Annotated in this window: 50 protein-coding genes and 1 pseudogene; 18 read left to right on the top strand and 33 right to left on the bottom strand. The window is 67.2% G+C overall.

Features of this window, described 5'->3' with window-relative positions; genetic code table 11:
- Window positions 1-471, bottom strand: a pseudogene (locus WFH44_RS20840) (hypothetical protein); the annotation flags it as partial.
- Window positions 472-667: 196 nt separating this feature from the next.
- On the opposite strand from WFH44_RS20840, the gene WFH44_RS20835 reads away from it, so the two are divergent.
- A complete protein-coding gene (locus tag WFH44_RS20835) occupies window positions 668-2911 on the top strand; it encodes an MBL fold metallo-hydrolase (RefSeq protein ID WP_336716488.1) in 2244 nt (747 codons plus the stop codon).
- A 48-nt stretch (window positions 2912-2959) separates the two neighbouring features.
- Here the strand turns inward: WFH44_RS20835 and WFH44_RS20830 are convergent, their stop codons facing one another.
- The 11 genes from WFH44_RS20830 to WFH44_RS20780 form a co-directional block, all read right to left on the bottom strand.
- Entirely contained in the window at window positions 2960-3781 is an 822-nt protein-coding gene (locus tag WFH44_RS20830) for an HpcH/HpaI aldolase family protein (protein WP_336716487.1), read from the bottom strand.
- 109 nt (window positions 3782-3890) lie between these two features.
- Complete coding sequence (locus tag WFH44_RS20825; protein WP_336716486.1) at window positions 3891-5015, bottom strand: mandelate racemase/muconate lactonizing enzyme family protein; 1125 nt, start codon at window positions 5013-5015, stop codon at window positions 3891-3893.
- The gene (locus WFH44_RS20820; RefSeq protein WP_336716484.1) at window positions 5012-6166 is read right to left on the bottom strand and encodes an alcohol dehydrogenase family protein; all 1155 of its coding nucleotides are present in this window, start codon (window positions 6164-6166) and stop codon (window positions 5012-5014) included. Before WFH44_RS20820 ends, WFH44_RS20825 begins: the two co-directional genes overlap by 4 nt.
- 36 nt (window positions 6167-6202) lie before the next feature.
- Window positions 6203-7057 carry a fumarylacetoacetate hydrolase family protein gene (locus WFH44_RS20815; protein WP_336716482.1) on the bottom strand — a complete coding sequence of 285 codons (855 nt, stop codon included), beginning with the start codon at window positions 7055-7057 and terminating at the stop codon, window positions 6203-6205.
- A 45-nt stretch (window positions 7058-7102) separates the two neighbouring features.
- A complete protein-coding gene (locus WFH44_RS20810; protein WP_336716480.1) occupies window positions 7103-7888 on the bottom strand; it encodes a 2-keto-4-pentenoate hydratase in 786 nt (261 codons plus the stop codon).
- Window positions 7889-7988: 100 nt separating this feature from the next.
- On the bottom strand, window positions 7989-9575 hold the full coding sequence (locus tag WFH44_RS20805) for an aldehyde dehydrogenase (NADP(+)) (protein ID WP_336716478.1): 1587 nt from the start codon (window positions 9573-9575) through the stop codon (window positions 7989-7991).
- A gap of 80 nt (window positions 9576-9655) precedes the next feature.
- A complete protein-coding gene (locus WFH44_RS20800) occupies window positions 9656-10072 on the bottom strand; it encodes an ester cyclase (RefSeq protein ID WP_336716476.1) in 417 nt (138 codons plus the stop codon).
- A complete protein-coding gene (locus WFH44_RS20795; protein ID WP_336716474.1) occupies window positions 10069-10602 on the bottom strand; it encodes a flavin reductase family protein in 534 nt (177 codons plus the stop codon). The genes WFH44_RS20800 and WFH44_RS20795 overlap by 4 nt, the downstream gene beginning before the upstream one ends.
- A gap of 17 nt (window positions 10603-10619) precedes the next feature.
- On the bottom strand, window positions 10620-11144 hold the full coding sequence (locus WFH44_RS20790; protein WP_336716472.1) for a flavin reductase family protein: 525 nt from the start codon (window positions 11142-11144) through the stop codon (window positions 10620-10622).
- On the bottom strand, window positions 11141-12442 hold the full coding sequence (locus tag WFH44_RS20785) for a flavin monoamine oxidase family protein (protein WP_336716470.1): 1302 nt from the start codon (window positions 12440-12442) through the stop codon (window positions 11141-11143). Before WFH44_RS20785 ends, WFH44_RS20790 begins: the two co-directional genes overlap by 4 nt.
- A 36-nt stretch (window positions 12443-12478) precedes the next feature.
- Window positions 12479-13879, bottom strand: a complete 1401-nt coding sequence (locus WFH44_RS20780; RefSeq protein ID WP_336716468.1) for an LLM class flavin-dependent oxidoreductase — start codon at window positions 13877-13879, stop codon at window positions 12479-12481.
- A 299-nt stretch (window positions 13880-14178) separates the two neighbouring features.
- Between WFH44_RS20780 and WFH44_RS20775 the strand changes: the two genes are divergently transcribed.
- The 4 genes from WFH44_RS20775 to WFH44_RS20760 all read left to right on the top strand — a co-directional run bounded on the left by WFH44_RS20775 (window position 14179) and on the right by WFH44_RS20760 (window position 18999).
- A complete protein-coding gene (locus tag WFH44_RS20775; protein WP_336716466.1) occupies window positions 14179-15534 on the top strand; it encodes an MFS transporter in 1356 nt (451 codons plus the stop codon).
- A gap of 256 nt (window positions 15535-15790) precedes the next feature.
- Window positions 15791-16606 carry an IclR family transcriptional regulator gene (locus tag WFH44_RS20770; RefSeq protein WP_336716464.1) on the top strand — a complete coding sequence of 272 codons (816 nt, stop codon included), beginning with the start codon at window positions 15791-15793 and terminating at the stop codon, window positions 16604-16606.
- A gap of 222 nt (window positions 16607-16828) precedes the next feature.
- Complete coding sequence (locus tag WFH44_RS20765; protein WP_336716463.1) at window positions 16829-17797, top strand: quinone oxidoreductase family protein; 969 nt, start codon at window positions 16829-16831, stop codon at window positions 17795-17797.
- Window positions 17798-17871: 74 nt separating this feature from the next.
- Complete coding sequence (locus WFH44_RS20760; RefSeq protein ID WP_336716461.1) at window positions 17872-18999, top strand: PLP-dependent cysteine synthase family protein; 1128 nt, start codon at window positions 17872-17874, stop codon at window positions 18997-18999.
- Window positions 19000-19089: 90 nt separating this feature from the next.
- Here the strand turns inward: WFH44_RS20760 and WFH44_RS20755 are convergent, their stop codons facing one another.
- Complete coding sequence (locus WFH44_RS20755; RefSeq protein ID WP_336716459.1) at window positions 19090-19446, bottom strand: VOC family protein; 357 nt, start codon at window positions 19444-19446, stop codon at window positions 19090-19092.
- A gap of 57 nt (window positions 19447-19503) precedes the next feature.
- Between WFH44_RS20755 and WFH44_RS20750 the strand changes: the two genes are divergently transcribed.
- Window positions 19504-20235: an SDR family NAD(P)-dependent oxidoreductase gene (locus WFH44_RS20750; RefSeq protein ID WP_336716457.1), complete on the top strand. Its 732-nt coding sequence runs from the start codon at window positions 19504-19506 to the stop codon at window positions 20233-20235.
- A 69-nt stretch (window positions 20236-20304) separates the two neighbouring features.
- Here the strand turns inward: WFH44_RS20750 and WFH44_RS20745 are convergent, their stop codons facing one another.
- The 5 genes from WFH44_RS20745 to WFH44_RS20725 form a co-directional block, all read right to left on the bottom strand.
- Window positions 20305-21402, bottom strand: coding sequence for an NADH:flavin oxidoreductase/NADH oxidase (locus tag WFH44_RS20745; RefSeq protein WP_336716455.1), 1098 nt, complete (start codon window positions 21400-21402; stop codon window positions 20305-20307).
- A gap of 102 nt (window positions 21403-21504) precedes the next feature.
- The gene (locus WFH44_RS20740; RefSeq protein ID WP_336716453.1) at window positions 21505-22269 is read right to left on the bottom strand and encodes an anti-sigma factor; all 765 of its coding nucleotides are present in this window, start codon (window positions 22267-22269) and stop codon (window positions 21505-21507) included.
- Window positions 22256-22825: an RNA polymerase sigma factor gene (locus tag WFH44_RS20735; RefSeq protein ID WP_336716451.1), complete on the bottom strand. Its 570-nt coding sequence runs from the start codon at window positions 22823-22825 to the stop codon at window positions 22256-22258. The genes WFH44_RS20740 and WFH44_RS20735 overlap by 14 nt, the downstream gene beginning before the upstream one ends.
- 57 nt (window positions 22826-22882) lie before the next feature.
- A complete protein-coding gene (locus WFH44_RS20730; protein WP_336716450.1) occupies window positions 22883-23581 on the bottom strand; it encodes a class F sortase in 699 nt (232 codons plus the stop codon).
- A 108-nt stretch (window positions 23582-23689) separates the two neighbouring features.
- Entirely contained in the window at window positions 23690-24514 is an 825-nt protein-coding gene (locus WFH44_RS20725; protein ID WP_336716448.1) for a DUF4397 domain-containing protein, read from the bottom strand.
- Between the two features lie 267 nt (window positions 24515-24781).
- On the opposite strand from WFH44_RS20725, the gene WFH44_RS20720 reads away from it, so the two are divergent.
- Window positions 24782-25249, top strand: coding sequence for a type II toxin-antitoxin system VapC family toxin (locus WFH44_RS20720; RefSeq protein ID WP_336716446.1), 468 nt, complete (start codon window positions 24782-24784; stop codon window positions 25247-25249).
- Between the two features lie 49 nt (window positions 25250-25298).
- Here WFH44_RS20720 and WFH44_RS20715 read toward each other — a convergent pair whose 3' ends face one another.
- A complete protein-coding gene (locus tag WFH44_RS20715) occupies window positions 25299-25652 on the bottom strand; it encodes a hypothetical protein (RefSeq protein WP_336716445.1) in 354 nt (117 codons plus the stop codon).
- Between the two features lie 254 nt (window positions 25653-25906).
- Between WFH44_RS20715 and WFH44_RS20710 the strand changes: the two genes are divergently transcribed.
- The gene (locus WFH44_RS20710) at window positions 25907-26491 is read left to right on the top strand and encodes a TetR/AcrR family transcriptional regulator (protein WP_336716443.1); all 585 of its coding nucleotides are present in this window, start codon (window positions 25907-25909) and stop codon (window positions 26489-26491) included.
- 59 nt (window positions 26492-26550) lie between these two features.
- Here the strand turns inward: WFH44_RS20710 and WFH44_RS20705 are convergent, their stop codons facing one another.
- From WFH44_RS20705 to WFH44_RS20660, 10 genes are all read right to left on the bottom strand, one after another.
- Complete coding sequence (locus WFH44_RS20705; protein ID WP_336716442.1) at window positions 26551-28455, bottom strand: BCCT family transporter; 1905 nt, start codon at window positions 28453-28455, stop codon at window positions 26551-26553.
- Between the two features lie 231 nt (window positions 28456-28686).
- Window positions 28687-28923 (bottom strand): hypothetical protein, encoded by a 237-nt coding sequence (locus WFH44_RS20700; RefSeq protein ID WP_336716440.1) that lies wholly within the window; start codon window positions 28921-28923, stop codon window positions 28687-28689.
- Window positions 28924-28931: 8 nt separating this feature from the next.
- Window positions 28932-29828 carry a bifunctional 5,10-methylenetetrahydrofolate dehydrogenase/5,10-methenyltetrahydrofolate cyclohydrolase gene (locus tag WFH44_RS20695; RefSeq protein ID WP_336716438.1) on the bottom strand — a complete coding sequence of 299 codons (897 nt, stop codon included), beginning with the start codon at window positions 29826-29828 and terminating at the stop codon, window positions 28932-28934.
- The gene (locus WFH44_RS20690; RefSeq protein ID WP_336716436.1) at window positions 29825-30448 is read right to left on the bottom strand and encodes a cyclodeaminase/cyclohydrolase family protein; all 624 of its coding nucleotides are present in this window, start codon (window positions 30446-30448) and stop codon (window positions 29825-29827) included. The genes WFH44_RS20695 and WFH44_RS20690 overlap by 4 nt, the downstream gene beginning before the upstream one ends.
- A 99-nt stretch (window positions 30449-30547) precedes the next feature.
- Window positions 30548-31474 (bottom strand): formyltetrahydrofolate deformylase, encoded by a 927-nt coding sequence (purU, locus tag WFH44_RS20685; protein WP_336716434.1) that lies wholly within the window; start codon window positions 31472-31474, stop codon window positions 30548-30550.
- 107 nt (window positions 31475-31581) lie between these two features.
- Window positions 31582-32835 carry an aromatic ring-hydroxylating oxygenase subunit alpha gene (locus WFH44_RS20680; RefSeq protein WP_336716432.1) on the bottom strand — a complete coding sequence of 418 codons (1254 nt, stop codon included), beginning with the start codon at window positions 32833-32835 and terminating at the stop codon, window positions 31582-31584.
- A 29-nt stretch (window positions 32836-32864) separates the two neighbouring features.
- Complete coding sequence (locus WFH44_RS20675) at window positions 32865-34067, bottom strand: NAD(P)/FAD-dependent oxidoreductase (RefSeq protein ID WP_336716430.1); 1203 nt, start codon at window positions 34065-34067, stop codon at window positions 32865-32867.
- A gap of 397 nt (window positions 34068-34464) precedes the next feature.
- On the bottom strand, window positions 34465-35568 hold the full coding sequence (gene moaA / locus WFH44_RS20670; protein ID WP_336716428.1) for a GTP 3',8-cyclase MoaA: 1104 nt from the start codon (window positions 35566-35568) through the stop codon (window positions 34465-34467).
- 42 nt (window positions 35569-35610) lie between these two features.
- Window positions 35611-37932, bottom strand: a complete 2322-nt coding sequence (locus tag WFH44_RS20665; protein WP_336716426.1) for an FdhF/YdeP family oxidoreductase — start codon at window positions 37930-37932, stop codon at window positions 35611-35613.
- Between the two features lie 77 nt (window positions 37933-38009).
- Complete coding sequence (locus WFH44_RS20660; protein ID WP_336716425.1) at window positions 38010-38639, bottom strand: MBL fold metallo-hydrolase; 630 nt, start codon at window positions 38637-38639, stop codon at window positions 38010-38012.
- A gap of 329 nt (window positions 38640-38968) precedes the next feature.
- On the opposite strand from WFH44_RS20660, the gene WFH44_RS20655 reads away from it, so the two are divergent.
- Window positions 38969-39286, top strand: coding sequence for a DUF6457 domain-containing protein (locus tag WFH44_RS20655; RefSeq protein WP_336716423.1), 318 nt, complete (start codon window positions 38969-38971; stop codon window positions 39284-39286).
- Between the two features lie 57 nt (window positions 39287-39343).
- On the opposite strand, the gene WFH44_RS20650 is transcribed toward WFH44_RS20655, so the two are convergent.
- Window positions 39344-41986: a non-ribosomal peptide synthetase gene (locus WFH44_RS20650; RefSeq protein WP_336716421.1), complete on the bottom strand. Its 2643-nt coding sequence runs from the start codon at window positions 41984-41986 to the stop codon at window positions 39344-39346.
- Window positions 41987-42213: 227 nt separating this feature from the next.
- Between WFH44_RS20650 and WFH44_RS20645 the strand changes: the two genes are divergently transcribed.
- A complete protein-coding gene (locus WFH44_RS20645; protein ID WP_336716419.1) occupies window positions 42214-42798 on the top strand; it encodes a hypothetical protein in 585 nt (194 codons plus the stop codon).
- A gap of 191 nt (window positions 42799-42989) precedes the next feature.
- Window positions 42990-43748 (top strand): SDR family NAD(P)-dependent oxidoreductase, encoded by a 759-nt coding sequence (locus tag WFH44_RS20640; protein WP_336716417.1) that lies wholly within the window; start codon window positions 42990-42992, stop codon window positions 43746-43748.
- A gap of 88 nt (window positions 43749-43836) precedes the next feature.
- On the opposite strand, the gene WFH44_RS20635 is transcribed toward WFH44_RS20640, so the two are convergent.
- Both WFH44_RS20635 and tcuA read right to left on the bottom strand, forming a co-directional pair.
- Window positions 43837-44529, bottom strand: a complete 693-nt coding sequence (locus WFH44_RS20635; protein ID WP_336716415.1) for a GntR family transcriptional regulator — start codon at window positions 44527-44529, stop codon at window positions 43837-43839.
- 53 nt (window positions 44530-44582) lie between these two features.
- Complete coding sequence (tcuA, locus tag WFH44_RS20630; protein WP_336716413.1) at window positions 44583-46073, bottom strand: FAD-dependent tricarballylate dehydrogenase TcuA; 1491 nt, start codon at window positions 46071-46073, stop codon at window positions 44583-44585.
- Between the two features lie 239 nt (window positions 46074-46312).
- On the opposite strand from tcuA, the gene WFH44_RS20625 reads away from it, so the two are divergent.
- The 4 genes from WFH44_RS20625 to WFH44_RS20610 all read left to right on the top strand — a co-directional run bounded on the left by WFH44_RS20625 (window position 46313) and on the right by WFH44_RS20610 (window position 50162).
- The gene (locus WFH44_RS20625; RefSeq protein ID WP_336716412.1) at window positions 46313-47293 is read left to right on the top strand and encodes a Bug family tripartite tricarboxylate transporter substrate binding protein; all 981 of its coding nucleotides are present in this window, start codon (window positions 46313-46315) and stop codon (window positions 47291-47293) included.
- Window positions 47290-47922: a tripartite tricarboxylate transporter TctB family protein gene (locus tag WFH44_RS20620; RefSeq protein WP_336716411.1), complete on the top strand. Its 633-nt coding sequence runs from the start codon at window positions 47290-47292 to the stop codon at window positions 47920-47922. Before WFH44_RS20625 ends, WFH44_RS20620 begins: the two co-directional genes overlap by 4 nt.
- Window positions 47922-49466 carry a tripartite tricarboxylate transporter permease gene (locus tag WFH44_RS20615; RefSeq protein WP_336716409.1) on the top strand — a complete coding sequence of 515 codons (1545 nt, stop codon included), beginning with the start codon at window positions 47922-47924 and terminating at the stop codon, window positions 49464-49466. The genes WFH44_RS20620 and WFH44_RS20615 overlap by 1 nt, the downstream gene beginning before the upstream one ends.
- A gap of 111 nt (window positions 49467-49577) precedes the next feature.
- Complete coding sequence (locus tag WFH44_RS20610) at window positions 49578-50162, top strand: GNAT family N-acetyltransferase (RefSeq protein WP_336716407.1); 585 nt, start codon at window positions 49578-49580, stop codon at window positions 50160-50162.
- Here the strand turns inward: WFH44_RS20610 and WFH44_RS20605 are convergent.
- Window positions 50149-50469, bottom strand: a complete 321-nt coding sequence (locus tag WFH44_RS20605; protein ID WP_336716405.1) for a hypothetical protein — start codon at window positions 50467-50469, stop codon at window positions 50149-50151. The two genes, WFH44_RS20610 and WFH44_RS20605, sit on opposite strands and share 14 nt — an antisense overlap.
- A gap of 208 nt (window positions 50470-50677) precedes the next feature.
- Here WFH44_RS20605 and WFH44_RS20600 point away from each other — a divergent pair, with 208 nt between their 5' ends.
- The 3 genes from WFH44_RS20600 to WFH44_RS20590 form a co-directional block, all read left to right on the top strand.
- On the top strand, window positions 50678-51445 hold the full coding sequence (locus WFH44_RS20600) for a MerR family transcriptional regulator (RefSeq protein ID WP_336716403.1): 768 nt from the start codon (window positions 50678-50680) through the stop codon (window positions 51443-51445).
- A gap of 398 nt (window positions 51446-51843) precedes the next feature.
- Window positions 51844-53349, top strand: coding sequence for a 5-carboxymethyl-2-hydroxymuconate semialdehyde dehydrogenase (gene hpaE / locus WFH44_RS20595; RefSeq protein ID WP_336716402.1), 1506 nt, complete (start codon window positions 51844-51846; stop codon window positions 53347-53349).
- A 154-nt stretch (window positions 53350-53503) separates the two neighbouring features.
- The coding region (locus WFH44_RS20590) for a VOC family protein (RefSeq protein WP_336716401.1) at window positions 53504-53974 on the top strand (471 nt) is incomplete at its 3' end.

Here is a 53974-nt window from a genome sequence, read left to right as displayed (position 1 = left end):
GGCCGGGGCCGGCACGAACAGCACCATGATGGCGACGAGGGCGGGCCCGCCGACGGCCGAGGAGTTGTAGGAGAGCGCGTCGTAGGCGAAGGCCCGCCGCTTGTCCGGAATCGCGTCGGAGACGAAGCTGGAGAGCCCGCCCATGAAGAACGGGGCGACCGCTCCGGCCACGGCCAGCGCCGCGAACACGACCGGCAGCGGGATCTGGCCGAGGAACGCCGTGATCGCGAAGGCGATGGCGGTCAGCACGCCGGACGCCGCGATCAGGAGGCCCGGCCTGCGGGCGCGGTCCAGGGCCGCGCCGACCAGCGGGGCGGCCACCACGCTCGGACCGAGGGAGACCGAGACCAGGGCGCCGCCGAGGAGGACGTCGTCCGCTTGCTGCACCGCGAGGATCGGGATCGCCACGGCGGAGCCGGCAATGGCCAGTCTCGGCGGCGCCGACGCAGCAAGATATCCGAGGGCGCTCATGATGCGGCGGGCTTCCTTTCGGTCGGGGGAGTCTCCGGGCTGGCTATCCGCGGGCGCGGCCGCCGGTTCCCTAGGCAAGCATGCTATGCCGCGACCGCATGGAACCATGCCCACATGGACTTGGACGTGCGTCACATTTCCGCTTTATCGTTCCATCAAAGCGTCCAAGGAGGGGCGCCGGAACGAAGGGTCACGTATGGGAATCGAGTTCAACCGCCGATCGTTGTTCAGGGCCGGGGCGTCGGCCGCGGGCAGCGGGGTCCTGGCAGCCGCCGCCCTTTCCTCGAGCCAAGCCGCCGCACAAGCGGCAGTAGCCACGCAGGCGGCGCCCACGGTCCGGCTTCAGCAGAAGGACGGGGTGGCATCCGGCTTCATCATCGGCGCCCCCAAGATCTCGGACCAAGCCAACCACGCCGTCGTCGAGGTGCCGGTGCTGTGCGAGGGCGGACCGCGCCTGGCGGTGACGCAGCCCGTCCGGCCGAGCGCCGCAGAAGAGATCGCCGCGGGTTTGAGTGCCGGGATGCTCGTGGACTTCGTCGTGAAGAAGGGGGAGGTCGTCGTCAACGACGAACACCGCGATCCTTTCCACGTCGTGCTGGCCAAGAGCAGCACGCCCATCTTCGCCACGCAGAAGTACGGCCCGGAACTGGCGCCTCGAAACGGCCGTCCCGGCGAGATGGTCGCCGCTGGCTGGGTTTACGGCAAGTCCCGTGGAACGATCACCATCGGAGACGGCCGCGTCGTCGCCGAGGATATCTCCGGCCGTCCGCTGCCCCAGGCGAGCAAGCGCTACGAAGAGACCTATCGTGTGGCCGCGGACGCAGAGGTGTACCGCGTCGACATAACCAACTGGGGTGCCTCCGGCTCCTCGACCTTCGACGCGATCCCGGTCACGAAGGACTACTCCTATGCGACCACCCGGCGCCAGGCCGCCTTCGTCGTGTTCGACCGCGACCATCGGCAGGCGAAGCAGGCCAAGGTCAGTCAGATCTTCTTCTTCACGCCGCACGACGAGTCGGACGGCAAGCCCGTCTGGGACGTGCCCACGCAGAGCGACCTCCTCAGCGACAAAGGAGTCGACCCCGTGTCGGGACAGCGCTACGTGGACATCGTCGCGACCCGGCCGACGACCGCGGCCTACACCCGAAGCACCGAGCCCTTCGAAATCGTCCCCGGCACCTTCTTCTTCGTCGGCGACAACGAGGTCTCCTGCTACCTGTTCAAGACGAACGGGGGGACTCGGAACCCGCAGGACGACCGCCTGATCCTCGTCGACACCGGATGGCCGAACAGCGGATACCAGTACTGGAAGAACATCGAGGCCGTGGGCTTCGATCCGCGCGACATCGACGACATCATCATGGCGCACGGCCACCTTGACCATTACGGGTCCACCGTCGAGCTCGTGACGATGATCGAGAACTCGGGCGGAAAGGTGCGGCTTCTTTCGCCGCGCGAAGACATCGCCGGACTCCCGCAGGACGCCGTCGGCAACGTGTGGAACCTGCCGCCCGCGCTGCCGGCCGGGGAGACGCTCATCCGCGAGCGCAGCGAGTTCTTCACCTACGACGAATGGATGGACTTCGGGAACGTGCGGCTGCTGCCGCTGTGGTCGCCCGGGCACACGCCGGGCTCGGCCTCCTTCATCTTCGAGGTGCAGAACCCGGACGACGGCGAACGGCTCACCTTCGGCTACATGGGCGGCTATGGCTGGAGCCCCAAGACGGTATCGGCCACCAACGGCTGGCAGCGCCTGGGCTTCCCCTACAACCTCGCGTGGCTGCAGCAGCGGTTCGAACCGGATTTCGTTGCGGGCCAGCACGCGAACCAGTTCCCGCTCATCGAGATCTACCAGGCCCTGAAGGCCTACAACAACGACCCCGCGAACAGCGGCCGGCAGCTGACGATGCTGGACGCGATGAACCGCGGAGAGTGGACGAACTACCTCGAGAAGCGTTATGCGGTGGCGACCAACGCGGTGGCTGACGACCAGCCGGGGTACCAGAGCATCGAGACCTTTGGCCCGTTCAAGCCCGGCCGCGAGAACGGCGTCGACGACGTCCGTGTTCGGCTCGTCGACGGCGGCAAGGTGCTGCACGGCTACGACCGCGCCCTCAACAAGAACCCGCAGATCCCCCTGCTCGCAGACGGGGCGACCATCCTCATCGACAGCTTCGTGCACGACCCGGACGGCTGGTACGTGCAGTTCGAGCTCGACGTGCTCGATTCCTACGGCGGCTACCTGCCCGGTGTGGGGCCGGTCGAGTCCATCCGCCCCGAAGTGACCGAGATCCTCCGCACTCAGCGGTTCCCCAGCCGCGAAGAGGCAGAATCCGTCCTAGAGTCGGTCGAGGCGGGCGGCACCTACCGCGTCGCCCTGACGCCGGCCAGCGCCATCGTCATCCCTGCTGACGGTGCGACGGTCTTCAGGGCAGGCTAGCGGGCAGCACCGGGGCTCGACGGCATTCCATGGAGCCCCGGTGCGTGCTCACGAAGTGGCTGCGGCGCCCTGGACTTTCCGGGGTCCTATGTTGCCGCCGGCGGAAACCGCGCCGCGGGCGGCCGTCGCCAGGAGCCCGCTGTCCGTGGCGATGGGCATGAAGCGGAAGCCGAGGCCTGTCATCGTTTCGGAGAGCCCTGATTCTCCCGTGTAGATGCCCGGAACGACGCCGGCGGCGGCCACCCGGCGCGCGATGCCGGCCAGGACGCCGCCGGGCCCCTCGCCAGTCAGCTCCTCGAACGTCATGCCGAGGCTGAGGGAAAGGTCGTAAGGTCCCACGAAGACGGCGTCCGGCCCCGCGGCGAGGATCGCGTCCAGGTTGGCCAGCCCCTCCGCGGTCTCGACCATCAGGATGCACAGCGGGTCCTCCTGCGGGTTGCCGGGCACCGGCGCCGGGTAGCGCGGGCTGCGCCGGGTCGGCCCGTAGCTGCGCTTTCCGTGCGGCGGGAAGCGGCACGCCGCAACGAGGGTTTCCGCCGTGGCGGCGTCTTCCACGGTCGGGAAGATGATGCCCCCGGCGCCGGTGTCGAGGACCCGGGTGAGCGTACCGGCGTCGTGCCCCGGGACCCGGACGATCGATGGCACGGAGAACAGGTGGGCCGCTTCGACCATCGGCTGCAGCTCGTGGATTTCGGCGCCGCCGTGCTGGCCGTCTATGCAAATCCAGTCGAATCCCTCGGCGGCCAGGATGTCCACGACCGCGGGGTCGCGGAAGTTGATCCAGGCTCCGTAGGTGGTCCGGCCCTCGTTGAGCGCCAGGCGCGGGACGGGCAGGCCGGCATGCCCTCCGCTCTCGCTGTATGCCTTCATCTGTTCCTTCTTCCTGCCGTGAGGCCTGTCTGCCGTAGCCTGCTGACCGCTGACGACGGCGACACGCGCCGAAAGCGGGGAGCGTCGCCGTCGTTATGGGGATGGTAGCTCAGGCCGCCCAGGCGGCCACCGGGTCGCCGAGGACCGCCTCGTTGACCGTGATGCCGAGGCCCGGCGCGGCCGGGGGAAGGATCCCGCCGGCCGCCTGCACGAAGTCGAACTTCGCGGTCTCCAGCGTGACCATGTCCGCGCAGTTGAGCACGCAGCGCAGCAGCTGGGCCGGGACGGTGGCGCCGAGCTGCACGATTCCGGCGAACGCGATCACCGAGCCGACGGTATCCTGCACGCTGAGCGTGAGGCCGGCCGCGCGGGCGATATCGCGCTGGCGCCGGCCGGGGGTGAGCCCGCCGGCCTTGGAGATCTTCAGGCCGATCCCGTCCGCCGCATCCTCAGCGATGGCCCGCGAAATGTCCTCTTCCTCCTGGGCGAGTTCGTCGAGGATGATCGGGTAGGCGCAGCGCTGCCGCAGCGACAGGGTTTCCCGCCAGGTGGCGCACGGGGCCTCGAGGACGAAGTCGAGGCCCGGCGGCAGCAGGCGCAGCATCCGCAGGGCGGTCTCGGGCACCAGGCCGCCGTTGGCATCCACGAGGAAGTATTCGCCGGGCTGCTTGTCGGCGAGGCAGGCGGCAATGCGTTCGGCGTCGAGGGCCGGACCGCCTTCGCTGTCGAGGGCGCCGATCTTGATGGAATGGCCGAGGTAGCCGCGGGCGCGGTGCTCGGCGACGCGGTGCCGCATGTCCTCGGGATCACCCGCGTAGATCGAGGAGATCATCGGCATCGGGATGCCGGTGGATCCCCCAAGGAGTTCGGAAACCGGCAGGCCGACGGACTTGCCGAAGATGTCCCAGCAGGCGATGTCGAGCGGGGTCTTGGCGTGGTTGTGCCCGACCAGCGTGGCGTCCATCAGGTCGTGGATCCGGTCCACCTGGCGCGGGTCGCGGCCGAGGAGCGCCGGGGCGAGTTCGGCGATGCCGGCCCGGGCGCCGAGCGCGTGTGCCGCGACGTACGTGGAGCCGAAAGGCGTGCTTTCGCCCCAGCCCTGCGTGCCGTCGTTGCACGTGATCCGCACGATCGAGGCGTCGAAGGAGTCGTAGGTGCGGCCGCCGGAGAGCTGGTAGGTGCCGCCGGAGTAGGGCAAACCAACGTGGAAGAGCTCGATGCCGGTGATTTTCACAGGTGGGCCTCCGGCCGGGCGGTACGGGATGCGGCGGCGGACGCAGTGCCGGCGCCGGGAGCGGCGGGCGGCGGGATGAGGACGAGCTTTCCGGTGTGTTTCTTGGCGAGGAAGTCCTGCTGCGCCCGCGCGATGTCGGCCAGGGGATAGGTGCCCGAGACGACGGGGCGGATCTCGTTGCGTTCGATGTAGCCGATGAGGTTTTCGAACACCTCGTCGTCCTGGAAGGTGCAGCCGAGCAGCCGCAGGTCCTTGAGGTAGACCGTGCGCAGGTCGATCTCGGTGTGCGGGCCGTCGATGGCTCCGGCGATGGCGTAGGCGCCGCCGGGGCGCAGCAGTTCCAGCAGCTGCGCGACCTGCTGCCCGCCGACGATGTCGATCACGGCGTCGACGGAGCCCGCGCCGAGGGCCTCGATGAGATCGGCGCCGCGGTCCACGGTCCGGTCCGCGCCCTGGGCCAGGACCAGCTCGGCCTTGGCGGGGGAGCAGACCGCAATCACGTGGGCGCCGCGCCGCTTGGCCAGCTGCACGGCGGCCAGGCCCACCCCTCCGGACGCGCCGGTGACGAGGACCCGTTCGGCGCCGACGCCGGCGCGGTGCAGCATGTTCTCCGCCGTCGAGTAGGCGCACGGGACGGCCGCCAGTTCGGCGTCGCTCCAGTCGGAGTCCACGGCGTGGGTCTCGCGCGCCGGGGCGAGGGTGAACTGGGCGAAGCCGCCGTCGCACTCGCTGCCGAAGGTCCAGCATTCGTACGGGCGGTAGCCGACGTAGGTGCGCAGCATGTTGCGGACGAGGACGCGCTTGCCGATCCTGTCCTCGGGGACGCCTTCCCCGACGGCCGCGATCCGCCCGCAGACGTCCGCGCCCTGGATGCGCGGGAAGGACAAGGCCTGGCCGGACCAGGCGGCGTCGGAGTCGGTGATGTCGGCGAAACCCGCCGCGCCGCCGTCGTTGGTTCCGGATGCCACGGCCTTGGAGTACCAGCCGATGCGGGTGTTGATGTCGGTGTTGTTGATGGCGGCGGCCGCCACCTGGATCAGCACCTCGCCCGGTCCGGGGCGGGGGACGGGGACATCGGTGCGGTAGTCGAGCTTGTCCAGGCCGCCGTGGCCGGTCAGCACCGCTGCGGCCATCGCTGGGGGTAATGCCATGTGGGGTCCTTCCTCGTCTGTGTAGTGGTTGGCTCGCTAGCCGCCGGCCTGCATGCGGTGGCGCATTTCGCCCACGCCGGCCATGTAGGTGACGAGTTCGTCGCCGGGGGCCAGGAAACGCCGGGGCGAGCGGCCGACTCCAACCCCGGGAGGGGTGCCGGTGAAGATGACGTCTCCGGGGAGCAGCGGCGTGATGCTGGACAGGCGGGCGATGATCTCGGGAAGGGGGAAGACCATGTCCGAGGTGTTGCCCTTTTGGACCTGTTCGCCGTTGATGGCGCAGCCCAGTTCGATCTTGTCCGGGTCCTCGAACTCGTCCGGAGTGGCCAGCAGCGGGCCGACCGGTCCGAACCCAGGGAAGGATTTCGCCAGGCTGTACTGCGGGGCAGGCCCGGCCGACTGCAGAGTCCGCTCGGAGAGGTCCTGTCCCACCGAGACGCCGGCGACGTGGCTCCAGGCCTGGTCCGCGGCGATGTTCCGGCCGCCCCGCCCGACCACGGCGACGAGCTCGACCTCCCAGTCCACGGTTCCCGGCGGCAGGACCACCGTTCCGTACGGTCCCGCCAGCGCGGTGGGGAACTTCGTGAACACGGTGAGGTCCTCGGGCACCGCCAGCGATGCCTCTGCCGCGTGGTCGGCGTAGTTCAGTCCGATCGCGAAGACCTGCCGTGGGGACGGCGCCGGATTGCCGAATTCAGGGAGTCCGACGTCGGCGAGGGGCTTCCCGGGTAACCCCTCGAGGGCGGGGGCCGCCTCCCTCAGTTCGTCCCAACGGTCGTAGCAGTCCTGGATGTGCGGGCTGAAGCGGCCGTCGGTTTCCTGCGCGACGTCGACAACGCCGCCTGCGGGGGTGATCAGCGAGAGGCGGCCGGAGATATTGGCCAGGCGCATGAGGAGTCCTCCGGATGGATGGATGGATCGGGATGGTGCGGCAGGTCAGGCAGAGACGTCGAATTCGACGGTGCCCCAGCCCTCGAAGGTCCCCGACCAGCGGCCGGCGTCGTTCATCGGCACCGCCTGCAGGCAGCTGCCGGGCAGGATGACCTGTCCGGGCTGGAATTCGACGCCGTATTCGGCCAGGCGGTTGACCAGCCAGGCGACGGCGGCCAGCGGGTTGCCGAGGATGTTCCGGGTGGAGCCGGCGATGACTTCCCGGTCGTTGAAGCGCAGGACTCCGCGGGTGTCGCGCAGGTCCAGGTCGGTGATCCGGCGGGGCGTGCCGCCGAGAATGACTGCGCCGGTGGATCCGTTGTCGGCCAGCGTGTCCGGGAGCCCGATCGCCCAGTCCTTGACCCGGGAGTCGATGATTTCGATCGCGGGCATGGCGAATTCGATGGCGTTCACGACGTCGGCGACGGTTGCGTTCGGGCCGCGTAGGTGCCGCCGCAGCACGAAGGCCGGCTCGAGTTCCACGAAGGGCTCGATGAACCTGCCGCGCTCCAGGGTGGTCCCCTCGTAGGCGAAGGTGCTGGCGAGCAGGTGTCCGTAGTCCGGCTGGTCGAGGCCGAAGGCATCCTGCATGACCTTGGCGATGTTTCCGAGCTTGTAGCCCACGAGCCGGTCGCCGTTTGAGACGGCCATATCAACGTTTATCTTCTGGACGGCGAAGGCGGCGTCGGCGTCCAGGGCGGGCCAGGTTTCCGTGGGTGCGGCAACGGGCCGGCCCTGCTGGCGGGCGGTGCGGAGCGTGCCGGCGACGTCCTCGAGAGTGATGGTGGACATGGGTGCGGTTCCTTTCAGATGTGAAGCTCCGGCCCCGGATGAGGGTCGGTTGTTTAGGTCCATCCGGGGCCGGAAAATTCGGGGCTGCGGGTACCCTCGCCTAGCGGGGCTGGACCCCGGCTTCGCCGTCGACGAGCCGGTTCACCCGCCACGGGTTGGCATCCTGCAGAGGTGCCGGAAGCAGCTGGTCGGGGAAGTTCTGGTAGGAGACCGGCCGCAGGAACCGGTGGATGGCGAGGGTGCCGACGGACGTCGTGCTCGGGGCCGAGGTCGCCGGGTAGGGGCCGCCGTGGACCATGGCGTGGCCGACCTCTACTCCCGTGGGCCATCCGTTGATGACGATCCGGCCGACCTTGCGTTCCAGGGCGGGAATGAGGGAGGCAACGGGGGCGTAGTCCTCCTCCGCGGCCTGGATCGAGGCCGTCAGCTGCCCCTCGAGCAGGTCCGTGGCCTGCGCGAGGTCTTCCACGTTCTTGTAGCGGACGATCAGGCTGGCCGAGCCGAAGATCTCTTCGTGGAGGACGCGGTTGGCGGTGAAGACGTCGAGGTCGGCGCTGAAGATTGCCGGCGCCGGAGCGTTCTCCGTACTGCCGGCCTGGCCCCTGGCGAGCAGCTCCACGTCGGCGGCGGACACCACCGAACCGAAGCCCCGCTGCCAGGACGATGCGATGCCTTCGGTCAGCATCGTCTGGCCGGCCTGGTCCGCGACGGTCCGGGCGACCGCATCCGCCAGGCGGTCTCCGTCCTCGCCAACGGGCACGAACAGAAGCCCCGGCGAGGTGCAGAGCTGGCCGGAGCTTCCGGTCACCGACGCTACGTACTGGCCGGCCAGGGCGTCGACGTCGCCGCGCACGGCCCCCGGGAACACATAGACCGGGTTGATCGAGGACATTTCCGCATAGACCGGGATGGGCTCGGTTCGGGCGGCGGCGGCGCGCATGAGGGCGGTGCCGCCCGCGCGGGAGCCGGTGAAGCCGACGGCCTTGATGGCCGGGTCGGCGACCAGTTCCTGGCCGATGCTCGTTCCGGCGCCGTAGACGAGCGAGAAGACGCCGGGGTGCAGGTCGAGGTCGCGGACGGCCTGGGTGACGGCCCGGCCGACCAGCTCGGAGGTTCCCGGGTGGGCGTTGTGCGCCTTCACGATCACCGGGCAGCCGGCCGCGAAGGCCGATGCGGTGTCCCCGCCGGCCACGGAGAAGGCCAGGGGAAAGTTGCTGGCGCCGAAGACGGCCACCGGTCCCAGCGGGACCTGGCGCAGCCTGATGTCCGCCCGCGGCAGCGGCGTGCGTTCCGGCAGGGCGGGATCGATTCGTGCGCCGCGGAAGTCGCCGCGGCGTACGACGTCGGCAAACAAGCGGAGCTGGTCGGTGGTACGTGCCCGTTCGCCGCGCAGCCGCGCGGCGCCGAGCCCTGTCTCCGCCGAAGCGCGCTCGATCAGTTCGTCGCCGATGGCTTCGATGTTGTCGGCGATGATTTCGAGGAAACGTGCGTGCCGCTCCGGCTCGAGGCTGCTGAAGGATGCGAAGGCGTCGGCGGCCGCGGCGGTGGCGGCCCTGAGCTGTTCCGTGCTGATGAGCCCGTAGGCCGGTTCCAGCTGTTCGTTGGTGGACGGGTTGATACCGAAGGCTTGGCCCCCGGTGCCGGCGATGGTCTCCCTGGCGATCAGGGAGTGTCCGGTCAGAGTCATCGTCGAGTCTCCTGCGTTGAAAGTGCGGGTGGCAGCGGGCGGTGCCCGCCGCCGCCTTGGTGGATGGTGGCTGCTGCCGGTCAGTTCCCGGCGCCCAGGTGCCAGATGCCGAGGGCGGACAGAAGCTCCCGCGGGTCCCAGACGACCCATTCCTCGGCGAGTTTGCCGTCTTCGAACCTCAGGAATGACGCGGCGTTGACGGTTACGCTGCGGCCGGTGGCGGGGACGTCCATGAATGTGCCCTGGTGGGTGGCCCGGGTCTGCCAATGGATGGCGGCGGTGTCGCCGTCTTCGAGGATGCGCAGGATCTCGGTGGTGGTATCCGGGAACGCTGCGTGGGTGGCCTCGATGGTCTTGCGCAGGCTTGCGTAGTCTTCGCTGCCCGACTTCGAGCGGCGCACGTAGCCCGGGGCAAGGAGTTGTTCGAAGGCCGCCGTGTCGCCCTGGCCCCAGGCTTGGTTCCACGCGTGCAGGATGGCTTCCCGCTTCGTGCTCATGATGCGCTCCTTGCTTCATCCGGTACGGGCATCTCGATCGGCTGGTACTGGCCGAACTTTCCACCCCTGAACAGCAGGGCGTCGCCGCTGCCTTCGGTCATGCTGGTGACGGCTCCAACCACCATGTAGTGGTCGCCGACGGCGACTTCCGCCGTGACCACGCAGTCGATCCACGCGGTTGCCCCGTCAAGGTGCGGCGTGCCGAGCGGGCCGAGGCTGCAGGGCAGGTTCTCGAACTTCCGCGGCCCCTTGCGGGAGAGCGAACGGCAGATGCCGACCTGGTCATCGGAGAGGATGTTCGCGGTGAAGTTCTGGAGCTTGCGAAGCTTGGGCCAGGTGGAGGAGGACTTGTCCACGCAGAACGTGACCAGGGGCGGCTCCAGCGAGAGCGACTGGAAGGTGCCGACGACGAGGCCGAGCTTTTCGTCGTCGTCGTTGACTCCGGTGATGGCCACGACGCCGGTGGGCAGCTTGCCCAGGACCTGGCGGTAGTACGCGGGGGTGATGTCCGCGACGAGGTTGGTGTCCATGACTGTTCCCTTCAGCCCTATGCCGCCTGCGCCGGTGCGCTTTCGCGGACGCCGCCGAACCGGCCGCCGTGGAAGATGAGGGGGTTGCCCTCGCCGGGAAACATCTCCAGGACGGTGGCGACGATGATCAGGTGGTCGCCGGCAACGATCTGCTGCTCCAGGTGGCAGTCGAACCAGGCCAGCGACCCGTGGATGTGCGGGGTCCCCCAGTCGGATTCGGACCAGTCGAGGGTGCCGAGCTTGTCATCGCCCTTCGCGGAGAGTGCCTTGCAGACGTGCTGCTGGTCCTCGGCGAGCAGGCTGATGCCGAAGCGCCCGGTCTCCGCGATCTTGGGCCAGCTTGTGGAGGTGTGCGTGACGCTGAACGTCACCAGGGCGGGGTCCATGGACAGGGAGGCGAAGGTGCCGACGATCATGCCGTTCTGGGCCCCGGTGAGCGGGTCGGTCGAGCAGATGGCGGCGACGCCGGTGGGCAGGTGCCGCATGACCGCGCGGTAGCGGTCCGAGTCGATGGGGCGGGCGGTTAAGGCCGTGGCGGTCATGATTCCTCCTGAAGTTCCGAGTTGATGTTGCGGGCGGTGCGGAGGCCGGATTCGATGGCTCCGTCGAAGAAGCCGGCCCAGATGTTGGCGATGTCGCCGCTGGCGAAGTGCAGGTTGCCCTCGCTGGCCTGCTGTGCGGCGTGGTACTTGGTCAGCTGGCCGGGACGCTGGATCTGCCAGGTCTCTCCGGCGTATTCGTCGTCCATCCATTGGTGGCCGGCGACTTCGAGGACTTCCAGGTCGTCGCGCCAGACCTTGATGGCTTCCTGGACCTGGTCGCGGTCCGTGACGTCGATGCGCTTGGAGTCGGCACCGAAGCCGACCAGCACGGCGTCGGTATCGCCGACAAACTCGGTGCGGATCACGGACAGCGGCTTGTCCTGGGCCGAGTAGGCGAAGAAGGGCTTGATCGGGCCCTTGACCCGGATCCAGGCCTTGACGCCCTGGGACGCGGTCTTTTCCCGGCTGGGCGCGAGCTTCCCCTCGGACAGTACGGGCTGAACATCGAGCTTGTGCAGGATGTTCTGCGGCAGGGTGATGACGACCTTCTTGGCCTGGATTTCCCGGCCGTCGCCGTAGGAGACGGTGGCTCCCTGGCCGTCATGGCGGACGGCGGTGACCGGGGAATTGAGGCGGATGTCGGCGCCTGAGTCCGCGGCGATCGCCTTCGGCAGCGTGTCGTTGCCGTCCTTGATGCGGTAGATCGCCGAGGCTTCGTGCATCAGGTGCCAGTGCCCGGAGGATGCGGCGGTCCAGCGCAGGGCGTTGACATAGGCGCACTGGTTCAGGGGTGCATTGAAGTGGCCGACCCAGGCCGCCTCGTTCGCGTTGCGCTCGTCTTCGGAGAGGTCCAGCTTGTCCAGCATCTCCTGCAGGTTGTACTGGTCCGCTTCCGCCAGGCCGGGGTTGGTCAGCGGCGCGTCCGGGCGGGGGAGCCACTTCATGGTGTCTTCGAGTAGCCGGGTCATCCCGGGATCGATCAGTTCCATGAAATCGTCGAGGTTGCCGCGGCGTACCTCGTTGCCCGCCAGCCAGTAGGTTTCCTCGGACCGCGGGCCGCGGGAGATCTCGAGGCCGTAGCGGGTGACCTCGGCCCAGACATGGGGCTGGGTCCAGTGCACCCAGTTGCCGCCGATCTCCAGCTTCTGGCCCAGCCGGTTGTCGGTCCACAGGCGGCCGCCGAGGCGGTCGCGGGCTTCGAGCACGACGACGTGGTGGCCGCGGGTACCGAGCTCGCGGGCTGTAATGAGGCCGGCAAGACCGGCACCGATGACGACGACGTCCGTCTGTTCAGGCATGTTGTAACTCCGTAGATTTTGTTCGCGTGAGCGGTGTCAGTTTCCGACGCCGGTCAGGTGCCGGGCGCGGTGGCCCGTGGCCGGGTGGTTGTCCAGCGTGTACTTATGGCCGGGGAAGAGCTTTTCGCGCAGGGTGACCGGCGCTTCGTCCTCGGCACGTGCCGGTGCGACGATCCCCTGGGCCCGGAGCTCCGGCAGCGCGAGTTCGATGAATTCCTCCCAGCTGCCGGGCTTGCTGATGTAGCTGAGGTTGATGCCGTCGACGTCGGCCTCGTCGCGCCAGCGGCGCAGCTCGGCGGCGACCGTCTGCGGCGACCCGACGATGGTGCTGCCGCTGCCGCCGACCGCGAGGAACTCGGCGATTTGGCGCGGGGTCCAGTCCCGGTCCGGGTCCGCCTTGGAGAACATGTCCACCATGGACTGACCGGCCTTGGTTCCCACCGAGCGCAACGGCGTGTCCAGCTCGTACTCGGACATGTCGATGCCGGTCCAGCCGCTGAAGCGGGCCAGGATGCCCTCGACGGGCGCGTCGCCCACGGCCTTCCGGTACTTGGCCTGCGCCTCCTCGTCAGTGGGAGCCGCCACAACGGTGAGCAGGATGACCACCTTGACGTCGCGGGGGTCGCGGCCGGCGTCTGCCACCGACTGGCGGACCTTGGCTACCGTTCGCTTGGCGCCCTCGACGGACGTGCTCTGGATGAACACGGCTTCCGCATGCTTGCCGCCGAATGCCATGCCCCGGGAGGACGAACCGGCCTGGAATAGCACGGGCGTGCGCTGCGGGGACGGCTCGCACAGGTGGAATCCGGGCACCGTAAAGTGTGTGCCTGCGTGGTCGATCGGGTGGACCTTGGCGGGATCCACGTAGGTTGCCGACTCCGGGTCCCGGACGACGGCGTCTTCCTCGAAGGAGGATTCCCAGAGCTTGTAGACAACGTCCATGTACTCGTCCGCCAGGTCGTAGCGCTCCTCGGGGCTGAGCTGCTGCTGCTTGCCGAGGTTGCGGGCGGCGGCCTCCGAATAGGAGGTCACGATGTTCCAGCCGACGCGGCCGGAGGTGAGGTGGTCCAGGCTGCTGAACTTCCGGGCCAGTAGATAGGGCGGCTCATAGGTCGCCGAGCAGGTCACGCCGAAAGTCAGATGCTTGGTCACGGCCGCCATGCCGCTGATCAACACCGTCGGGTCGTTAATGGGGAACTGCGCAGCGTCGCGCAGTGCGGCATCGCCGTTGCGGCGGAATACATCGTGGTAGCCGACGTTGTCGGCGAAGAAGATGCCGTCGAAGCCGGCCTTCTCAAGCATCTGTGCCACCCCGGTCCAATACTGCAGGTCGGTGTAGCGATAGCCCTGGTCGCCGTCGTTCCGCCAGGACCCGGAGGTCAGGTGGGCCGGGGCGAAGACGTCGAAGGCAAACAGGCTCAGCGGTTCATTTTTCATGGCAGCGAGGGCTCCCTACGGACTGGTGCCGATAGCTCGACAACTGATCGGTGACGTTCAAGAAATGAACGATGCGTTCAATTTAGGTGTTAGCCGTCTCACTGTCAAGACGTGATGCCGGCCACAAATCTTTGGGGTCCGAGACCTTGACATGGAATGTGGCCGGTGTCATATTTTGAGCGTCACGTTCACAAAATGAACGTTCTTGAGATCGCATTCCCTTCACGCTCACTGGCGCCGCGCACTGGATCGCCGGCGCCTCACCCCTGCTGGAAAGCATGAAAACTAGGAAGTTCACCGTGAATCCACCAGTCACCCCAGCCCCTGCCCTGGAATCGCAGCCGGTGCTGGACCCGCAAAAGAGGCGGTTCCTGTACAAACTCACGGCCGTAATCTCCGGCGGCATGTTCATCGACGGCTTCATCCTCGGCGGCATTGGCCTGGTCATGCCGACGATGACCGCGGACCTAGGCCTGTCCCTCACCTGGCAGGGCCTCATCGGTGCCTCCGCCCTGATCGGCATCTTCCTCGGCGGGCCCCTTGGCGGGTACCTGGCCGACAAGATCGGCCGCAAGCCGATGTTCGTCGTCGACCTGGCCATCTTCCTCGTGGGCTCGGCGGCCCAGTTCTTCGTGGCCGAGGCCTGGCACTTGTTTGTCATCCGGTTGCTGATGGGGCTGGCAATCGGAGCCGACTACGCCATCGGCTGGCCGCTGCTCGCCGAGTTCTCGCCGGCAAAGCTCAGAGGCAAGCTCCTCGCCGCGCAGGAGGTTGCCTGGTATATCGGCTACCTGGGTTCCTACGCGCTGGGCTACTACATGGCCTCGGCCATCGACGCCGACTGGCGGATCATCCTGGGCATGAGCACCGTCCCGTCGCTCATCGTTTTCCTGCTGCGCCTCGGGACCCCCGAGTCTCCGCGCTGGCTGATCAGCAAGGGGCGGGTCGACGAAGGCATGGCCGTTGCCCGCGAGTACATGGAGGAGGCGGAGATCCGGGACATGGAGAGCGAAAAGCGCCAGGCAACCAGCTTCCGCAGGCTGTTCTCGCGCGAGTACCGCAATTCCACGATCTTCATCTGCATGTTCTGGTTCTGCAACGTCACGCCATACTTCGCCATCGCGACCTTCGCCCCGATCGTGCTCGAAAGCCTGGGCGTCGAGGACGGGCTGAGCGGAGCGCTGCTGCTCAACGGCGTCGTCGTTGCCGGCGCCGTCGCCGCGATGTTCCTTGTCGAGCGCGTCGGCCGCCGCATGCTGGCCATCCCCCCGATGTGGACCAGCGCCGTCGCACTTGTCGCCATCGGCCTGCTCGCACACGTGTCCCCGCTCGTGATCCTCGCCTGCTTCGTCACCTTCTCCTTCGCGAACGCGCTCTCCACCGCGCTGACCGGGGTCTACCCGGGCGAGATCTTCCCCACCGAAATCCGCGGGGCCGGAGTCGGCTTCGCCACGGCGTTCTCCCGCATCGGTGCCGCTGCCGGAACCTTCATCCTCCCGCTGTCGGTGGACGGCCTGGGCGTCGGTGCAACGATGATGATCGCCGCGGGTATCTGCGTTTTGGGTGCCGTCATCTCCCAGTACCTGGCGCCCGAAACCAAGGGCCTGAGCCTGAACGAAGCGTCCGCGCCGCTGGGCAAGGTGGCGTCCAGGTAGCAGCTGCCGGCCTCGGAAGCGGCCGCATCCGTCCGTCGGAGAGGGGGTCCGGCGGCGAGGCGTAGCCGGGAGCCGTGTCATTCGAAGTCCCGCTCGGGGCCTTTCCGGACGGAAAGGCCCCGAGCGCCGTCCGGAGACGCCCGCCCCGTACCCTTTGGGGTCTGCCGTGGTCCGCTGAGCCAAAGGGCCTAGGATGGAGGGGGCAATCGGCGGTTGGCCCGCCGCGGCCTGGATCGGACGACAATCGGGAGTGGAAATGGCAGCGGGACGACGCTCGGCGCCTGAGGCGGCTCCGGAGGGTGAAGCCCCCGCCCCCTCGGAATCCCTGGACCTGGTCAATAAATCGGTGGTCAAGGCCACGGTGCTGCTCAGCGAACTGGGCCGGCACCGGCAAGGCATCACCGCCACCGAAATAGCCCAGGCCGTAGGCATGACCCGGCCCACGGCCTTCCGCCTGCTGCTAAGCCTGGAGCAGACCGGTTTCGTCGACCGGGTGGACAACCGCTACATGCTCGGCTGGCAGGTGGCCCGCCTGGGCAGGCTGGCCGATCCCTACGCGGGGGCCGTTGCCAGAATCCAGCCGATCCTCAATGACTACGCCGCCAGGTTCAATGAGACCCTGACTTTCGTCATGGTGCGAGGCGAGTCCGAGCACGAGGTCGTGGCCGAGGCCTCGGGTTCCCGCTTCCTGACGTCCAATCAGTATCTCGGCGGAACCTACCCCCTCCACGCCAGCGCTACGGGAAAGCTCATTCTCGCCGAACTGAGCGACGGCAAAATCGCGTCCGTGCTGCCCGACAGGCTCGAGAAGTTCACCTCGCACACGCTCACGAGCCGGAAGGCGCTCCTCAGGGAGCTGCAGGAAGTCCGGGAACAGGGCTACGCGCTCATCGAAGACGAACTCGAAGAAGGGCTCTTCGCAGCCGGCTGGCCGGTGCGCGACCCGGCCGGCGTCCTCATTGGCATCCTCACCATCAACGGCCCCACCCAGCGCCTCAAGTCGGACCGGCTCCCGGACATGCTTGATGAATTGCGCCAAGCCGCCGGAGAGATCGCCAAGGCTTTGGGCTAGCACCTGCCGGGCCTCGGGAAATCCACCCAACCAGCCGGCCGCCGTCGAAAATGTGACGCAGGCCACTTGATCCGCCCTGATGGATGACATAAATTCGAACACAACGTTCAAGAAGTGAACACTTCACTTCCGCCGCGCCGGAGAAGTTTTCCTCACGGAGATCCGAGGGTCCGGTGTAGGCTTCGCGACTGCTGCGTCACCTACAGATCCAGGAGACATGAAATGGTCCGATCCATCGTCGTCGAGAGGGCCGGCGGCCCCGAGGTCCTCTCCATTGCCGAAAGTTCCCGGCTGGAGCCGGGCCCGCACGAGCTGCTGGTTGAGACGCGGGCGGTGGGAGTGAACTTCATGGAGACGTACCAGCGCGAGGGCGTCTATCCGGTCGAGTACCCCTTCATCCCCGGGACCGAAGGCATGGGAGTGGTCGCCGCCGTCGGCTCCGCGGTCAGGAGCTTCCTGCCCGGTGACCGGATCACGACCACCCAGTCTTCCCGCACGTACGCCGACGCGTTCCTCGTCAACGCCGACAAGGCCATGCGCGTGCCGGACGGAATCTCCGACGAGGTCGCGGCTGCGATCCCCGGTCAGGGGCTGACGGCTCATTATCTGGTCCGCTCGACCTACCCGGTGCGGGAGGGCGACGTCGCCGTGATCACGGCCGCCGCCGGCGGGGTCGGCGGGCTTACCGTGCAGCTGCTCAAGCGGCAGGGTGCCACCGTCGTGGCGCTCGTCGGCTCAGAGGAGAAAGGCGAGGCTGCACGCTCGCTGGGCGCCGACGTCGTGATCGTTGGTTACAAAGGCTTCGCCGCCCAGGTCCGGAAGCTCACCGATGGGCGGGGCGCCGACGTCGTCTACGACTCGGTCGGGAAGGACACCTTCGGTGAATCCCTGAAGGCGCTGCGAAAGCGCGGAACGCTCGTGCTCTTCGGCGGCTCCTCCGGGCAGGTCCCGCCCTTCGACCTGCAGCAGCTGAACCACCACGGTTCCCTGTACGTGACGCGCCCGACCATCGACGACTACCTACTCGACGAGGAGGAGCGCAGATGGCGCGCCGCCGAACTCTTCGACGCCGTGCTCGACGGATCATTCACAATCCGCCTGGCCGGAACCTACCCGCTGGCCCAGGCAGTCCGAGCCCATGAGCTGCTGGAGTCGCGTTCCGTCCAGGGCAAGCTCCTGCTCGTGCCTTGAGTACCGAGGCGCCTCCACAACTGAACGGCCGCAGCGCTAGAATCCGGTCGGTGAAGCCCAGCGGAAGGAAGCGCATGACCGTCCCGACTCCAGCGAAGCCCCCGGTGCAGGCCGAGGAAGATGTCGACCGGTACGACCCCGATTACCGCGGCTGGCTCGCGGCCGCGCTGTCGAAGGTGCAGGCGGACGCGAACCGCTCATCGGATACGCATCTGCTCGCGGTTCCGCTGCCGCTTGAGTGGGGCGTGGAGCTCTACCTCAAGGACGAGTCCACGCATCCGACGGGCTCGCTCAAGCACCGGCTGGCCAGGTCCCTGTTCCTGCACGCCCTGTGCAACGGCTGGGTCAGGCCGGGCAAGCCCGTGGTCGAAGCATCGAGCGGCTCCACCGCGATCTCGGAGGCGTACTTCTCCCGCCTCATCGGAGTCCCGTTCATCGCGGTGATGGCCGAGTCGACGAGCCTGGAAAAGGTCAGGCTGATCGAGTTCCATGGCGGCCGATGCCATTTCGTGCAGAACCCGGACGAGGTCTACGACGCCGCCGCGGACCTCGCACGGGAAACCGGCGGCCACTACATGGACCAGTTCACCTACGCCGAGCGGGCTACGGACTGGCGGGGCAACAACAACATCGCCGAGTCGATCTTCGAGCAGATGTCGCAGGAGCGGCACCCAGAGCCGGACTGGATTGTCGCGACCGCGGGCACCGGCGGCACCTCGGCCACGCTCGCCCGCTATGTCCGCTACACCGGGAGGGCCACCGGGATCTGCGTGGCCGACCCGGAGAACTCGGCCTTCTTCCCCGGCTGGCGCGAGCGGGATCCAAGCGTCACCACGAACCTCGGTTCGCGGATCGAGGGCATCGGCCGGCAGCGTGTGGAAGCCAGCTTCATCGGATCCAGCATCGACCGCATGATGCGCGTGCCGGACGCCGCGGCGATCGCCGCGATCCGCCTGCTCACCCAGCTGCTGGGCCGCCGCACCGGCGCATCAACGGGCACGGGCCTCTGGGCGGCGCTGCGGATCATTTCCGAAATGGTCCGGGCCGGCAGGCAGGGCAGTGTGGTCTCCCTGATTTGCGACGGCGGCGAGCGGTACCTCGACAAGTACTACTCGGACGAGTGGCTGGCCGCGAACGGCATCGACATAGGGCCGTACCACCGCCGCCTGGAAGCCTTTATGCGCACCGGTGTCCTGTCCTAGACATCCTGCTGCGGTGGACCGCCCGGCAACGTCGAATGGTCAGGCCGGTCCGCCCGTTGTCAGTCGCCGGTTACTGCCGGGACCGATGCTTCAGCTCGTGCAGAGACAGAACGGATGACCTGCCGGGTCGAGGAAAACGCGGAACGCGGAGCCGGGCTGGTGATCGTGCTTGACGGCGCCGAGCCCGATCACGGCGGCTTCGGCGCCATCGAGGTCGTCGACGACCACATCGAGGTGCATCTGCTGGGGCCGGTCCTGTGAGGGCCAGACCGGCGGCGCATACGACTCGACTTTCTGGAAGCAGAGCGACTGGCCGTAGTCGGCGCGGACCTCGGCCCAGTCGTCAGATACTTCCGCGGGCCATTCGAGCATGGCGCCGTAGAAGGCCGCGAGGACGGCCGGATCAGGGCAGTCAAGGACTATGGTCGGGAACCGTGCTATTGCCATGGCGCCACAATAGTGCGAAACGTGGACCTGTGGGCGGCATTTCCTGAAGGAGGACTGATGGCGCGGATTTTCATCACCGGCTCCACCGACGGGCTCGGTCGGGCAACGGCACAGACGCTGTTGGACGAGGGGCACGACGTCGTCGTTCATGCGCGCAGCAGCGCACGCCTGGCCGCGGTCCAGGATCTCCTCGACCGCGGCGCGGCCGGCGTGGTTGGCGATCTGTCCGACATGGAGGAAACGCGCGACGTCGCCGACCAGGTGAACCGGGCCGGCCCGCTGGACGCCGTGGTCCACAACGCGGGCGTGCTCGGCGGGGCCCACGTCTTCCAGGTCAACGTCGTCGCGCCGTACCTGCTGACCGCGCTTATCCGGCGGCCGCGCCGGCTGATCTACCTCAGCAGCGGCATGCACCGGGGCGGCAGCGCCGATCTGGCCGGCATGCTTCGGGACGGCTCCGCGCACCATGTGTCCTACTCGGACAGCAAACTCTACGCCACCGCCCTGGCCATGGCGGTGGCCCGGTTGTGGCCGGATGTCCTCAGCAACGCCGTCGATCCCGGCTGGGTGCCCACCAAAATGGGCGGCCCGACGGCCCCGGACGACCTGCGGCTGGGCCACCTCACCCAGGAGTGGCTCGCCGTCAGCGAGGACCCGGAGGCCTGCACGAGCGGCGGCTACTGGCACCACCAGCACCGGCAGCAGGCCCACCGGGCCGCCTACGATGAGCGCCTGCAGACCGAGCTGCTGAACCGGCTGGCCCGCATCACCGGAGAGCGCCTTACCTGATCCGGTTCGTGACCGGCCCCCGCTCAGTCAGGCCAAACGGGGCCGGCCACAACCGGTCCAGCTAGGCGCTTACCAGGCGGCGCGCCAGTACTGGTCCGCGCGGGGGTTGACGTCGCGGGTGATGCCGAGGGCCTTCGCCGCGTTCGCGGGCCAATGCGCGTCCTTCAGGGCGGCGCGGCCGACGCTCACGCCGTCGGCCTGGCCGGTGACCACGACGTGTTCCGCCTGCGCCGGGTCCGTGAGGAGCCCGACGGCGGTGACAAAGGAATCGGTGCCCTCCAGGGCTTCGCGGACGGCAGCCGCGAGCGGCACCTGGAAGCCAGGGCCGGAGGGGCCGTGGTACGAGCCGATGCCCGCGCTGGAGAGGTCGAAAGCAGTCACGCCGAGTTCGCGTGCTTCGCGGACAAACCGGAGGGTGTCGGAGAGCCGCCATCCGCCCTCGACCCAGTCGTCTCCGGAGAGGCGGATCGCCAGCGGCTTGTGGTCCGGCCAGGCGGCCCGGATCGCCGCGATGACCTCGCGCGCATACCGCGTGCGGTTCTCGTAGCTGCCACCGTAGGCATCGTCGCGGTGGTTGGTCAGCGGGGAGAGGAACTGGTGGATCAGGTAGCCGTGGGCGGCGTGGATCTGCACGACGTCGAAGCCTGCCTCGTCCGCGCGGCGTGCGGCGTCTGCCCATGACTGGACCGAGGCCTTGATCTCGTCGACGTCCATCGCGTGCGGCTGCGCCAGGCCGAAGATGTCGGTGGTCGAGGGGCCGACCGTTTCCCAGCCGCCCTCGTCCACGGGGATGGAGCCCTCGGCCTGCCCGGGCAGCCAGGGGTAGGTGGAGGCCTTGGCACCGGCGTGTGCCAGCTGGACGCCGATCGCTGCCCCCTGCTCGTGGGCGAAGTCCACGATGGGTTTCCAGGCCTCGCGCTGCGCATCGTTCCACAGCCCGGCGTCGCGGTCGGAGATCCGGCCCTCGGGCACGACGGCGGTTGCCTCGGCGACGACGAGTCCGAAGCCGCCGGCAGCCCGGGCGCCGAGGTGCACCAGGTGCCAGTCGGTGGGAACTCCGTCGCGTGCGGTCACCGAGTACTGGCACATCGGCGCGAGCACGGTGCGGTTGCGCAGCTGCAGGCCGGAGCCGTCGGGGGTGGTCAGGGTCGCGGGTTCGAAAAGCATACTCACGTAAGGCTGCAACCGGTGCCCGTGCCCAGCTATTCCTACAGAGGCAATGGCGTGGCCCACGGCCGCCGACCGTGGTGCCGGCGTGCGGCCGGATGATCAGGAGAGGGAGCCGCGGACGATGCTGACGCCGGAGTGGGCGGGGTTGCCGTCCAAGGGCTCGTCGGACACGTCGACGATCGGGTACTCGGCGAGGTTGAGTCCCTGGGGAATGGCGAAGGTCGCCGACTTCGTGTCCATGACTCCGAGGCTGACGAGGCCGGAGAGATCGGGCTTGATGAGCCAGACCTCCTGGTAGCCGGATCCTTCCTGGTCGCTGAGTTCGATGCTCAGCTCCCGTTCGCCGCCGCGCTCGATGACCTCGGCGGTGCCGGTGGTGGCGAAGTTGGCCAGCGGCTCGAGCCGGGCCTCGGCCAGCGGCGGGGTCTGGGACTGCTGCGTGACAACCCAGGAAATGCCCGCGGCGGCGACGACGACGGCGGCGGCCGCGGCGATCAGCCAGAGCGCGGTGTTCCGCCGGGGCGCCGCGCCGGCCCCTCGGCTAGCTCGAGCGGAGCGCCGGTCGGCAAGGCTGGCCGGTTCCTGTCGCTTCTCGGATCCCCGCAGCGGTTCCTGCTCGAGCGGATCGGCGGCGAGGGATTCGTCCAAAGCGAGCTCCCGGTGGATAGCTGTCCAGACGCCGGCGGAAGGCTGCGTGAGGGGACCCGGGTCGGGCTGGCTGCGCGCTGCGTCCACCGCCCGGCGGAGGGCGGCGTGCTCCGCGGCGCACACGCTGCAGGTGCGCAGGTGCTCGTTGTCGGCTTCGCTCGCCACCGGCTCGCCGAGGGCCATGAGGCTGAGCAGGTCCGGGTCAATATGCGGCACTGTCTACCTCCAATCGGCGTCTCAGGTGCTGCAGGCTGCGGCGGATGTGGCTCTTGACTGTACCCAACGGCAGTTCGAGCCGGCGGGAAATCTGGTCGTGCGTCAGATCGTCGAAGAAGGCCAAACGCATGATGGACCCCTGAGGTTCCCCCAACCGCTCCAGTTCGTCGTGGAGCAGGAGCCGGTCCGCGAGCAGGTCGGCGTCGGGACCGCCGGCGGTGCCATCGGGGTCGGCGGCCAGCTGAGCCGCCTGGACGCTGCGCAGCTCCTTGATCGAGGAGGACTGGGCGTCCGAGATGGCATTGCGGGTGATGCCGACGATCCACGCGGGAAGCCGTGCCCGCGAGGGGTCGAAGGTGGTGCGCGAGCGCCAGGCGCGGATGAAGACTTCCTGCGCTACGTCGTCGGCCGCTGCGCGGTTCCCGAGCGAGCGGGCCGCAAGGGTGTGGACCAGCGGAGCGAACTGCCGGTAGGCCTCGGCGAGGGCGTTTTCGTCCCCTCCGGCGAAGGCCGCGTCGAGTTCCGCGGTCCAGGCACTGGCAGCGGGAGGAGCCAACGGTTGCTCCCTCCAAACTGCGGCGTAGCGCGTCGCTTCCATGGCCGGTTGGACCGCTCACCGCGGCACTGCGGTGACTATGACATTGTCGCTGTAGTCCTGGCGCTCGTCCAGCCACCGGCCCCCGCAGGTCACGAGCTTCAGCTCGGGAGGACCATCCCGGCGGAACAGGGCCGCGCCGTCGAGGTCCCCCTTGTTCACTGACTCCACGCGTGCAACCTCGTACTCCAGGACACCGCCGTCGGCCTGCTCCACCGTTACCCGAGCGTCCGGTTCCAGCCGCTTCAGTTCGGCGAACGGCGCCACATCGGTCAGCGTATCGACATGGGCCGCGATCACGGCGCTGCCCTCCTTCTCGCCGGGGACCGTTCCGTAGCGGTACCAGCCGGCCTGGTAGAAGGAGTCGGGAATGACCATCGCGTTGTTCGCTCCGACGCCTACCTCCACCACGTCGACGGCGATGGAGGTGCCTTCGACGCGCAGGAACCGCGGCGGAGCAGGCTCGCGGGGTGCCGGGACGAGCGTGGCCTCGTGGAGGGGGATGTCCGGCAGCTCCGGCGCCGCTTGTGGGGTGGCGGCGGAGGGGACCGCGGCCGCCGTGCTGGCAACCGGCGCGGACGGACCGGCGCCGCGAGACGAGATACCGGGAGGCGGGGTGCCGCAGGCCACGGCCAGCAGCAGGGCTGCAGCCAGGGACATAACGACGGCGGGGCGTTCCCTCCTGCGGCGGGTGGCCGTTTTCGCTGGCCGGCTCATGGCTCTCCTCAGGGCGGGGCCCGTCCGGTCCCAAGGTGCCGGGGACCGGACGGGCGGATGAAGGCGGCGCCCATCGGTGCGGGAAAGACGTGGACGCCGCCGGCTCAATCAGCCGCGGCGGGCCCCAGCGCGCCGCCGCAGGGCTACCGCGCCGGCACCGAGCAGGAGCAGGCCGCCCGCAGCGGCACCGGCCATGGCCGCGGCGGTGCCGCCGTCATCGGCAGCCGCACCCGAGCGGCCTCCCGGGACGGCGCCAGGATTCGAGTGCAGACCCTCGATGTTCTGGACGGCCAGCTGCAGGTTGCCGTCGTCCAGGCTGCCCCAGGCGTAGACAATCGTGTGGGTGCCCTCGGCCACCGTCACGTCTGCCGGGCCAAGGACCGGGTCCGTGGTGCCCGCCGCCGCGACGGCCGCGGGAACGGTGCCCGGATCCAGTGTGAGGGTCTGCTCATCCGGATTTTCGAGGCCTTCGATCACGGCGGTGCCCCCGGCCAGGACGTCCACCGCGGGGGCGGCGGCAGTATGCCGGACCGTCAGCTTGCCCTTGCCGGCGTCGATGGGCGACACGTCGTTGGTGTAGAGGTTGGCCGTGGGGTTGCCCCCGGCGTCGAGGTTCGCCACCGCAGTGTAGTTGCCGCCGTCTTCGAGGTCGACGTCGACCGGGCCGATGACTGCTTCGTCCGCGCTGGCAGCATCCGGGGCGGTGATCGCCAGCGAGTGGCCGCCGGCCGGAACCGGCAGCGGTCCGGCCAAGGACCCCGGCGCGAAGTCGTCCAGGGTGAGCGCACCATCGACCCATACATCGACGGTGAGGTCCGGCACGCCGTGCAGCACCGACAGCTGGGCTTCGCCGTCCGCAGCATCGGCGGGCGCGGCAAAACCGGCTGCGGCCATCAGTCCTGCGGCTCCGGTAGCAAGAATCATTCTGCGCATTGCCATCTCTCCTTCAACGGCCCGGGGACCGGGCGGATGTTGCTGACACCCCTACTACCGGCCGGGACCGCCGTTTGGATGCAGGCGGATGCAGATTTTTTCGAAATGGCCGAGTGGCCGCACCTCCCTGAACCAGGGCCAGTGACGGATAGGCCGGCCGGCGGGACAATGAGGGAGTGGGCGGGGCTGAGTTCGCGGCCGCTGCAGCAGTTTCGGGCACAGCCTTGGGGCGGCGGGGGCGGCCGCGGGAGTATGGGTGGAGTCGAGATGACCAGGTTTGTGATCGGGCCCGATGTTGCGCTGCAGTTGGCCCGGGACAGGGCCCGGATCGCGATGACGCACCAGCTCGTCGCGCCCACGTTGCTGCGCTCGCAGGTCCTCTCGGTTCTGTACCGGGAAGTGCAGAGCGGCGCGATGGAGTCACATGAGGCGGAACGGCAGCTCGACTACCTGCGCGGCCTGCGGATCCGGCTGCTGGGAGACCGGGCCTTGCAGCGGGCCGCCTGGAAGGTCGCGAACGAACTGGGGTGGCCGGACACCTTCGAGGCCGAATACGTGGCGCTGACCCAGCTTCAGGCCGACGCCTTCGTGACCCTCGACCAACAGCTCGCTCGGGCGGCGCGGAAACTGGTGAAGCTCGCCGAGCCCGAGGCATTGTTTGTGCCGGCCGGTAGCGACAGCAGGCCGGGCAGCGGCGGGGGACACCAGCCGAAGCTGCGGCCGCTTAAGACCTAAGAGGTACTCGTCGACGATTTTGGCCGAGTCCTAAGAAGGTGACGGACGGCTAGCTGGCTTCGGGTTCCGCCGCGGAGTCCTTAGCCGGCCTGCCGACGGCGGCGGCACACACTCCGGCGGCTGCGCTCACGATCTCCAGTGGGATACCGGCAGCGACGGCAGCCCCGATCTCCTCATCGCAGGCGGCTTTCGCCTGGTCCAGCGCCCATTCGGCTGCCTCGACCGCCCCTGCCCGGACCGTGACGGCCGCCAGCGCTTTCTTCTGTTCGGGGGAGAGGCTGGCCACAGCGTCCGTTTCCACGTCCGGCAACGGGAGGATCTCAGGTGCTGACTCGAGCGATACGTCTGCCTCCAGTGCCACAACGGACAGGGGCAGAGTCTTTGGTTCAGCAATGGGCTCCATGGAGGTCCCTTTCACGCGCGAGGGGCGGGCCTTCCCTTCCCTGCGAGGAAAAAGGCCTCCGAGCAAGACCGACCGGTCTTTCTCATGGCCCATAGCATATAGGGGTCACCGCTGAATCGTGAATCCTGGAAGTCGCTGCTTGAAGCTCCAGGCTGCGTCGGGTGCTCGCGCCGCTTAGCGCGAGGGCAAACCTCTTTCCGGGCCGTGGAATGTCGGGCCGTGCCCAGATTACTGGCGTATCCTAGGTGACTGTCATGACCCACACCGAAGTAGCCGAACCCGCGAATCCGCGGGAACGCGTGCTGTCCGCCGTCTATCCGCTCTTTGCGCAGCGCGGCGTCCGTGACGTGGGCATCGACGAGATTATTCGCACTGCCGGAGTGGCCAAGGCGACGTTCTACCGGCATTTTACGTCCAAGGAAGCTCTGGTCCTGGCATTCCTGCAGCGGCGCCACGAGGTCTTCGGCATCAACTGGCTCCTTGACGAAGTGGCGCAGCGGGCAGACACTCCCGAGGGGCGCTTGCTGGCCATCTTCGACGTCTTTGCCGAATGGTTCGCACGCGAGGACTACGAAGCGTGTTCCTTCATCCGCGTGATGTTTGAGATGGGCGCCTCGGATCCGGCCGGACAGGCCAGCATTGACTACCTGATGGAGATCCGGAACCAGATTGCCCTGCTGGCCGAGGAAGCCGGCCTGGACGACGTGGACGGATTCGCGCGGTCATGGCGGATCCTGATGGCCGGGTCGATCGTCACCGCAGCCGAAGGGGACCGGGAGGCGGCAGCTCGTGCCCGCCGGATGGCCGCCCTGCTGATTGCTGAGCACAGTCCGGCCTGAACCCATCCTTCCGCTGGCAGGCGAGGCCACCCGAGGCGAGCTGCCCGCCGTGTTTGTACTCAATCCCGCGAGGATTCCGTGGGGGCCGGCCGGCCTGGCTCCGGCTGGGGACACGTCTCATCACAGTCGTGCTTGGTGACGAGGTCGAATCTCGCGCCGCCGTGCTGGTCGACTCCGGAGCGGATGGCGCGCTCCACCACCGAGTCGGCGAGGCGTCGGCGCAGGGAGAGCGGGTCACGGCGGAGGTCTTTGGTCAGGGCGATGCACATCAGGAGCATGACCAGGACAAACGGCAGCGCGGTAACGATGGTGATGTTCTTGAGTCCGTTGAGCGCTTCGGCGGGTTCGTCGCCGCCGGCGAGCAGCATCACCGCGGCAACGGCACCGGTCAGGGCACCCCAAAAGATGACGACGCCGCGTGCCGGCTCTTCGCTGCCGTTGGAGCTGAGGGTCCCCATCACGATGGAGGCCGCGTCGGCGCCGGTGATGAAGAAGATGCCCACCAGCACCATGGCCAGGATTGCGACCGCGCCGGCCAGGACGTTGGGCAGGGGCAGGTTCTGGATCAGGTCGAAGAGGGCGCCGTCGAAGGAGATGCCTGGCACGCCATTGGTGGTCTCAACGAGTCCGTCGGTGGGGTCGGGGGTGGCGTCGGCGACAGCCTGGACGCCGAAGCCGGCGCCGCCGAAAATGGCGAACCAGATGACGCTGACGACGCTGGGCACCAGCAGGACGCCGGTGACGAACTGGCGGATGGTCCGGCCGCGGCTGATCCGGGCGATGAACATGCCCACGAACGGCGTCCACGATACCCACCAGGCCCAGTAGAAGACGGTCCAGCCGGACATCCAGGTCCGCAGCGCCTCGTCGCCGACGGCCTCGGTGCGGGACGCCATCTCGGCCAGGTCCCGGGCATAGTCGCCCACAGCCGCCGGGATCAGGTTCAGGATGAAGAGCGTCGGCCCGGCCACGAAGACAATGAGGGCCAGGACCACGGCGAGGACCATGTTGATGTTGGAGAGCCACTGGATGCCGCGGCTGATCCCCGAGACGGCCGAGGCAATGAAGCAGGCGGTCAGGACCGCCACAATCACGACAAGGACGGGCGTGGCCAGATCGCCGACCCAGCCGTTGGCGGCCAGGCCGCTGCCGATCTGCAGGGCGCCGAGGCCGAGCGACGCGGCAGTGCCGAACAGCGTGGCGAAGATGGCCAGGATGTTGATGACCTTGCCCGCCGGCCCCTCCACCGTTTTGCGGCCAAAGATGGAGGTGAAGATCGAGGAGACCAGCTGTCTGCGGCCCAGCCGGTAGGTTCCATAGGCGATCGCGCAACCGACGACGGCGTACATCGCCCACGGATGCAGCGTCCAGTGGAAGAGCGAGGTGGCCATGGCGGTCTGGATGGCTTCGGGGGTCTGGCCGTCGACGGTTCCGGGCGGCGGTGCGACGTAGTGGTACATCGGTTCGGCCACGCCGTAGAACATCAGGCCGATGCCCATGCCGGCGGCGAACATCATGGAGATCCAGGAGACCGTGCGGAACTCCGGCTTCTCACCGTCCTTGCCGAGCGGGATGTTGCCGAACCGGCCGACGGCCAGCCACAGGACGTAGACCACGAAGAGCGAGGCGAGCAGGATGAACAGCCAGCCGGTATTCGCCATGACCCAATTCAGCACCGCCGTTGATGTCCCCGCGAGATTGTCCCTTCCGGCGAAACCCCAAATCACAAAGCCCAGGGCCGCAACGCCGGCTACGACGAAGACGGTCCGGTCCAGGCCGCCCGGACCGCGGCTCAAGTCCGCCGCCTCATGTTCGCTGACGCTTTCGCGCAGCTCGTGGAGGAGCTGGGTGTCGCTCTCCACTACCGCTGCCGAGTCAGCCGACCCCGCTTCTTCCTGGACCACAAGCTGTACATTTTCTTCAAGATTGCCGTCCCCAGCGGCAGGTTCCTTGTTCAAAGGCATGGGATTCTCTCTCGCGGAAAACCGCTCTTCGTCGGATGGGTACGGATTTGGCCAGCTTGCCTCGGCACTGCTAGCCAAAGGCTCTGATACCAGTTGGCTATTGCCCAACGTAGTTCGCGTTGCGCAGCAGTGTGACCCCGCTCACGTAGGTTGTCAAGCCATGCGATCCGCAGGAACTGCGTCCGGATAGCCGCCAAGGCATGACCTGGCGAGCGTCCGATCACTAAGAAGCTAAGCGCAGCTGCCGAGGGAGAACCGGTAACCGTCGTCTTCGAGGTACATTCGCCGGCCGCGGCCGTGGTCCAGATACACCCAGATCGTCCGCCCGTCTTCGGTGACGTCATCGACGACACCCGTCTCCTTCAGCCGCCGGGCATGTTCAACGGCGACCCAGTCTCCCGGGTACAGGCGGCCCGGCCTGTCCTGCACGTTCTGGCGGTCGGGGACCCACGTGGCTTGCTTCGACATGGCGCGCCTCACCCGTGTGACCCAACGGTCCCGCTGGATACCAGCGGGCCCTTCGCTTCCACGGCGGCCCGTGCAGCCACGGAGGTGTGGAGCAAGAGGAGAGCGGTGGTGATGGTGCCGACGCCACCGGGAACCGGCGAGAGCGCCGACGCGACCTGCTCCACCGACTGGGCGTCGACGTCGCCGACCAGGGCGCCGTCCTCGAGCACATTGGTTCCCACATCGACCACGACGGCGCCCGGGGCCACGTGGCGGTCGGTCACCAGCCCGGGCCTTCCGGCGGCAACGACGACGACGCTGGCAGCACGCGTGTAGTCCTCCAAGGGGCGCGAGCGGGAGTGGCAGACCGTGATCGATGCGTTGCGTTCGAGCAGCAGGTGCAGCAGCGGTTTGCCTACGACGGCAGACCTTCCGACGACGGCGACGTGATGGCCTTCGACGGGGACCGCATGGTGGACGAGCATCTCCACGACGGCCCGTGCCGTAGCGGGAGCGAATGCCGGGAGCCCGACGGCCAGGCGGCCGAGGCTCAGCGGGTTGGCGCCGTCGATGTCTTTGTCCGGTGCAATGTGGGGGACGAGCTCGTCGACCTGGACTCCGTCCGGGAGCGGGGTCTGCAGGATGATGCCGTGTGTCTGAGGATCTTCACTGAGCTGGGTGAGCGTGGCCTGGAGCTGCGCGCTGGAGGCCGTCGGACCCAGGTCGATGATCCTGCAGTCCACTCCGGCCTTGGCGGCGGACTTGGCAATGGAGCGGACGTACCAGTGCGTCGATTCGTTATCAGTGGCTACGACAACGGCGAGGGCGGGAACGATCCCTTCGGACGCCAATCGTGCGACGTTGTCCGCTACCTGTGCCCGGACTTCCTTGGCTACCGGTGCACCGGACAGGGAGACCGCGCTCATGCCAGCACCCGCTTCCGCACCCGGCCGGCGAGGTCATCGGCGGACTCAATCGCCCGTTCCGCGCGCAGGACATCGGATTGGAGGGCGTCCTGCAGGCTGGTGTCCTTGATCGCCTTGATGTTGATGTCCAAGGTGATCCGGGCCGTTGCAATCGCCGCACGTGCTGCTTCCGCGGCTGCCGCGACGTCGCTGATGACGTTGGCATTGCCGACGTAGGCCAGCTCGTGGCCGAGCGCGATGATCTGTTCCCCCACATCGATGAGCGCCCGGGGCGGCTCCGCTGCCCGCGCCAGTGCTTCCTGGACGGCCCGGCTGCGGTTTGCCCGTTCCTCGTCGGATCCGCCCGGGAGCCCGTAGGCTGCGATGACGGCGGCGAAGGCTTCCTCGTCGTCGTCCGCAATCCGTACGGCGGCGGGGATCAGCCCGTCGGCGGCGAGGATGATGCGTTCAACGTCTTCTGCGTCGTCTGCATATTTGGGGCCGGTGGTGTAGCGGGCAACCATGGCGATGAGGGCTGCACCCTGGGCTGCATGCAGCGCACCCGCGGCTCCTCCGCCGGGTGTCGGCTGCCGGGCAGCCAGGCGCTGGAGGTAGTTGTTGATGGTTTCGGAACTGGTCATGGTGATGTGGTCCAATCGGCCGTGCTGACGTGGCTGGCAGGATAGGGGGTCGCGGCCCCGGCCCTGGAGGCTGGGCGGGACCGGGGCCGCGTTGCCTGCTCAGCGGAAAACGATGGTGCTGTGCCCGTCCAGCAGGACGCGGTGTTCGCAGTGCCAGCGAACGGCACGGGAAAGGGCCAGGGCCTCGGCGTCCTGTCCCACCGTCGACAAGGCAGTCGGATGGTAGGTGTGGTCCACGCGGATGACTTCCTGCTCGATGATGGGCCCTTCGTCCAGGTCGGCCGTCACGTAGTGGGCGGTAGCCCCGACCAGCTTGACCCCACGCGCGTAGGCCTGGTGGTAGGGCCGCGCACCCTTGAAGCCCGGCAGGAAGGAGTGGTGGATGTTGATCGCCCGGCCCTCGAGGGCGGTGCAGAGTTCGTTCGACAGGATCTGCATGTAGCGGGCAAGGACGACGAGGTCGATCTCATGCTCGTCGACCAGCCGGAGAAGCTCCGTTTCCGCTTCCGGTTTGCTGTCGGAAGAGATCGGGATGTGCACGAAGGGCAGCCCGGCGGCCTCCGCCATTGGGCGCAGGTCCTCATGGTTGGATACGACCAGCGCAATGTCTCCGCCCAGCGTCCCTGCCCGCCAGCGGAAGATCAGATCGTTCAGGCAGTGTCCGAATTTCGACACCATGACCAGCAGCCGCATCCGGGTCTGGTCATGGAACTCGTACGTCATGCCGAACCGGTCGGCGATTCCCTGGAATTCCTCCGTCAGATGTCCAGCGTCCACGGCGCCGTCACCCGAGAAGGCCGTCCGGAGGTAGACCTTGCCGCGGACCGAGTCGTCGAACTGCTGGTGTTCATTGATGTTGAATCCGTGCTCGACCAGGAAGCTCGTCACCGCATGGACGATGCCCGGACGCTCGGGACAGGCGATTGTCAGCAGGAATTGAGGCGACGTTTTCCCTGCCTCGGGCTGGGGGGTGGCAGATGTAGCAAGGGCCGTGTCAGCCGAAGCTGCCGGGTTCAGTAAAGTCATCGGACCTCCTTGAGGGTCATGTGGAGTGAATAGGGTTGCAGTGCGGAAATCCGCAGACGCATGACGTCTTTACGGACGGGTGGAGTAGTTGGGGAGTCGTCGCGGACCTACGGAGCCGCGGCGCCTGCTTCGGATACAGTCTGGTCCTGCTCGACCGAACCTCCTCTGACGGTCTGGGCGCGTTCTTCCAGGGGTGCGGTGTCCGGGGTGAGGCCGAGCAGGTCTTCGCCGGTGCGCTGGACGTCGCCGACCTTGCCGTGTACCCACTGGTGGAAGGCGCTGATGTGGTGCTCGCTGGGGACGAGCACGCCGCCCTTGGAGTAGACCTTGGAGGCCATCGCCGGCTGGCAGCGTTCGCAGGCGTCGAAGTCCTGCATGTTCACCCGGTGGAACAGTTCCACCGAGGCGGTGACGTCCTTGCCGGACTCGACCACGCTGGGCAGGTAGAGCCAGTCGCACTCGACGATGGTGCGGTCCGCCGCGAGCGGGAACATCCGGTGGATGATGACGTGGTCCGGGACCAGGTTCACGAACACGGTGGGCTTGATCGTGATCGCGTAGTAGCGCCGGTCCTGGTCCTCGCCGACGCCGGGGATGACGTCCAGGCCCTCGGACCCGTCGATGGTGAAGCCCTTGACGTCGTCGCCGAACTCCGCGCCGTGCCCGACGAAGTACTGCGCGGCCAGGCCGTCGGCGAACTCCGGCAGCACCTCGGTCAGCTCCGGGTGGATGGTCGCGCAGTGGTAGCACTCCATGAAGTTCTCGATGATGAGCTTCCAGTTGGCCTTCACGTCGTACCTGATCCGCCGGCCGACCTTCAGGTTCGCCACGTCGTAGCCGTCGGCCGCGTGGACGTCGCCCAGGCGCTCCTCGATCGCGCCCATGACGTCTTCTTCGAAGGACGGCGGCTCCTCCGCCAGGCAGACCCAGACATAGCCCAGGTACTCGCGGATGTGGACCTTGGCCAGGCCGTACTCGTTCCGGTCGATGTCCGGCATCTTGGTCAGGTTCGGCGCGGCGATGAGCTTGCCCTCGAAGTCATAGGTCCAGGCATGGTACGGGCACTGGAAGGAACGGGCGGCCTCGCCGGATTCCTCCATGCACAGCTTCACCCCGCGGTGCCGGCAGATGTTGTAGAACGCGCGGATCCCGCCCTTGCGCGTCCGGCTGATCAGCACGGACTCCCGCCCGATCTGCACCGTCTTCCACGCCCCCGCCTTGTCCAGATCGGACGAACGGATCGCGCAGAACCACATCTGCTCGAAAATCCGCTCCTGCTCCGCACGGAAAATCGCGGCATCCGTATACGTGTGCCCGGGCAGCGTAGCAATCAGGCTCTCGGAAATGATTTCGGTGGTCATTGGCGCTCCTGGAAAGTTTGCGGTGGGATTCAGGAAAGTGCTGGTGCGGCTAAAGGCGCGGTGTGGGCAGCGTTCAATTGGCGGCGCCACTTCGTAAACAGGCGCGGCTGGTTCGCGCCGATCACGGCGACAGGATCCTCGCCCCGGTAGTAGACCGCCAGGAAGCTGTGATCTTCCGGGACCCCGATTTCGAACTGGACCCTGTCGGCCTCGCGGGCGTTGCCTGCGAACTGGATCTTTACCCCGTACTGGTCCGACCAGAAGTAGGGGAGATTGACCGGGCGTGCCGCAGCGTCGGGATCGAGCAGTCCTGCGACGGCCAGTGCCGGGCGTTCCTGCGCTCCGGTCCAGTGCTCCACGCGGTGATGGCGGTCGGAGCGCTCGTCGAGCCAGGCCGCGCAGTCGCCGACGGCCACGATGCCCGGGACGTTGGTCCGGCCGCGGGCATCGCACAGAATGCCGCCGGGAGCCGAATCGGCAATCTCGACTCCTGAACCTTCCAGCCACGCAACATTGGGCGCGGCTCCGATGCCCACGACGACGGCATCCGCCGGAACGAAGCGGCCGCTGGCCAGGGTGACGCCGGTGACGAGTCCTGCCTCGCTGTCGAAGGAATCGATGCCGGTGCCGCAGATCAGCTCCACGCCGTTATGTTCGTGAAGCCGGGAGACAACGGCACCCATCTCTTCGCCCAGCGGACCGCTGAGCGGAGTGGGCTGGGCCTCGATGACAGTGACTTCCAGGCCAAGGCCCTTGGCAGTCGACGCTACTTCGGCCCCTATGAAGCCGGCGCCAATGACCACCAGCCGGCGTCCCGGCCGCAACTCGGCTGCCAGTGCCCGGCTGTCGGCAAGCGTGCGAAGGGTGTAGACGTTGGCGTAGCCGGACAGCCCGGGCAGGTTTCGTGCCGACGCGCCGGTCGCGAGGACGATTCCATCAGCTTCGACGGACCGTCCGTCGCCGAGGGTGATGGTCTTGGTAGCGCTGTCCAGGTTTTCGGCCCGGCTGCCCAGGAGCCATTCGGCCTGCAGGTCTTCGTCCGATGTTTCCAGCACCAGGTCCTCGGCCGTAATGCGGCCCAGGAGGAAGTCCTTGGAAAGAGGCGGACGGTCATAGGGGCGCTCGGCTTCATCGCCGATGATGACCAGTTTCCCCTCGAAACCCAGTGTCCGGGCCGCCCGCGCGGCGGACAGGCCTGCCAAGGACGCACCCACGATGGCCAAGGTCTGCATTCGTTTCCCACCTCAGATTGTTTCTTGCTCGAATAGCGCAACGTGCATCACCATGTGCAACTCGTCCAGAGTGTCCCACTTCACATTTGGTGTCAATACTTTTTGGTGCGAATTCTTCCTCCGGCCGTCAGGCACTTCTTTGACATGCGGTTTTGACGAAGGCGCGTCCTCATTCCGTCCGGAGCATTACGTCCTGCGCCGGCAGACAACGTCTTTGGGGAGGGGACCGAGGGAAGGATCATCCGGTTCGGCAATCGGCGCAGTCCGGTGCGGGCGGCGGCACAGCTTTGAGGGCACTATCCGGGGCGACGAGAGCCCGCTCTATCCGGTCGCGGGCATCAGGATTGGTGCACAGGGCGTGGGAACGGGCTCGCGAAGTAGCGGGCCCATCCGGCCATCAGCCGCAGATGGCACTCATGGTGCGTTCCGGCTGGACGAAGCCGGCGTCACCGGCCCGCGCACTGTCCATGCCATGTCCCTCCGGCTTCGACCACATGGCTTCCCGCCAGCGGTCCGCTATCTCGGTATCACTTGCGCCGCTGCGCAGCAGATTCCGCAGATCGGTCTCTTCGTGGGAGAAAAGGCAGGAGCGCACGCTACCTTCAGCCGTGACCCTGGTTCTGCGGCAGTCGGCGCAGAACGGTTCGGTCACCGAGGCGATGATTCCCAAGGTTCCGAGAACTGCGCCAGGTTCGGACCGGCGTCGTACTTCCCAACGATCAGCCGGGGCTCCGTCCCGTTGCCGCGGATCCGGAGACAGCATGAACTCCTGCTCCAGAAGGCTGCGGATCTGGGCCGCAGTGATCATCTGGTCACGCGACCAGGCGCGGTCCGCGTCCAGGGGCATTTGTTCAATGAAGCGAAGTTCGAATCCGTGCCGCAGGGACCAGTCCAGCAGCGCCGTTGCTTCGAGATCGTTGACGCCGCGGATGAGCACGGCATTGATCTTGATGGGCCGCAGCCCGACTCTGTCTGCTTCTTCTATGCCCCTGAGGACACGGTCAAGAAGCGGCCTGCGGGTCAGCTGCGCAAAGGTGTCCGGATGCAGCGAATCCATCGAGACATTGATCCGGGTCAGTCCGGCGTCGCGAAGCTGACCCGCTTTTCTGTCCAGGCCGAGGCCATTGGTGGTCAGGGAAATCGGAAGCTGCGGATGGTTGAGGCGGACGGCTGCCACGATATCGACCAGCCCGGGCCGTATCAGCGGTTCCCCGCCGGTTAGGCGGAGCTCACGGATTCCCAGATGCTCCACTGCAATGCGGACCAGGCGCACCACTTCCTCATCCCGCAGGACCTGGTCGTTGCGCAGCCAGTCCAGGCCTTCGGCCGGCATGCAGTAGGTGCACCGCAGATTGCACTTGTCGGTCACGGATAACCGCAGGTCCGTGGCCACCCGTCCGTACCGGTCCGCCAGCATCGGTCCGACGTCTCCGGGACGGACGGCCGACCCGGTGCCGCCGCGACCGGACGGCACCTGCGGCATGCCCAAGCTGATGGTCATCGTTTGCTTGCCTGACTTCTCGGTTTAGCTGAACCCGGTGAACTAGCTGAGCTGCGGCTCCTCGCGGGGCACGAACCGGACCGTCATCGCCTTATAGCCGGGAGTGTTCGATTCCCGGGCGACAAGGTCACGGTGCACCAGGACGTTGGCCTCGGGGAAGTAGGCTGCCGCGCAGCCCCTCGAGGTCGGGTAGGCAACCAGGCGGAACTTTTCGGCTCTGCGTTCGGTGCCTTTGAAGGTGCTGATGACATCCACGAGGTCGCGGTCGGCGAAGCCCAGGTCCTTCAAATCTTCGGGATGGACCAGGACAACGCGCCGGCCGCCCGAGATGCCGCGGTAGCGGTCATCGAGGCCGTAGAACGTGGTGTTGTACTGGTCGTGGCTGCGCAGGGTCTGCAGGATCAGGTGGCCTTCCGGCGCCTCCAGGTACTCCAGCGGGCTGACCGTGAACCGGCCCTTCCCGATATCCGTGGCGAAGGAGCGGGTGTCCCGCGGCGGATTCGGCAGCACAAACCCGTTCTTGTTCCGGACCCGCTGGTTGAAGTTCTCAAAGCCCGGCAGGACCCGGGAGATGTGGTCGCGGATGACGTCATAATCCTCGGCCATGGCCCGCCAGTCCACCGGATGGTCGTCGCCAAGCGTGGCCTGGGCCATGCGGGCGATGATCACCGGCTCGGCCAGCAGGTGTTCGGAGACGGGAGCCAGCCGGCCCTGCGTGGACTTGACCACGGACATCGAGTCCTCGACGGAGAGGAACTGTGCCCCCTTGGGGTGCTTGTCGTCTTTGTCGGTGCGGCCCAGGGTCGGCAGGATCAGCGAGGTCCGCCCGTGGACGATGTGCGAGCGGTTGGGCTTGGTCGACACGTGCACGGTCAGTCCCGCGCGTTTCATGCCGGCCTCCAGCGCTTCGGTATCGGAGCAGGCCAGGGCGAAGTTGCCGCCCATGGAGACGAAGACATCCACGTCATCGTCCATGAACGCCTCGAGGGTTTCGGTCGCGTCGACGCCGTGTTCCCGCGGGGAAGCGATGCCGAATTCCTTGTCCAGTGCTTCAAGCAGCCATTCCTTGGGTTTCTCCCAGATGCCCATGGTCCGGTCACCCTGGACATTGGAGTGGCCGCGGACCGGGCAGGCTCCGGCGCCGGGCTTGCCGAAGTTGCCCTGCGTCAGGAGGACATTGATGATTTCGCGCAGGGTGTTCACCGAATGCGGCTGCTGGGTCACGCCCAGGGCCCAGCAGATGATGGTTGCCTTCGACTTGGCCAGCATGCCGGCAATCTTGGTGATTTCCATGCGGGACAGCCCCGTGGCTCGTTCGGTCTCGGACCAGTCCAGGTGGCTGCGGGCTTCACGGTATTCCTCGAACCCGTCCGTCTGGGCAGCGATGAAGTCATGATCGACGACGGTTCCCGGGGCCCGCTTCTCCTCTTCCAGGAGCAGGTGGCCCAGGGCCTGGAACAGGGCGAGGTCGCCGCCCACTTTGATCTGCAGGAACTCGTCGGCGACCTGGTCGCCGCCGCGCATCAGGTTGCCCGGGCTCTGCGGGTCCTTGAATTTCAGCAGGCCGGCCTCGGGCAGCGGGTTCACGGCGACAACCTTGCCGCCGTTCTGGCGGCACTCCGTCAGGGCGGAAAGCATGCGTGGATGATTCGTGCCCGGATTCTGGCCCACGACCATGATCAGCTCGGCGTTGTGCATGTCATCCAAGGAGACCGTGCCCTTGCCGATGCCGATGGTCGGGTTGAGCGCCGACCCGGAGGATTCGTGGCACATGTTCGAGCAGTCCGGCAGGTTGTTGGTGCCGATCGAACGCGCAAACAGCTGGTACATAAACGCAGTCTCGTTGGCCGTCCGGCCGGACGTGTAGAAAACACAGCGGTCCGCCGTCGTTGCACGGATGTGTTCGCCGACCAGATCGAACGCATCGGTCCAGGAAATCGGGGAGTAGTGCGACTCGCCCTCGCGGATGACGACCGGTTCCGTAATCCGGCCCTGGTTGCCCAGCCAGTACTCGGTCTTTCCGGCCAGTTCCTCGATGGAGTGCGCCGCCCAGAACTCCGGGGTCACCGTTCGGAGCGTGTTTTCCTCCGCGATGGCCTTCGCCCCGTTTTCGCAGAACTCGGCCGGCTTGCGCGCGCCGGAGATGGGCTCCGGCCAGGCGCAGCCCGGACAATCGAAGCCGCCCCGCTGATTGACCCGCAGCATGGACCGGACGGTTCGAGTGATGCCCGCCTGGGAAATGCCGCGGTCCAGGGACACCGTGACAGCCTTGATCCCGGCCGCTGCCGTTTTGGGCTCATGGACTTCGAGTTCGTTCTCGTCGATGTCCTGGACGGGAGCGCTGCGCTTGATGGGATTGATCATGATCTCCTGCTTGACCTGCAAATTGTTTCCGAAAGTTGCCCTACCGGCGAAGGGCAGTCGTGTGCCTGCTCTCCGGCCTAGTGGCCGCGGGCGATCCATTCGTCGAGGTGGGGTGCCTCGGCTCCGATGCTGGTGGCGTCGCCGTGGCCGGTGTTGACGGTGGTCTCGGCGGGCAGGGTGAGCAGGCGGCTCTTGATCGAGTCGATGATGGTTTCGAAGCTGGAGTAGCTGCGGCCGGTGGCGCCGGGGCCGCCGTTGAAGAGGGTGTCGCCGCTGAACAGGACGCCCTCGGAGGGCAGGTGGAAGCACACGGAGCCGGGGGAGTGGCCCGGGGTGTGCAGGGCGGTCAGGGTGGTTCCGGCGACGTCGAAGGTGTCGCCGTCGTTGATCGTGTGGTCCGGGGCGGCGTCGGGGAAGACAGCGTCCCAGAGCATGCGGTCGGCGTCGTGCAGGTAGACCTCGGCGCCGAGCAGCCGGCGGGTTTCGCCGACGGCCCGGATGTGGTCGTCGTGGCCGTGGGTGAGCAGGATGGCCTTGACGGTCCGGTTTCCTACTGCCTCGGCGACGGCGGCCGGGTTGTGGGCCGGGTCGATCACGATGGCTTCGGAGTCGTCGCCGATGATCCAGACGTTGTTGTCGACGTCCCAGGTGCCGCCGTCGAGCGAGAAGGTGCCGGAGGTGACGAGGTTCTCGATTCGGATGCTCATGCCGCCTCCACCGCCGCACCCGGGACGTCGCTGGTCGCGGCAGTATATTCCTCGGCAACAACGGCCCAGACTTCGTGAATCATGACGGACAGTCCTTCCTAACACTAAGAATCATTGCGGCAGCGTTTATCCGCCTGGATTGCAGCTGCTGTCCGGCAGGTCCTGTCAGCGTAATGTGCAACAGCCATCGCCATCTGAAACAGCGTGGCGTACGACACTCCGGATGTCAATCAATTAGCTCCGCTTGGACCGCTGACTTACGAGGTGAAGAAATGTAAGGTCGTCAGCAACCGATCCACCGGACCGCTGACCCAGCGAGGAGAGCAGCCATGGCCGTCGATAATGAAGAACTGCGGATCCTTACCGAATGGAGCCGGCGGCTGACTCAGGAACTGCAGATCCGGGACGTGGATGTGGACGTCGAACTGCTCTTGGAGCTGGCAAGAAAGTCAGCCGAGTCCGTGATTCACGCGACCGCCCCGATCACCACTTTCCTGGTGGGATATTCGGCCGGCTACGAAGCCGGGGCGGCAGGCGCGGGTAATAAGGCGCCAGCGGAGGGAGCTGTTTCAGAAGCGGCCGACATTGCCTTCGGACTCTGCGAGGCGGCACGTAACGAGGACCCGATTCCAAGGCAAAGGGACTGATCGCCGAGCCGATGGCGATTATCGTGCAGGCTGGCCCCGGATCTTCCAAGTAAGCGGTCAAGCCCTCCTGAGGCCAATGCGGCCGCGTCCTCTCCGCAGCCCCGCGAGCCAGCGCGAGGCCGCGCCCGTGACACCGGTGACCAGCGCCCAGTAGGCGACGCCGGAGGCGAGGGAGGCTGCGACGGCCAGGGCGGGGGAGATGGAAGCTAGGCCGGGGTAGACGAGCCAGTGCGTGAGGTAGGCGTAGAGGGATGACGCGGCGAGCACGCCGAACAACCGGTGCAGGCCGACGGGCACGGGGAGAGCGGGCAGCCAGGCCAGCAGGACGATGCCGGCGAGGATGGTGGCGTCGCGGTCGGGCTCGCCGAAGAAGCCGGGCACGGTCACCGAGGCCAGCGCCGAGACGGTCAGCAGGGGAGCCAGGCCGCGCAGCCGGGAGACGAGGGTGGGCCGGGAGAGCGGGCCGCTGCGGCGGGCTGCTGCGGGCCGCGCCTTGGCGGCGGCCCAGCCGAGGGCGAAGAGCCACAGGACCGGGGCAGGGTTCGGCGCCGGCAGGACCACGATCTCGAACCTGGTCAGCAGGCCGAGCGCGGTCAGAGCCAGCGGGAACGCGAACGGGAAGCGGCGCTCTGCCCGGGCCACCGGGGGAACCGCGAGCAGCGCGGCCACAGCGCCCAGCAGGTAGACCAGCATCTCGACAAACCAGAAGTCCCAGCGCGTGGACCACGTCTCCGGGCCCACGAAGGAGTTGAGCAGCACGATGTTCTCCGGCCCGTACCGGTCCGTAAGCAGGTAGGCGGCGGCGATGAAGGCCATGCTGGGCACGATGATCCGCCCGACGCTGCGCCCGTGACGCTTCAGCCGCTGGGCCCGCCCGCCGCCAAGCTGGAAGCGGGCGAAGTTGAACCCGGCCACCGCGAAGAGCACGTGCGCCATGCCCGGCCAGTGGAAGAGCTGCGCGTGCGTGCCGATGATCGCGACAATGCCGAGCGCCCGCAGCACGATCCCGGTCTCCAGCCGGACGAACACGCGTCGGCGGCCGGACCGCGATGTTGCCGCCGGCCCGGACCGTCGTCGTCCCGGTACGGAAGGCGGGTCTGCCGGTGCCAGCTCGCCGACCGGCGTGACGTGCCAGTCCGCCGGCAGCTGTCCGAGCGCCCGCTCCAGCCGGACCGACGCCGCGACGTAGGACAGCGAATCCCCGCCGAGCGAGACGAACGTGTCCCCGTCCCGCACCTCGCCGCAGTCCAGCGCCTCGGCGAAGATCGTCCGCACATCCTCCTGGTGCCCCGCGGGCTCCGTCTCCGGTTCCGCCACCTCCGGCACCGGGGCGGCCAGCGCCACAACCGCGGGGTAGTCCACCTTGCCGTTGCCGAGCCGGGGAATACCGGCGACGGCGTGCACCCCCACCGCGGCGGGCGGCAGCCCGAGCCGTTGGGCCAGCACCTTGCCCAGCAGGCCCGGGTCGTGTCCGCCCTCGACGGCGACCACTAGGCTCCGGTCCGAGCCGGCGGCGGCCGCGGCGACGCCGAGTTCGGCCAGGATCTTCTCCACCTGTCCGAGGTCGATCCGCAGCCCCGCAATTTTCACGAACCGGCTGAGCCGCCCCACCACCTCGTACACCCCGGAGGGGCGAAGCCGCGCCAGATCGCCGGTGTGCAGCTCGTCGACCACCCGCCCCAGGGACAGGTCCTCCGGCCGTTCGGCGTAGCCCAGCATGACGTTCGGCCCGGAGTAGACCAGCTCGCCGTCCGGCAGCCCGGGCACCGGCTCGATCCGGAACGCGCCGCCCGGGACGGGAACCCCGATCGTCCCCGGATTGTCGGCGGCCAGCCGCGGAGGCAGGTACGCCATCCGCGCGGTGGCCTCGGTCTGCCCGTACATCACGAACAGGTCCCACCCGCGGCGCTCGCCGAGCTCCCGGTAGCGGCGCACCGTGTCCGGATCCAGCCGGCCGCCGGCCTGCGTGACGTACCGCAGGCCGGGCAGGTCCATGTCCGCGAACCCGACCCGCTCCAGAAGTTCAAACGTGTACGGAACCCCGGCGAACGTCGTCGTTCTTTGCTCCCTGAACAGTTCCCAGAAGCACGGGTCCACCACGGACAGGCCGGTGAGGACCAGGCCGGCACCGCGCAGCAGGTGGCTGTTGATCACCGAGAGGCCGTAGCAGTAGGACATCGGCAGCGTGGTGGCGGCGCGGTCCTCGGGCCGGATGTCCAGGTAGCGGGCAATCGCCTCCGCGTTGGACTGCACGTTCTCCTGCGAGAGCCGGACCAGCTTGGGCGAGCCGGTGGAACCGGACGTGCTCAGCAGCAGCGCCAGCTCCGGATGCAGCTCGTGCCGCGTGCCAGCGCGGCGTTCGTGCAGCACCGGCTCCCCGCTGCCGGAGCGCATAATGACGTCCGGATCGTACGCCGCGAGGACCGACTCGAGCGCCGCGGGCTTGTCCGCCGGCACGAGGATCAGCGGATGCCCCGCGGACAGTGCCGCCAGGTATGCGGTCAGGGAATCGACGTCGTTCGCCGCCGCCAGCACGGCCAGCCGCCGCACCGGGCCGAGCCGCCCCGCAACGTCCTCCACCCGGTCAGCCAGATCGCGGTAAGTCAGCGCCCCGTCCGCCGTGAGGACTGCGGGTCGGTCGCTGTAGCGCGCCAGATCGGCGGCGAAACGGACGCGGGCTAAGTCGAGCTCAATAGTCACCGGTGAAGCATAAGTAGCTAAGGCTAACCTTACTGCGTACGTTAAGGTCTGTTGCGGACGACGCCGGGACGAACCGTTTCATCCGAACCTCCACGGTCCCGTCCGGGTCACCTTCGTGAAAACCGCACGGCCAAAGTGCGGGCTCCGGGAAGGCATTTGCCCTCTAGTCCGCACCACCGCCGAGTGGGAATATGGGGATGCCACTACCTGATAGGGAGTGATTCGCCATGGACGAGACGGCGAAGGGGGAACAAGGGGATAAGGGCTTCTGGCACACGGCGCCGGGCCTGATCACGGCCATCGCAGCGCTCATTACCGCCCTCGGCGGGATCTTGGGCATCCTGGTCCAGAACGGCGTGATCGGGTGGGAAAACGACGGCCAGCAGCTCAGCGCAACCCAGGAACCGGCGGGTGCTGCCGGCGGGGAAGACGGAAACCGGCCCGAGGACGCTAAATCGGCACCCGAGCAAGGCGGGACGAGCCCCGTCTCGTGGGACCGGGCGGAAGCGGACCTGGTGCGGCGGGACGGCACGAGCACAACCGTCAAGGCCTCAACGGTCGCTCTCGCGTGCACGACAGGGAGTCTTCAGTTCGAGAACGGCCAGCAGATCAGCCTGGAAAAGGTGCGCACCATCCGGTTCGATGCGATCTACACGGACAGTGCAAGCGCGGACGGACTGGTGACGCTGCTAAATGGGCAGGAGCTGACGGACCCCATCTACACCTGGAACTGCCCCGTTTGGGCCCAGAACAAGCTCGGTCGGGTGCAGATCGAGCTTGAGGACATCCGGCTGGTCAAGTTCAACCGCTGAACGCTGACCGCTACTGCGGCAGAGCGCCACGGCGGCGGCGGGCCGAAGCGCTCTGCCCCAGTAACGGCGTCGTTCCGGTGAAAAATTCCGCTGATTCCACGGCGCCGCTGCCGGGCGGGCGCGGCTTCTGGTTGACTCGGCTTGGGCGGCCGCGGATACCCTGCGGCCTGCGGCAGAAAGGACTGATCTACATGGCACAGTTCGACGGCAAGGTCGCGTTGGTGACCGGCGGCGGTTCCGGCATCGGCGAGGCGATCAGCAAGGAACTCGCGGCCAAGGGCGCCAGCGTGGTGGTCACCGACATCAACCTGGAAGCGGCAGAGCGGGTGGCCAAGGAGATTGCCGACGGCGGAGGCACGGCTTCGGCGGTGCAGCAGGACACCGCGCGGAAGGAGGATTCCGAGAAGGCGGTGCGCCACGCCGTCGATACCTACGGCGCCCTCCACTACGCGGTGAACAACGCCGGCATCGGCGGCAAGAACGCACCGGCGGGTGAGGTGGACCTGGAGGACTGGGACAAGGTCATCGACATCAACCTCAACGGCGTGCTCTACGGCATGCGCTACCAGATCCCGGAGATGCTCAAGGCCGGCGGCAAGAACTCGGCCATCGTCAACATGGCCTCCATCCACGGCTCCGTCGCCGCCCTCGGCAACGGCGCCTACACCGCGGCGAAGCACGGCGTCGTGGGCCTGACCAAGAACGCGGCCGCCGAGTACGGGCCCGAGGGCCTGCGCATCAACTCCGTTGGCCCCGGCTACATCAACACGCCGCTGGTGGTGAACAGCCTGAGCGAGGACATCCGCAAGGCGCTCGAGGGCAAGCACGCCCTCGGACGCCTCGGTACGGCCGAGGAAGTCGCCCATCTGGTCAGCTTCCTGCTCTCGGACGACGCCTCCTTCATGACCGGCGGCTACTACCTGGTCGACGGCGGCTACACGGCCGTGTAGCGGCAGCCCGCCATCAGCGCGGGTCCGGAGGGGCGGGTGTTTCGTTCTCCGACGAGGCGCCCGCCTTCCCTGCCATTGGCCCCCGCCATTAGCGGGACCGGCCGGCCGTCCTGCTTGGCTGTTCCAGGGCCGACTCGCGCAGCAGCTGAAGCCGCAGCTTTCGTGCCGTCTCCATGTGTTCGCGTGCGATTCTGCGAGCGGTGCCGACGTCCTGTTCCTCGATGGCCTTGATGAGCGCGGCGTGTTCCTCGAGCGCATCCGCCCAGCGGTCGGACACCGAGAGGGTTGACCGGGGCGCATGGATCAGGTGGGTGGAGAGGCGCTCCAGCAAGTCCTGCAGGATGGGGTTGTGGGTGCTTTCCCAGACGGCGGCGTGGAACTCCAGGTTCGTGGTGATGCGGGTCTGGTCGTCCGGATCGGTGAGTTCCCGGTCGCGGTTCAGGAGGGCCTCAAGCCTCATGAGGTCGGTGAACCGCCGGGCCGTGGCCGCCTGTCCGGCGGCCTCTTCCTCCAGCAGGATCCTCATGTCATAGATTTGGATGATCTGCTGGGGATCGATCTGGGGAACCTGAAGGCCCCGCGCAACGCGCTCCAGCAGCCGCTCCTGCTGGAGCCGGGAGAGCGCCTCCCGGACGGGTGTCCGGGAGACGCCGAACCGGTCGGCGAGGGTGACTTCGCGCATCGCCGTGCCGGGCTGATGCACCCCGGCCAGGATTTCGCTGCGCAGGGTAAGGAAGATGCTTTCCCCGTCTGCGCGTGCTGCTGACGCTGTTTGAGCCACGATGATCGTCCTTGGGTGCTTGGGCGGCTTTACCGGCCTATCGCTAGCAAACTCTACGCCAAGCTCCCGGCGCGGCGCCCGAAGACGCAGCCTGCGGCAAGGCCGGAGCCGCCGGGGTAATTGGCACTAAACAACCCGCCGAGCATCTCACCTGCCGCATATAGCCCCCCGATGTGCTCACCGGCTTCGTTCAGCACCCGTCCGTGCGTGTCCGCCTTGACGCCGCCGAAGGTGAAGGTGATGCCACAGGTGACGCCGTAGGCGTAGAAGGGGCCGGATTCGATGGGGGAGGCCCAGTTGCTCTTGACCGGTTCAGTGTTGGCGGCTCGTCCGTCCTTGACGTTCGGATCGAGCGGGATGCCCCGGTCGATCGAGTTGTTGAAGTCGGACACGGTTTTTTCCAGGCTTTCGGCGTCAATGCCGAGCTTTGCAGCCAGTTCTTCCAGCGTGTCTGCGACGACCTCGGACACGCCCGGCATCTCGTACTCTTCGCTCCGGAGCAGCGGACGCAGCGAGGCATCGAAGATCTGGTAAGCCACCGAACCCGGCTGCTTGAGGATCTCCTTGCCGTATTTTGCGTAGGTGTAGTTACGGAAGTCCGCGCCTTCGTCCAGGAAGCGCTTGCCTTCCGTATTCACGATGATGCCCAGCGGATAGCTTTGACGGGTCAGCCGATTGGTCAGTTCCCGATTGCTTTCATTCTTGGCGGTGAAGGCATCCCATTGGACGCTGTGGCAGCTGTTCCAGTCACCGCCTCTGGCGGCACCGACCTGCAGCGCGGCGGCGATCATGTCGCCGGTGTTGCAGGGCGTGCCGCGTACCTTGGCGTTCTGCCAGCCCTCACCGAGGTGTTCCCGGCGCCATTGCGGGTTCGATTCGAACCCGCCCGCCGTCATGATGACGGATTCAGCCTGGAGCTTCTTCGTCCCTTCCGGTGTTTCGACAACGACGCCGGTAACCCGGCCATCGGTCATGATGAGGCTCTTTGCCGCATGGCCGTAGCGGACATCGATGCCCAGTTCGCCCGCTACGCGGGTGTGGTCCTCGATGAGGCCTTCCCCACCGCCGACGTTGCCGACATGAAGCCCGCCCCAGAAGAGGTAGCTGCCGTCAGGCCGCTCATACGCCTGCCGTTCGTACATCAGGCGGTACTTGAGGCCAAGGCTGTTGAGCCAGCGAAGGGTGGACTGGCTCTCGGAAACGAGGACCTTGGTCAGGTCCGGATCGTTGCGCCCCTCGGTCACTTTGGCCAGGTCAGCTGCGTATTCGTCCTCGGAGTAGGGCGGAACGACGGTGACGGCGTGCCGTTCGTCCGGTTCGACCAGACCAGCCAGATCCTCAAGGCCATCGTGGGCAATCCGTGTGGCTCCGGCGGTGTAGAAGCTGTTTCCTCCGGCCGCGTCCTTCTCCGCTTTTTCGAGCAGCACCACCGAGCGGCCGCGCACTGCGGCGGCATGAGCTGCAGTGAAGCCGGCGTTTCCCCCGCCCACGACGACGACCTGTATTGACTCGACGCTTTCGGAAGTAAGGGTTTCCAGGGACATGCGTTCCTCCTCGTTTTTGTACACAAATGTATACAACCATGTGCAATCCAAAAAGGGAAGCTCTCCACGGTTGGGCCCCGGGGGCCTTCGTCTTACTGTTGTCGTGACTCAGCTCACCATGTATAACTGTATTTCATTGTGTACAAAAGTATTCATCTCGGGCGGATGAAGTCCGAGCCGTTTCGCGGCTGCCTCCCCGGCAGCCCGTCTTACCCACCAGAGCCCACGAAACGGGGAACATGAAAAAGCCAATCCGAACTGTCCTTTTCGCCGCCTTGGTGGCTGCCGTCGCGGCCCCTGCCTTCGCGAACGCCGCCTCGACAGCCAGCACCAGCACCGCGCGGAGCAAGCTCACGCTGATCGCTCCCGCGGCGCCCGGAGGGGGCTGGGACGGCTTCGCCCGTGAAGCGCAGCAGGCATTGCGGAGCGACGGGATCGTCAACAATCCCCAGGTCGTGAACGTGCCGGGGGCGGGCGGAACCATAGGTCTGAGCCAGTTCGTGCAGACACCCGGCCGCGAGGATGCTCTGCTGGTTACCGGCGGCGTCATGGTGGGGGCGATCGAGCTCGGTGACAATCCCGAGACGATGGATGATGTGGTGCCTATTGCCCGGATGGCGGACGACTTCGCCGCACTCGTCGTTCCCGCCGACTCCGAATTCAAGACCCTCGACGACTTCGTCGAGGCCTGGAGGAAAAACCCCGGTGCGGTGTCGATCGGTGGTGGTTCACTCGGCTCCATTGACCACTTGCTGAGCGGTTTGCTGGCCAAGGAGGTCGGCGTGGACCCGAAGTCGGTCAACTACATCGCCTATTCGGGAGGGGGCGAAGCGCTGACCTCGTTGCTGTCGCACACTACCGCCGCAGGGATGTCCGGCTATAACGAAGTCGCGGACCAGATCGAGTCGGGAACGCTGCGGCCCTTGGCGATCTCGTCCCCGGCTCGCCTAGAGGGAGTCGACATTCCGACCTTCCGTGAGCAGGGCTACGAGGTTTCGATGTCGAACTGGCGCGGCCTTGTTGCGGCCCCGGGCATCAGCGCAGAGGCGAAGGAGGAATTCATCGAGATTGCCAGCGAAGTACGCGAGTCCGATGAGTGGCAGGACGCGCTCGAACGCAACAGCTGGACCGACAGCTTCACCACCGGCGAGGAATTTGAGCGCTACCTCGATGAAGAAGTGACCATTGCCCAAGAGATTGTGAAGGACCTCGGACTATGAGCATGACCCAAGAGAAGACGGGCCGAACGGAAGCAGTGCAGCGGCCGCACCGCAGTCTTTGGTCAGGACGCAGTGAAATCGTCGTCGTCGCCCTGCTCCTTGCATTGGCTATCTTCATGACCGTCGGGACCGCGAACATGAAGGTCCAGGGCAATTCCATTCCGGGTCCGCAGTTCTTCCCGGTCCTCGTCTGCGTAGTGCTCTATGCAACCGCAGCCCTGTTGGCCGTCCATGTCTTCCGCAACCCGCACGTACCGGACGCGGACCCGCATCCCGGTCATGGAGATTTTTCCGCCGATATGCTCCGGGACCTGGCCAACTTGCCAGAGGGCGAACGGCAGACGGCAGTGCCGGGAGCGGTGGCTGCGGCCACCGGCAAGACATACACCGACTGGAAAACGGTTGGCCAGGTCATTGGAGCTGTTGCCGGTTTCACCCTCATCCTGCAGCCGGTTGGCTGGATCATCAGTGCGGCGCTGCTGTTCTGGGTCGTCTCCCGGGCGCTCGGCAGCAGGCGCCCCGTCTTCGACCTCGGCGTGGCCATCCTCTTCGCTTCCGCCGTCCAGCTTGCTTTCAACGCAGGGCTGGGCCTCAACCTGCCGTCCGGATTCCTGGGAGGAATGCTCTGATGGATCAGCTCGCACTTCTTGCCGAAGGGTTCGCCCACGCCCTGACCCCAATGAATATGGTCTGGGTCCTGATCGGCGCCGTTCTCGGCACCGCGGTCGGTGTCCTGCCCGGCCTCGGATCTGCCATGGCCGTCGCCCTGCTGCTGCCCGTAACCTTCTCACTCGAACCGACCGCGGCCTTCATCATGTTTGCGGGCGTCTACTTCGGCGGCCTCTTCGGTGACTCCACCTCGGGCATCCTGCTCAATACTCCCGGCAACTCATCGGCCATCGCCTCGACCTTCGAGGGCCACCGCATGGCCAAAAACGGGCAAGCGGCGAAGGCGTTGGCTACGGCGGCCCTAGGCGCTTTTATCGGTGGCCTCATTGCCACGACACTCGTCGTCTTCTTTGCACCCACACTGGTGAAGATGGCGACCGTCTTCGGTCCGGCCGAATACTTCGCCCTGGCGGTATTCGCGTTCCTGGCCATCTCGGCCGTCGTGGCGGAATCGGTCATTAGGGGCATTGCTGCCCTGGGCATCGGGCTTGCACTGGCGCTGGTCGGAATCGACGGTCCCAGTGGCACCGCCCGCTTCACCCTCGGCATGCCGCAGCTGTTCGATGGGATTTCCGTCGTCGTTATCACCGTCGGCCTGCTGGCACTCGGGGAGGTGCTGCACGTCGCTGCGCGGATCCACCGCGACCCCAGAGCCACCCAGATCTCCACCGGAGGCAAGGCACGCCTAGGCCTGGCCGACATCAGGCGGGCGCTGCCGGCGTGGTTGAGGGGAACGGCGTTCGGCGCCCCGTTCGGCCTGATTCCGGCCGGGGGCGCGGAAGTACCGACCTTCCTGGCCTACGGCACAGAGAAGCAGCTCGCCAAGCGCCGCGGCGACCGGGAATTTGGTACCACGGGGTCCATCCGTGGTCTGGCGGCACCCGAGGCGGCAGCCAACGCCACTGCCGGCACCGCTATGGGCGCATTGCTGGCACTCGGGCTGCCGACTTCCGCGACGGCCGCGATCATGCTGGCGGCCTTCCAGCAGTACGGCATGCAGCCGGGACCGTTGCTGTTCGAGCGAAGCGGCGACCTCGTCTGGGCGCTGTTGGCCTCGCTGTTCATCGGCCTTGTCATTCTGGTGACAATCAACATGCCGTTCGCAGCCGTGTGGGCCAAGCTCCTGACCATTCCGAAGCACTACCTCTATGCGGGAATTACGGTCTTCTCCATGCTCGGGGTGTATGCCATCAGCTCGTCGATCCTGGATCTGTGGCTGCTGGTGGGGATCGGCCTGGTCGGATTCATGATGCGCCGCTACAACATTCCGCTCGCACCGGTGTTGATTGCGGTGATCCTCGGCCCGATGGCGGAAACCGAACTGCGCCGGGCGCTCGCGGTTTCCGAGGGCGACCCCGGGATCCTGATCGGCAGTCCGATCACCGTCACGCTGTACATCGTGCTCGCCCTTGGGCTGGCCGTCAGCGGCATCCAGCACCTGCGGCACCGCAAGTTGGATAAGGAAGGTGTGGAGAAGGAGTCCGTCCCAGCCCAGGTCGGCTAGCCATCAGGTTCTCTAATAGCACCCGCTTCGACTGGGCGAAGCCTCCGCCCTTCGCCGTCTCCGGCCGTTGCAGGCGTTGCCCGGTTGCGGCGCTGGTGCCAAGGTGGAGGCATGCCGATCGAGGTGCGCGCAGCAACCATATTCGACGACGTGAAGCAGGTCCTGGGGCCGAAGCGTCCGGATGCGAACGTGTGCTGGTGCCTGAGCTACCGGGTGCCGTCGAAGGAGAACCGGACGCTACTGGGCGAGGACCGCGGGAAGCGCGTGCGGGAGCTGTGCGGGGAGGATCCGCCGCCGGGCGTGCTCGCGTATGACGGGGACGAGGTGGTGGGCTGGGCTGCGGTGCACCCGCGCGCCGGCACGAGCTTCGCGCGCAACCGTAAGATCCCGCACGCGGACGACGCCGATGTGTGGTCCGTGTGGTGCATCCGGGTGAAGCCGGGACACCGCGGTAAGGGCATCTCCCACCATCTGCTGGCCGGGGCCGTCGACTTCGCCCGCGCCAATGGAGCCCCGGTAATCGAGGGCTACCCCGTGGACAACCAGGGGCAGAAAGTAGACCTCACCATGGCCTATGTCGGCACCCGTGCGCTTTTCGAGCGGGCCGGCTTCACGAAGGCGGCCGACACCGAGTCCGTCCTGAACGGCTTCCCGCGCGTCCTGATGCGGCTTGACCTCGGGGCTAGTCCCCGCTGACGTCCCCGAGGAGCCAGCCGTTCCGGCCCGGCTGTCTCCGGACCGAGAGGGTGTGCAGGGGAGAGGTCGAGCTCGCCTGCACCTGCAGCCGCCAGCATTCGATCTCGACAACGGCGCCGTCATGGACGGCGTCCGCATCCAGCGGATCGGTCCCGTCCGGCCGCTGAACCTCGTGGACCGGCTCCGCGACGACGGGCCACAGCTGTCCGCGCCACCTGACTGCCAGGGGCCTGCCCTGCGGGGTGAAGCGGACCTCCACCGGTTCGTCCAGCGTCCGCTGCTGCGCCTGCTCCAGTATCGCCGCCACTGCTCTTCACGATCCTCTCGCCAAAGCTGTCTTCCGCATGTCACCGGTCCGCCGCCGCATCATAGCGGCAGCCGGGCCGGACTGCGGGTCATCATCGGCCGCCGTCCGAGGCGCCCATCTACGCCTCAAGGGTAGAACATATTTTCGACGTTCGCGAAGTTTCCTCCGGGCTTGAACCTAACGCAGCGTCAGGTTTTACGGTGGTGGCATGACGGAGGACAACGGATTCCGGTGGAGCATCGGCGAGCTGGCGAAGGCGACCGGCCTGACGGTGCGGACGCTGCACCATTACGACGCGATCGGCCTCCTGTCCGCGAGCGGGCGGACCGCGGCCGGACACCGGCGCTACACCGGGGACGACGTGCGGCGGCTCTACCAGGTCCGCGCCCTGCGCAGCCTTGGTGTGCCCTTGGGGGAGATCGGTGCCCTCCTCGCAGACCCTAACGACGGCGGCGGGCCGGTGCGCTCGACGCTTGCCCGCCAGCTGGCTGCCGTCATGGAACAGACCGAGCAGCTGCAGCGGCTCCAGGACCAGCTCCGTGCGATGCTCCGCCACCTTGATGCCCCGGACAGGCCGGGGCACGGCGATTTCATCAACATTCTGGAGAGGATGACCATGATCGAGAACTACTTCACGGAGGAACAGCGCACCGAGCTGGCCGCACGCCGGGCGGATCTGGGGCCGGAGGCTGTCGAGGCGGCCAGGCAGCAGTGGGCCGGGCTGGTCGAGGAGGGCCTGGCCCTGCTGGACGCGGATGTTCCGGCACGCGATGCAAGGGCCAAGGACCTCGTGGGCCGGTGGGACCGGCTCGGCGCCGCATTCCACAGCGGAGACGGAACCAAAACCGCCGCCCGTACGATGTGGCAGGAGAACGCCGTCGTACTCAGCGACCGGCTCCCGTGGACGGTGGAACAGCTGCGCGCGCTGGTGGCCTATCTCGGGGAAGTCAGGCAGGTGCCGGCCGAAGGCCAGTGAGCCGCGGACATCCGCCAGGTGGTGCGATACCACCGGGGAAGCGCTCCCGCATTGGTCTCTTTGGGCTTTACGCCTAAACATGAGAGCAGCGGTCATCCGGTTCCATCCTGATAACCGCTGCTCTCGGCACCGCCTCCTTCGGCGGCGGGTTCGCCTTCTGCAGTCACGTATGCGGCGGAGATGCCGCCGTCAACGCGCATCCCGTGCCCGTTGACGTAGGACCCTGCATCGCTACCGAGGAAGGCGGCTGCCTAGGCCTTCTCGTCTTCATGGGAACTATGCGGCGACCCTTGACAGCCCGGGTGGGCTCGGTCACTATTTATCGTATACGATTTCAGATACGAAGTTCGTGTTTGTGTGACCGAGCCCCTTGAAATAAGGGCGAAAGGACTGATTCCGTGGCCGAGCACTACGTTCCCGAGAACCTGCCCACCCATCTTCAGCACTACATCGACGGCAAGTTTGTTGATTCCATCAGCGGCGAGACCTTCGATGTGCAGGATCCGGTGTCCAATACGAACTACGCCACGGCCGCGGCGGCCCAGGCGGAGGACGTCAATGTCGCCGTAGCCGCCGCCACAAGGGCCTTCAAGGAAGGCCCCTGGTCGAGGATGCTGCCCCGCGAACGATCACGCGTGCTGCACAAGATCGCGGACATCGTCGAATCGCGCGACGACGAACTCGCCCTCCTGGAGAGCTTCGATTCCGGCCTGCCCATCAAGCAGGCCAAGGGCCAGGCGCGCCGTGCCGCCGAGAACTTCCGTTTCTTTGCCGACCTGATCGTTGCGCAGGAGGACAATGCGTTCAAGGTGCCCGGCCGCCAGCTCAACTACGTCAATCGCAAGCCGATCGGGGTCGCCGCGCTGATCACGCCGTGGAACGTTCCTTTCATGCAGGAGTCGTGGAAGCTCGCCCCGGCCATCGCGACAGGCAACACCGTCGTCATGAAGCCCGCCAGCTACACCCCGCTCTCCGCGTCCCTGTGGCCCGGGATCTTCGAGGAGGCAGGTCTACCCACGGGCGTCTTCAACCTCGTCTTCGGGTCCGGCGGTGTCGCGGGCGACTACCTCGTCAAGCACCCGGACGTGCCCCTCGTCTCCTTCACCGGTGACAGCTCGACCGGTGCCGTCATCTCGACCGCGGCCGCACCCCTGTTCAAGGGCCTCTCACTCGAGCTCGGCGGCAAGAGCCCGGCTGTCGTCTTCGCCGACGCCGACGTCGAAGCCGCCCTCGACGCCACCGTCTTCGGTGTGTTCAGCCTGAACGGTGAGCGGTGCACGGCCGGGTCCCGCGTGCTCGTGCAGCGCGACATCTACGACGACTTCGTGGCCCGCTTCGCCGAGCGCGCGAAGAACATCGTGGTCGGCCTTCCGAGCGATCCCGCAACCGAGGTCGGCTCACTCGTGCACCCGAACCACTTCGAGAAGGTCATGAGCTACATCGAGATCGGCAAGTCCGAGGGCCGCCTCCTCGCCGGCGGCGGCCGTGCCGACGGCTTCCCCACCGGCAACTACGTGGCACCGACCGTGTTCGCCGATGTCGCCCCGGAGGCACGGATCTTCCAGGAGGAGATCTTCGGTCCCGTCGTGGCGATCACCCCATTCGACACGGACGAGGAGGCGCTGGAGCTCGCGAACAACACCAAGTACGGCCTGGCCGCCTACGTCTGGACCTCGGACCTGAAGCGGGCCCACAACTTCGCACATGCCATTGAGTCGGGCATGGTGTGGCTGAACTCGAACAACGTGCGCGATCTGCGTACCCCGTTCGGCGGTGTGAAAGCCTCCGGCCTCGGACGTGAGGGCGGCTACCGCTCCATCGACTTCTACACCACGCAGCAGTCGGTGCAGATTAGCCTCAGCGAGGCCCACACCCCCAAATTTGGCGTCAAGTCCAGCCGGTAGACCTTCAACGCCTGATTACTTGTCCGGCTTGTCCCGGACGCTTAGCCGGGCCGGCGCGGAGTCTGGACCTACCTCGCCAACGCCGGCCCCGCGGGAGTGGGTTCATGTCCACGAGCCCACTCCCGCACCAAGTCAAAAATCCAAGGAATCATCCATGAGCATCGAAATTCCCAAGCCCTCCGTCCCGGCGCCCGACATCCTGCGCTGCGCGTACATGGAAATCGTCGTCACCGACCTCGCCAAGTCCCGCGCCTTCTACGTCGACCTGCTCGGCCTGCACGTGACCGAGGAAGACGAGAACGCGATCTACCTGCGCTCCTTCGAGGAATTCATCCACCACAACCTGGTGCTCCGCAAGGGCCCCGTGGCCGCGGTCGCCGCCTTCGCCTACCGCGTGCGCAGCCCCGAGGACGTGGACAAGGCCGAGGCCTACTACCGGGAACTCGGCTGCCGCACCGAGCGCCGCAAGGAAGGCTTCGTCAAGGGCATCGGCGACTCGCTCCGCGTCGAGGACCCGCTGGGCTTCCCCTACGAGTTCTTCCACGAGACCGAGCACGTCGAGCGCCTGCACATGCGCTACGACCTCTACTCCGCCGGCGAACTCGTCCGCCTGGACCACTTCAAC

Origin of the sequence: Arthrobacter sp. USHLN218, assembly GCF_037144715.1 — a bacterium.
Classification (GTDB): domain Bacteria; phylum Actinomycetota; class Actinomycetes; order Actinomycetales; family Micrococcaceae; genus Crystallibacter.
Note: the sequence above shows the minus strand (reverse complement) of the source record. Positions and strands in the feature narration are given on the sequence as shown.

Excerpts from the sequence above, each read along its gene's own strand:
- purU (WP_336716434.1), bottom strand. The coding sequence starts at position 31,474 with ATGACTTTACTGAACCCGGCAGCTTCGGCTGACACGGCCCTTGCTACA.
- WFH44_RS20745 (WP_336716455.1), bottom strand. The coding sequence starts at position 21,402 with ATGCTTTTCGAACCCGCGACCCTGACCACCCCCGACGGCTCCGGCCTG.
- WFH44_RS20655 (WP_336716423.1), top strand. The coding sequence starts at position 38,969 with ATGGCCGTCGATAATGAAGAACTGCGGATCCTTACCGAATGGAGCCGG.
- WFH44_RS20750 (WP_336716457.1), top strand. The coding sequence starts at position 19,504 with ATGGCGCGGATTTTCATCACCGGCTCCACCGACGGGCTCGGTCGGGCA.
- WFH44_RS20790 (WP_336716472.1), bottom strand. The coding sequence starts at position 11,144 with ATGACCGCCACGGCCTTAACCGCCCGCCCCATCGACTCGGACCGCTAC.
- WFH44_RS20665 (WP_336716426.1), bottom strand. The coding sequence starts at position 37,932 with ATGATCAATCCCATCAAGCGCAGCGCTCCCGTCCAGGACATCGACGAG.
- WFH44_RS20815 (WP_336716482.1), bottom strand. The coding sequence starts at position 7,057 with ATGCGCCTGGCCAATATCTCCGGCCGCCTCTCGCTGATCACCCCCGCA.
- WFH44_RS20715 (WP_336716445.1), bottom strand. The coding sequence starts at position 25,652 with ATGGAGCCCATTGCTGAACCAAAGACTCTGCCCCTGTCCGTTGTGGCA.
- WFH44_RS20755 (WP_336716459.1), bottom strand. The coding sequence starts at position 19,446 with ATGGCAATAGCACGGTTCCCGACCATAGTCCTTGACTGCCCTGATCCG.
- WFH44_RS20835 (WP_336716488.1), top strand. The coding sequence starts at position 668 with ATGGGAATCGAGTTCAACCGCCGATCGTTGTTCAGGGCCGGGGCGTCG.
- WFH44_RS20680 (WP_336716432.1), bottom strand. The coding sequence starts at position 32,835 with ATGACCACCGAAATCATTTCCGAGAGCCTGATTGCTACGCTGCCCGGG.
- WFH44_RS20695 (WP_336716438.1), bottom strand. The coding sequence starts at position 29,828 with ATGAGCGCGGTCTCCCTGTCCGGTGCACCGGTAGCCAAGGAAGTCCGG.
- WFH44_RS20645 (WP_336716419.1), top strand. The coding sequence starts at position 42,214 with ATGGACGAGACGGCGAAGGGGGAACAAGGGGATAAGGGCTTCTGGCAC.
- WFH44_RS20600 (WP_336716403.1), top strand. The coding sequence starts at position 50,678 with ATGACGGAGGACAACGGATTCCGGTGGAGCATCGGCGAGCTGGCGAAG.
- WFH44_RS20820 (WP_336716484.1), bottom strand. The coding sequence starts at position 6,166 with ATGGCATTACCCCCAGCGATGGCCGCAGCGGTGCTGACCGGCCACGGC.
- WFH44_RS20800 (WP_336716476.1), bottom strand. The coding sequence starts at position 10,072 with ATGAGCACGAAGCGGGAAGCCATCCTGCACGCGTGGAACCAAGCCTGG.
- WFH44_RS20770 (WP_336716464.1), top strand. The coding sequence starts at position 15,791 with ATGGCAGCGGGACGACGCTCGGCGCCTGAGGCGGCTCCGGAGGGTGAA.
- WFH44_RS20780 (WP_336716468.1), bottom strand. The coding sequence starts at position 13,879 with ATGAAAAATGAACCGCTGAGCCTGTTTGCCTTCGACGTCTTCGCCCCG.
- WFH44_RS20760 (WP_336716461.1), top strand. The coding sequence starts at position 17,872 with ATGACCGTCCCGACTCCAGCGAAGCCCCCGGTGCAGGCCGAGGAAGAT.
- WFH44_RS20620 (WP_336716411.1), top strand. The coding sequence starts at position 47,290 with ATGAGCATGACCCAAGAGAAGACGGGCCGAACGGAAGCAGTGCAGCGG.
- WFH44_RS20805 (WP_336716478.1), bottom strand. The coding sequence starts at position 9,575 with ATGACTCTGACCGGACACTCCCTGATCGCCAGGGAGACCATCGCCGGC.
- WFH44_RS20765 (WP_336716463.1), top strand. The coding sequence starts at position 16,829 with ATGGTCCGATCCATCGTCGTCGAGAGGGCCGGCGGCCCCGAGGTCCTC.
- moaA (WP_336716428.1), bottom strand. The coding sequence starts at position 35,568 with ATGACCATCAGCTTGGGCATGCCGCAGGTGCCGTCCGGTCGCGGCGGC.
- WFH44_RS20640 (WP_336716417.1), top strand. The coding sequence starts at position 42,990 with ATGGCACAGTTCGACGGCAAGGTCGCGTTGGTGACCGGCGGCGGTTCC.
- WFH44_RS20785 (WP_336716470.1), bottom strand. The coding sequence starts at position 12,442 with ATGCCTGAACAGACGGACGTCGTCGTCATCGGTGCCGGTCTTGCCGGC.
- WFH44_RS20710 (WP_336716443.1), top strand. The coding sequence starts at position 25,907 with ATGACCCACACCGAAGTAGCCGAACCCGCGAATCCGCGGGAACGCGTG.
- WFH44_RS20730 (WP_336716450.1), bottom strand. The coding sequence starts at position 23,581 with ATGAGCCGGCCAGCGAAAACGGCCACCCGCCGCAGGAGGGAACGCCCC.
- WFH44_RS20810 (WP_336716480.1), bottom strand. The coding sequence starts at position 7,888 with ATGTCCACCATCACTCTCGAGGACGTCGCCGGCACGCTCCGCACCGCC.
- WFH44_RS20615 (WP_336716409.1), top strand. The coding sequence starts at position 47,922 with ATGGATCAGCTCGCACTTCTTGCCGAAGGGTTCGCCCACGCCCTGACC.
- tcuA (WP_336716413.1), bottom strand. The coding sequence starts at position 46,073 with ATGTCCCTGGAAACCCTTACTTCCGAAAGCGTCGAGTCAATACAGGTC.
- WFH44_RS20675 (WP_336716430.1), bottom strand. The coding sequence starts at position 34,067 with ATGCAGACCTTGGCCATCGTGGGTGCGTCCTTGGCAGGCCTGTCCGCC.
- WFH44_RS20830 (WP_336716487.1), bottom strand. The coding sequence starts at position 3,781 with ATGAAGGCATACAGCGAGAGCGGAGGGCATGCCGGCCTGCCCGTCCCG.
- WFH44_RS20690 (WP_336716436.1), bottom strand. The coding sequence starts at position 30,448 with ATGACCAGTTCCGAAACCATCAACAACTACCTCCAGCGCCTGGCTGCC.
- WFH44_RS20700 (WP_336716440.1), bottom strand. The coding sequence starts at position 28,923 with ATGTCGAAGCAAGCCACGTGGGTCCCCGACCGCCAGAACGTGCAGGAC.
- WFH44_RS20660 (WP_336716425.1), bottom strand. The coding sequence starts at position 38,639 with ATGAGCATCCGAATCGAGAACCTCGTCACCTCCGGCACCTTCTCGCTC.
- WFH44_RS20720 (WP_336716446.1), top strand. The coding sequence starts at position 24,782 with ATGACCAGGTTTGTGATCGGGCCCGATGTTGCGCTGCAGTTGGCCCGG.
- WFH44_RS20705 (WP_336716442.1), bottom strand. The coding sequence starts at position 28,455 with ATGCCTTTGAACAAGGAACCTGCCGCTGGGGACGGCAATCTTGAAGAA.
- WFH44_RS20610 (WP_336716407.1), top strand. The coding sequence starts at position 49,578 with ATGCCGATCGAGGTGCGCGCAGCAACCATATTCGACGACGTGAAGCAG.
- WFH44_RS20725 (WP_336716448.1), bottom strand. The coding sequence starts at position 24,514 with ATGCGCAGAATGATTCTTGCTACCGGAGCCGCAGGACTGATGGCCGCA.
- WFH44_RS20795 (WP_336716474.1), bottom strand. The coding sequence starts at position 10,602 with ATGGACACCAACCTCGTCGCGGACATCACCCCCGCGTACTACCGCCAG.
- WFH44_RS20625 (WP_336716412.1), top strand. The coding sequence starts at position 46,313 with ATGAAAAAGCCAATCCGAACTGTCCTTTTCGCCGCCTTGGTGGCTGCC.